52 protein-coding genes, 2 tRNA genes and 2 pseudogenes (1 of these 56 running past the window's edge) are annotated in these 54,917 nt (G+C 69.1%); 27 read left to right on the forward strand and 29 right to left on the reverse strand.

The genetic code is table 11. The features are described 5' to 3' along the window. Nucleotides 1-120 (forward strand): annotated as a pseudogene (locus EXE41_RS11430) (IS630 family transposase); the annotation flags it as partial. A gap of 4 nt (nt 121-124) precedes the next feature. On the opposite strand, the pseudogene EXE41_RS11435 reads toward EXE41_RS11430, so the two are convergent. Continuing rightward, nucleotides 125-646, reverse strand: a pseudogene (locus tag EXE41_RS11435) (bifunctional metallophosphatase/5'-nucleotidase); the annotation flags it as partial. A 275-nt stretch (nt 647-921) separates the two neighbouring features. On the opposite strand from EXE41_RS11435, the gene EXE41_RS11440 reads away from it, so the two are divergent. Together EXE41_RS11440 and EXE41_RS11445 are read left to right on the forward strand one after the other, a co-directional pair. After that, nucleotides 922-2,016, forward strand: coding sequence for an archaeosine biosynthesis radical SAM protein RaSEA (locus tag EXE41_RS11440; RefSeq protein ID WP_086215586.1), 1,095 nt, complete (start codon nt 922-924; stop codon nt 2,014-2,016). 264 nt (nt 2,017-2,280) lie between these two features. Next, complete coding sequence (locus EXE41_RS11445; protein WP_089307567.1) at nt 2,281-2,484, forward strand: hypothetical protein; 204 nt, start codon at nt 2,281-2,283, stop codon at nt 2,482-2,484. A 27-nt stretch (nt 2,485-2,511) separates the two neighbouring features. Here EXE41_RS11445 and EXE41_RS11450 read toward each other — a convergent pair whose 3' ends face one another. Further along, a complete protein-coding gene (locus EXE41_RS11450) occupies nt 2,512-3,261 on the reverse strand; it encodes a 5-formyltetrahydrofolate cyclo-ligase (protein ID WP_137691086.1) in 750 nt (249 codons plus the stop codon). Between the two features lie 86 nt (nt 3,262-3,347). On the opposite strand from EXE41_RS11450, the gene EXE41_RS11455 reads away from it, so the two are divergent. After that, entirely contained in the window at nt 3,348-4,043 is a 696-nt protein-coding gene (locus tag EXE41_RS11455; protein ID WP_137691087.1) for a DUF4013 domain-containing protein, read from the forward strand. A gap of 53 nt (nt 4,044-4,096) precedes the next feature. Then, nucleotides 4,097-4,717 (forward strand): GTP-binding protein EngB, encoded by a 621-nt coding sequence (gene engB, locus EXE41_RS11460; protein ID WP_049929379.1) that lies wholly within the window; start codon nt 4,097-4,099, stop codon nt 4,715-4,717. A gap of 492 nt (nt 4,718-5,209) precedes the next feature. On the opposite strand, the gene EXE41_RS11465 is transcribed toward engB, so the two are convergent. Together EXE41_RS11465 and EXE41_RS11470 are read right to left on the reverse strand one after the other, a co-directional pair. Next, nucleotides 5,210-6,256 carry a hypothetical protein gene (locus EXE41_RS11465; protein WP_137691088.1) on the reverse strand — a complete coding sequence of 349 codons (1,047 nt, stop codon included), beginning with the start codon at nt 6,254-6,256 and terminating at the stop codon, nt 5,210-5,212. 59 nt (nt 6,257-6,315) lie between these two features. Continuing rightward, on the reverse strand, nt 6,316-7,023 hold the full coding sequence (locus tag EXE41_RS11470) for a DUF1405 domain-containing protein (RefSeq protein ID WP_137691089.1): 708 nt from the start codon (nt 7,021-7,023) through the stop codon (nt 6,316-6,318). 112 nt (nt 7,024-7,135) lie between these two features. On the opposite strand from EXE41_RS11470, the gene EXE41_RS11475 reads away from it, so the two are divergent. Together EXE41_RS11475 and EXE41_RS11480 are read left to right on the forward strand one after the other, a co-directional pair. Next, entirely contained in the window at nt 7,136-7,759 is a 624-nt protein-coding gene (locus EXE41_RS11475; RefSeq protein ID WP_086215581.1) for an FxsA family protein, read from the forward strand. A 103-nt stretch (nt 7,760-7,862) separates the two neighbouring features. Next, nucleotides 7,863-7,936, forward strand: a tRNA-Ile gene (locus tag EXE41_RS11480). 548 nt (nt 7,937-8,484) lie between these two features. Here EXE41_RS11480 and EXE41_RS11485 read toward each other — a convergent pair. From EXE41_RS11485 to EXE41_RS11495, 3 genes are all read right to left on the reverse strand, one after another. Next, complete coding sequence (locus EXE41_RS11485; protein ID WP_137691090.1) at nt 8,485-11,160, reverse strand: DEAD/DEAH box helicase family protein; 2,676 nt, start codon at nt 11,158-11,160, stop codon at nt 8,485-8,487. A gap of 2 nt (nt 11,161-11,162) precedes the next feature. Further along, the gene (locus EXE41_RS11490) at nt 11,163-13,046 is read right to left on the reverse strand and encodes a site-specific DNA-methyltransferase (RefSeq protein WP_137691091.1); all 1,884 of its coding nucleotides are present in this window, start codon (nt 13,044-13,046) and stop codon (nt 11,163-11,165) included. A 121-nt stretch (nt 13,047-13,167) separates the two neighbouring features. Then, on the reverse strand, nt 13,168-15,867 hold the full coding sequence (locus tag EXE41_RS11495; RefSeq protein ID WP_137691092.1) for a DNA methyltransferase: 2,700 nt from the start codon (nt 15,865-15,867) through the stop codon (nt 13,168-13,170). A 101-nt stretch (nt 15,868-15,968) separates the two neighbouring features. Here EXE41_RS11495 and EXE41_RS11500 point away from each other — a divergent pair, with 101 nt between their 5' ends. Then, nucleotides 15,969-16,700: a hypothetical protein gene (locus EXE41_RS11500; protein WP_137691093.1), complete on the forward strand. Its 732-nt coding sequence runs from the start codon at nt 15,969-15,971 to the stop codon at nt 16,698-16,700. A 70-nt stretch (nt 16,701-16,770) separates the two neighbouring features. On the opposite strand, the gene EXE41_RS11505 is transcribed toward EXE41_RS11500, so the two are convergent. Then, nucleotides 16,771-17,775: a Gfo/Idh/MocA family protein gene (locus EXE41_RS11505; protein ID WP_086220054.1), complete on the reverse strand. Its 1,005-nt coding sequence runs from the start codon at nt 17,773-17,775 to the stop codon at nt 16,771-16,773. Nucleotides 17,776-17,937: 162 nt separating this feature from the next. Between EXE41_RS11505 and EXE41_RS11510 the strand changes: the two genes are divergently transcribed. Beyond that, on the forward strand, nt 17,938-18,549 hold the full coding sequence (locus tag EXE41_RS11510; RefSeq protein WP_137691094.1) for a peptide-methionine (S)-S-oxide reductase: 612 nt from the start codon (nt 17,938-17,940) through the stop codon (nt 18,547-18,549). Between the two features lie 82 nt (nt 18,550-18,631). Here EXE41_RS11510 and EXE41_RS19655 read toward each other — a convergent pair whose 3' ends face one another. Next, a complete protein-coding gene (locus EXE41_RS19655) occupies nt 18,632-18,805 on the reverse strand; it encodes a hypothetical protein (RefSeq protein ID WP_241987236.1) in 174 nt (57 codons plus the stop codon). 24 nt (nt 18,806-18,829) lie between these two features. Between EXE41_RS19655 and EXE41_RS19660 the strand changes: the two genes are divergently transcribed. Together EXE41_RS19660 and EXE41_RS11520 are read left to right on the forward strand one after the other, a co-directional pair. Further along, on the forward strand, nt 18,830-19,276 hold the full coding sequence (locus tag EXE41_RS19660; RefSeq protein WP_256370419.1) for an MBL fold metallo-hydrolase: 447 nt from the start codon (nt 18,830-18,832) through the stop codon (nt 19,274-19,276). Between the two features lie 119 nt (nt 19,277-19,395). Then, nucleotides 19,396-19,992, forward strand: a complete 597-nt coding sequence (locus tag EXE41_RS11520; RefSeq protein ID WP_199240877.1) for a GNAT family N-acetyltransferase — start codon at nt 19,396-19,398, stop codon at nt 19,990-19,992. A 55-nt stretch (nt 19,993-20,047) separates the two neighbouring features. Here EXE41_RS11520 and trpB read toward each other — a convergent pair whose 3' ends face one another. Then, nucleotides 20,048-21,211 carry a tryptophan synthase subunit beta gene (gene trpB / locus EXE41_RS11525; RefSeq protein ID WP_137691096.1) on the reverse strand — a complete coding sequence of 388 codons (1,164 nt, stop codon included), beginning with the start codon at nt 21,209-21,211 and terminating at the stop codon, nt 20,048-20,050. Nucleotides 21,212-21,323: 112 nt separating this feature from the next. On the opposite strand from trpB, the gene EXE41_RS11530 reads away from it, so the two are divergent. Next, the gene (locus EXE41_RS11530) at nt 21,324-22,520 is read left to right on the forward strand and encodes a pyridoxal-phosphate dependent enzyme (protein WP_137691097.1); all 1,197 of its coding nucleotides are present in this window, start codon (nt 21,324-21,326) and stop codon (nt 22,518-22,520) included. Between the two features lie 65 nt (nt 22,521-22,585). Here EXE41_RS11530 and EXE41_RS11535 read toward each other — a convergent pair whose 3' ends face one another. Next, a complete protein-coding gene (locus EXE41_RS11535) occupies nt 22,586-23,788 on the reverse strand; it encodes a redox-regulated ATPase YchF (RefSeq protein ID WP_049929363.1) in 1,203 nt (400 codons plus the stop codon). A 107-nt stretch (nt 23,789-23,895) separates the two neighbouring features. Beyond that, complete coding sequence (locus EXE41_RS11540) at nt 23,896-24,153, reverse strand: hypothetical protein (RefSeq protein WP_086215571.1); 258 nt, start codon at nt 24,151-24,153, stop codon at nt 23,896-23,898. Nucleotides 24,154-24,271: 118 nt separating this feature from the next. Here EXE41_RS11540 and EXE41_RS11545 point away from each other — a divergent pair, with 118 nt between their 5' ends. Continuing rightward, nucleotides 24,272-24,814, forward strand: a complete 543-nt coding sequence (locus EXE41_RS11545; protein ID WP_049929361.1) for a universal stress protein — start codon at nt 24,272-24,274, stop codon at nt 24,812-24,814. A gap of 25 nt (nt 24,815-24,839) precedes the next feature. On the opposite strand, the gene EXE41_RS11550 is transcribed toward EXE41_RS11545, so the two are convergent. Beyond that, complete coding sequence (locus tag EXE41_RS11550; protein WP_049929360.1) at nt 24,840-25,829, reverse strand: biotin--[acetyl-CoA-carboxylase] ligase; 990 nt, start codon at nt 25,827-25,829, stop codon at nt 24,840-24,842. Between the two features lie 77 nt (nt 25,830-25,906). Between EXE41_RS11550 and EXE41_RS11555 the strand changes: the two genes are divergently transcribed. Together EXE41_RS11555 and EXE41_RS11560 are read left to right on the forward strand one after the other, a co-directional pair. Beyond that, nucleotides 25,907-26,290 (forward strand): 2Fe-2S iron-sulfur cluster-binding protein, encoded by a 384-nt coding sequence (locus tag EXE41_RS11555; RefSeq protein ID WP_049929359.1) that lies wholly within the window; start codon nt 25,907-25,909, stop codon nt 26,288-26,290. Nucleotides 26,291-26,428: 138 nt separating this feature from the next. Next, complete coding sequence (locus EXE41_RS11560) at nt 26,429-26,992, forward strand: hypothetical protein (RefSeq protein ID WP_086215568.1); 564 nt, start codon at nt 26,429-26,431, stop codon at nt 26,990-26,992. A gap of 60 nt (nt 26,993-27,052) precedes the next feature. Here EXE41_RS11560 and EXE41_RS11565 read toward each other — a convergent pair whose 3' ends face one another. Continuing rightward, nucleotides 27,053-27,988 carry a DMT family transporter gene (locus EXE41_RS11565; protein WP_086215567.1) on the reverse strand — a complete coding sequence of 312 codons (936 nt, stop codon included), beginning with the start codon at nt 27,986-27,988 and terminating at the stop codon, nt 27,053-27,055. Nucleotides 27,989-28,171: 183 nt separating this feature from the next. Between EXE41_RS11565 and EXE41_RS11570 the strand changes: the two genes are divergently transcribed. Continuing rightward, nucleotides 28,172-28,654 carry an Lrp/AsnC family transcriptional regulator gene (locus tag EXE41_RS11570; RefSeq protein ID WP_049929354.1) on the forward strand — a complete coding sequence of 161 codons (483 nt, stop codon included), beginning with the start codon at nt 28,172-28,174 and terminating at the stop codon, nt 28,652-28,654. A gap of 7 nt (nt 28,655-28,661) precedes the next feature. Here EXE41_RS11570 and EXE41_RS11575 read toward each other — a convergent pair whose 3' ends face one another. The 3 genes from EXE41_RS11575 to EXE41_RS11585 form a co-directional block, all read right to left on the reverse strand. Beyond that, the gene (locus EXE41_RS11575; protein ID WP_049929353.1) at nt 28,662-29,186 is read right to left on the reverse strand and encodes a phosphate-starvation-inducible PsiE family protein; all 525 of its coding nucleotides are present in this window, start codon (nt 29,184-29,186) and stop codon (nt 28,662-28,664) included. Nucleotides 29,187-29,264: 78 nt separating this feature from the next. Continuing rightward, nucleotides 29,265-31,148: a Glu-tRNA(Gln) amidotransferase subunit GatE gene (gene gatE / locus EXE41_RS11580; RefSeq protein ID WP_137691098.1), complete on the reverse strand. Its 1,884-nt coding sequence runs from the start codon at nt 31,146-31,148 to the stop codon at nt 29,265-29,267. A 560-nt stretch (nt 31,149-31,708) separates the two neighbouring features. Then, nucleotides 31,709-31,793, reverse strand: a tRNA-Leu gene (locus EXE41_RS11585). Nucleotides 31,794-31,977: 184 nt separating this feature from the next. Between EXE41_RS11585 and EXE41_RS11590 the strand changes: the two genes are divergently transcribed. Continuing rightward, nucleotides 31,978-32,538, forward strand: a complete 561-nt coding sequence (locus tag EXE41_RS11590) for a DUF420 domain-containing protein (RefSeq protein WP_086215564.1) — start codon at nt 31,978-31,980, stop codon at nt 32,536-32,538. Nucleotides 32,539-32,558: 20 nt separating this feature from the next. On the opposite strand, the gene EXE41_RS11595 is transcribed toward EXE41_RS11590, so the two are convergent. The 6 genes from EXE41_RS11595 to EXE41_RS11620 all read right to left on the reverse strand — a co-directional run bounded on the left by EXE41_RS11595 (nt 32,559) and on the right by EXE41_RS11620 (nt 40,962). Then, a complete protein-coding gene (locus EXE41_RS11595) occupies nt 32,559-33,263 on the reverse strand; it encodes a halocyanin domain-containing protein (RefSeq protein WP_137691099.1) in 705 nt (234 codons plus the stop codon). 99 nt (nt 33,264-33,362) lie between these two features. Further along, complete coding sequence (gene purF, locus EXE41_RS11600) at nt 33,363-34,862, reverse strand: amidophosphoribosyltransferase (protein ID WP_137691100.1); 1,500 nt, start codon at nt 34,860-34,862, stop codon at nt 33,363-33,365. A gap of 115 nt (nt 34,863-34,977) precedes the next feature. Then, nucleotides 34,978-35,370 carry a DUF5820 family protein gene (locus EXE41_RS11605; protein ID WP_094552583.1) on the reverse strand — a complete coding sequence of 131 codons (393 nt, stop codon included), beginning with the start codon at nt 35,368-35,370 and terminating at the stop codon, nt 34,978-34,980. A 75-nt stretch (nt 35,371-35,445) separates the two neighbouring features. After that, entirely contained in the window at nt 35,446-37,632 is a 2,187-nt protein-coding gene (gene rqcH / locus EXE41_RS11610) for a ribosome rescue protein RqcH (protein WP_137691101.1), read from the reverse strand. 74 nt (nt 37,633-37,706) lie between these two features. Further along, nucleotides 37,707-39,035: a S8 family serine peptidase gene (locus EXE41_RS11615; protein ID WP_086215559.1), complete on the reverse strand. Its 1,329-nt coding sequence runs from the start codon at nt 39,033-39,035 to the stop codon at nt 37,707-37,709. 196 nt (nt 39,036-39,231) lie between these two features. Further along, nucleotides 39,232-40,962 (reverse strand): tRNA uridine(34) 5-carboxymethylaminomethyl modification radical SAM/GNAT enzyme Elp3, encoded by a 1,731-nt coding sequence (locus tag EXE41_RS11620; protein ID WP_137691102.1) that lies wholly within the window; start codon nt 40,960-40,962, stop codon nt 39,232-39,234. A gap of 126 nt (nt 40,963-41,088) precedes the next feature. Here EXE41_RS11620 and thiC point away from each other — a divergent pair, with 126 nt between their 5' ends. From thiC to EXE41_RS11640, 4 genes are all read left to right on the forward strand, one after another. Then, on the forward strand, nt 41,089-42,525 hold the full coding sequence (gene thiC / locus EXE41_RS11625) for a phosphomethylpyrimidine synthase ThiC (protein WP_137691112.1): 1,437 nt from the start codon (nt 41,089-41,091) through the stop codon (nt 42,523-42,525). A 105-nt stretch (nt 42,526-42,630) separates the two neighbouring features. Beyond that, the gene (locus EXE41_RS11630; protein WP_089307546.1) at nt 42,631-44,145 is read left to right on the forward strand and encodes a DUF790 family protein; all 1,515 of its coding nucleotides are present in this window, start codon (nt 42,631-42,633) and stop codon (nt 44,143-44,145) included. 84 nt (nt 44,146-44,229) lie between these two features. Next, nucleotides 44,230-44,763, forward strand: a complete 534-nt coding sequence (locus EXE41_RS11635; RefSeq protein ID WP_049929340.1) for a DoxX family protein — start codon at nt 44,230-44,232, stop codon at nt 44,761-44,763. Between the two features lie 14 nt (nt 44,764-44,777). Next, nucleotides 44,778-45,035 (forward strand): hypothetical protein, encoded by a 258-nt coding sequence (locus EXE41_RS11640; RefSeq protein ID WP_241987238.1) that lies wholly within the window; start codon nt 44,778-44,780, stop codon nt 45,033-45,035. A 77-nt stretch (nt 45,036-45,112) separates the two neighbouring features. On the opposite strand, the gene EXE41_RS11645 is transcribed toward EXE41_RS11640, so the two are convergent. Together EXE41_RS11645 and EXE41_RS11650 are read right to left on the reverse strand one after the other, a co-directional pair. Continuing rightward, the gene (locus tag EXE41_RS11645; RefSeq protein WP_086215556.1) at nt 45,113-45,664 is read right to left on the reverse strand and encodes a hypothetical protein; all 552 of its coding nucleotides are present in this window, start codon (nt 45,662-45,664) and stop codon (nt 45,113-45,115) included. Further along, a complete protein-coding gene (locus tag EXE41_RS11650) occupies nt 45,661-46,623 on the reverse strand; it encodes an RsmB/NOP family class I SAM-dependent RNA methyltransferase (RefSeq protein WP_049929337.1) in 963 nt (320 codons plus the stop codon). The genes EXE41_RS11645 and EXE41_RS11650 overlap by 4 nt, the downstream gene beginning before the upstream one ends. 97 nt (nt 46,624-46,720) lie before the next feature. Here EXE41_RS11650 and EXE41_RS11655 point away from each other — a divergent pair, with 97 nt between their 5' ends. After that, on the forward strand, nt 46,721-47,461 hold the full coding sequence (locus EXE41_RS11655; RefSeq protein ID WP_086219131.1) for a proteasome assembly chaperone family protein: 741 nt from the start codon (nt 46,721-46,723) through the stop codon (nt 47,459-47,461). A gap of 6 nt (nt 47,462-47,467) precedes the next feature. On the opposite strand, the gene EXE41_RS11660 is transcribed toward EXE41_RS11655, so the two are convergent. Beyond that, a complete protein-coding gene (locus EXE41_RS11660) occupies nt 47,468-48,838 on the reverse strand; it encodes an isochorismate synthase MenF (protein WP_137691103.1) in 1,371 nt (456 codons plus the stop codon). Nucleotides 48,839-48,945: 107 nt separating this feature from the next. Continuing rightward, entirely contained in the window at nt 48,946-49,560 is a 615-nt protein-coding gene (locus EXE41_RS11665) for a sulfite oxidase-like oxidoreductase (RefSeq protein WP_094552577.1), read from the reverse strand. Between the two features lie 254 nt (nt 49,561-49,814). Between EXE41_RS11665 and EXE41_RS11670 the strand changes: the two genes are divergently transcribed. The 3 genes from EXE41_RS11670 to EXE41_RS11680 all read left to right on the forward strand — a co-directional run bounded on the left by EXE41_RS11670 (nt 49,815) and on the right by EXE41_RS11680 (nt 52,427). After that, nucleotides 49,815-50,030, forward strand: coding sequence for a cell surface protein (locus EXE41_RS11670; RefSeq protein ID WP_049929331.1), 216 nt, complete (start codon nt 49,815-49,817; stop codon nt 50,028-50,030). Nucleotides 50,031-50,124: 94 nt separating this feature from the next. Continuing rightward, nucleotides 50,125-50,403 (forward strand): UPF0058 family protein, encoded by a 279-nt coding sequence (locus EXE41_RS11675; RefSeq protein WP_008442749.1) that lies wholly within the window; start codon nt 50,125-50,127, stop codon nt 50,401-50,403. 104 nt (nt 50,404-50,507) lie between these two features. Next, complete coding sequence (locus EXE41_RS11680) at nt 50,508-52,427, forward strand: rhomboid family intramembrane serine protease (RefSeq protein ID WP_137691114.1); 1,920 nt, start codon at nt 50,508-50,510, stop codon at nt 52,425-52,427. A gap of 37 nt (nt 52,428-52,464) precedes the next feature. On the opposite strand, the gene EXE41_RS11685 is transcribed toward EXE41_RS11680, so the two are convergent. Next, nucleotides 52,465-53,088, reverse strand: a complete 624-nt coding sequence (locus EXE41_RS11685) for an METTL5 family protein (RefSeq protein ID WP_049929329.1) — start codon at nt 53,086-53,088, stop codon at nt 52,465-52,467. 3 nt (nt 53,089-53,091) lie between these two features. Beyond that, a complete protein-coding gene (locus tag EXE41_RS11690; RefSeq protein WP_137691104.1) occupies nt 53,092-53,490 on the reverse strand; it encodes a hypothetical protein in 399 nt (132 codons plus the stop codon). A gap of 335 nt (nt 53,491-53,825) precedes the next feature. On the opposite strand from EXE41_RS11690, the gene EXE41_RS11695 reads away from it, so the two are divergent. Beyond that, entirely contained in the window at nt 53,826-54,779 is a 954-nt protein-coding gene (locus EXE41_RS11695; protein WP_006113981.1) for a transcription initiation factor IIB family protein, read from the forward strand. 96 nt (nt 54,780-54,875) lie between these two features. Then, on the forward strand, nt 54,876-54,917 hold the 5' portion of the coding sequence (locus tag EXE41_RS11700) for a universal stress protein (protein ID WP_137691115.1). The gene runs 393 nt beyond the window's last position; only the first 42 of its 435 coding nucleotides appear in the window; its start codon is at nt 54,876-54,878; its stop codon lies beyond the right edge, outside the window.

Raw genomic sequence — 54,917 nt, forward strand, 5'->3', positions numbered from 1 at the left:
CAACTTGATCAAGAACTTGGGAACCGCCTGTTTGACACACTCGACGATCTCCGTGAGGCTGCTCTCTCTGCACTCGACCGGGTCGAAATCCCAGATGTGTTTACGTATTTATGTCCGTGAGTATGAATTTGATGTTCGTCTTTCCGAACGTCGCGCCCTCGTCGACGAGTCCGATCAGACCGACCTTGACACCGCCTCGCTCGACGATTCGGACGGACTCCGTTCCGTCGAACGCTTCGCCGGTCTCGCTGTCGACGAGGTTCGTCGCGAGCCACGGGAACTCGGAGTCGGCCGTCACGTCCGAGATAGGGTCGAGCCCGTAGTCGAACTCGTGGTTCCCGATCACGTCGGCGTCCGGCTCGACCTCGTTGAGCACGTCCACCGGCGCGCGCCACTGCGAGACGGGGCTCAGCGCGTGCGGCCCCACCTCGTCGCCGCCGCCGACCACGACGACGGGCCCGTCGGCCGCCGCCCGGCGCTGTTCGATGAGCGTCACCAGCCGCGGGAACTTCTTGTCCTCCGCCGCAGCCGTCTGAATGTCGTTGTACGACAGGACTGTGAGCGTCGTCGCGCCGTCGCCGTCGGCGGCCGTCGCCGACCCCGAGACGAGCGACCCGCCGAGTACGATTCCACCCGCTCGCAACACGTCACGCCGTCCGTAGTCACGGTCCCGTGACATCAAATTATTTCACTTAGTGATGTGTATAAAATCTTTCTATGAAATAGTATATATTTATCAATTCGCGATGTTTGAGAATCTTTCACAAACAACCCTTCTGAGACGGGTCGGCGAGGGACTCGACCGCGGTGGGCGCGCGGAAGAGTGTCCCCGCGGGCCAGACGCGATCACACCCGCAGCGACGCGCCGGCCGTTCCCGCGATGACGACACCGCTTTACGCGCTCGCCCGCTTCCACCGACAATGAGCCAGCCGAGCCCCGACGCGTACGAGCAGGGGCGCGGGATGGACGCGCACAACGCCGTGATGCGCGACATCCGCGCCGAGCGCTCGGAGACGTACGACCCGACGGAGCCCACCCGCGTCTGGATCGACGAGGACAACACGCCCGACGGCGTCGTGAACTCCCTCACGATCATCCTGAACACCGGCGGCTGTCGGTGGGCGCGCGCCGGGGGCTGTACGATGTGCGGGTACGTCGCGGAGTCGGTCGAGGGCGGCAGCGTCGCGCACGAGGACCTCATGACCCAGATCGACGCGTGCCTCGATCACGAGGCCGAGGAGGCCGACGAGCCGGCCGAGCTGATCAAGATCTACACCTCCGGCTCCTTCCTCGACGAGCGCGAGGTCCCCGCGGAGACGCGGCGGGCGATCGCCGAGACGTTCGCGGACCGCGACCGGATCGTCGTCGAATCGCTGCCGGACTTCGTCGACCGCGAGAAGATCGCCGACTTCGCGGACCACGAGATCGCCACCGACGTGGCGGTCGGGCTGGAGACGGCGACCGACCGCGTCCGTCACGACTGCGTGAACAAGTACTTCGACTTCGCCGACTTCGAGGACGCCTGCGCCGAGGCGGCCGCGGCCGACGGCGAGTTCGCCGCCGACGTGGGGATCAAAGCGTACCTCCTGATGAAGCCGCCCTTCCTCGCGGAGCCCGAGGCCGCCGCCGACATGATCGATTCGATCCGGCGCTGCGCGGCCGTCGACGGCTGTCACACGGTCTCGATGAACCCGACGAACGTCCAGCGGTACACGATGGTCGACGAGCTGTTCTTCGAGGGGGGCTACCGGCCGCCGTGGCTCTGGTCGGTCGCGCACGTACTGGAGGAGACCGCCGACGTCGACGCCATCGTCGTCTCCGATCCCGTGGGGCACGGCTCCGACCGCGGCGCGCACAACTGCGGCGAGTGCGACGACCGCGTCCAGACCGCGATCAAGGACTTCGACAGGCGGCAGGACCCGAGCGTGTTCGAGCAGGTGTCCTGCGAGTGCGAGGCCACCTGGGAGTACGTGATGGACGAGGAGACGAGCTACAACATGCCGCTGGCGCGGTAAGCGTGGTCGGCGCGTCGACCCAGAGCGGGCAGGGGAGCGCCCTCGCGCGAGCACAGCCCCCGCCAAACCCCCGGACGCGACCCGCCGATCCCGCGCCGGTCTCCGCGGAACGATTGTGGACGATGCCGATCAACATTTTCCTCATTTAGTAAACGTACGGCCCAGAACATTCGGAAACGAGTCACAAATCGGCGTGGCAAAGTCGATCATACTGAACGATCAGGTCGAACAAGGCCCTTATACCTCGGACCCGTACAGTAGAACATGAACGCAGACGCCAGCGGTTCCCCGCCCTCCCGCGGGAAGTCGGTCCTCTTCTGTTCGGAGTGTCGCTTCGAAAGCCCCCTGTCGGACGGGTGGCTCGTCGTCAGCGACGGCGACGAGCGGACGCTCGTCTGTCCGAAGTGCGGCCACGTCGCCGACCACCGGTCAGCGCGATCAGCACCGACGCCGCAGCACGCCGACTGATTCCCGCGGCGAAGGTCGCAGCGGTCGTTATCCTTCTTCCGGCGCCCGTTCCGCGAGAACCGGTATCTCGGACAGTTTCTCCGCGTCGAGCGCGTTCCAGTCGACGCCGTCGGGTCGCGCGTACGGCGTCTCCGTCCGGAGCGTCCGCTCCGGTGTGACGACGAGGTCGAGCGGCACGTCGTGAGCGTCGGGCTTCTGGAGGTCGACATCGGCTCCGACCGCCGACTCGGGTCCGTCGAGGACGGAGAGCTCGTGAACCGTCGTCGCGACCGTCGTGTCGTCATCCACGGCGTCGAGTTCGCGGAGCACCGCCCACTCCAGGTCGCTGTACCCCTCGCTCTTGCCGACCCGGGCGCCGCCCGTCGTGACGCCGACGGAGCCGACGACGATCAGGTCGACGCGCGCGACGCCATCGGGCGCTGTCGGCGTCCCGTACTCGGAGATGCCGGAGACGGTCGTCGCGTCGTCGATCTCGTCGGGCGGGATCTCGGCCGGATCGAGGCGGAGGAACGGGTTCGGGTCGCGGAGCCGCGGCTGCGCGACGTAGACGGTCTTCCCGGCGCGGAGCGCGGCCCGGCGGACCGGCAGCTGCGGCGCGTCGGGGTTGGCCTTCAGCGTCGCGGCCGACTCCCACGCCTCGGTCTCCGCGAGCCGCGTCGCCGCGGCGTCCGCGCCGGCGAAGTTCGGGATCCGGTCGTGCGGCGGGAACGGGAACCGCGCCTGATCGCCCTCGTCGAACGCGTCCCACACCGCCTCGCGGACAGCCTCTTTGTCCATGGGAGTCGGTCGGCCCTCGCGGACAAGTAGTCGGCGACGCGGCGAACGGCGGGGAGTTATATACCCGATCGCCGTCATCACGGCGTATGATCGAAGACGGACTCTCCTATCCCGTGCGCGGCGACTGGGTCGGGCGGATGGTCGTCGGCGGCGTATTGGGGCTGCTCTCGGTGTTGGTGATCCCGACGTTCCTCGTGTTCGGATATCTCGTGCGGGTGCTGGAGCGCACCGTCGCGGGAGACGACGAGCCGCCGGAGTTCGACGACTGGGGCGACCTGCTGGCGAAGGGCGTCGTCGGGGCGCTGATCGCGCTCGCGTACTCGGTCGTCCCGGTCGTCCTCTACGTGGTCCTCGTCACCGTCGTCGCCGGGATCGGGTCGGGCGTCGGCGGCGATCTGGGTGCGCTCATCGGGGTGACCGGCGCGCTGCTCGCGCTGGCGTTTCTCCCGGTGCTGCTGTTCGTCTACTACGCGGTCCCGGCGGCCCTCACGGCGTACGCGGTCCGCGGCAGGGCGGGCGCGGCGTTCGACGTCGACCTGCTCAAACCCACGCTTTTCAGCGCCGACTACCTCCTCGCAGTACTGGCACCGATTCTCGTCGCGATCGGGGTGTTCGTCGTCTCCGTCGTGCTCCTCGTGACCGTCGTCGGGTCGGTGCTCGTCCCGTTCGTCCAGTTCTACGGACAGGTCGCCGTGTTCCGGATGTTCGGCGCGGCGTTCGCGGACCGGACCGACGGGATCGACGCCGGGAGGGAGAGCGTCGGCGACGCCGCGACCGCCTGAGACCGCGCCGCCGCGACGCGCCTTTTAAACCGCTCTACCGACCACGTACGCGTATGTTCGAAGACCGGCCGGACCGCGACGCCGAGGTCGTCCTCGTGGGGCGCTCGAACGTCGGCAAGTCCACGCTGATGCGCGAGCTGACGGGCCACGACTTCTCGACCGGCGGCAAACCGGGCGTCACCCGCCAGCCGAACCACTTCGACTGGGCCAGCGAGAGCTTCATGTTCACGGACCTACCCGGCTTCGGCTTCATGTCCGGCGTCGAGGAGGAGCACCGCGAGCAGATCAAGACCGACATCGTCCGCTACCTAGAGGACAACGCGGACTCCATTCTCGCTGGCGTCGTCGTGATGGACGGGAAGGCCGCGGTCGACATCATCGACCGTCACGCCGAGCGGGGGAATATTCCGCACGACGTGGAGATGTTCGGGTTCCTCGAAGACGTGGGAGTCGAGCCGATCATCGCCGTCAACAAGACCGACAAGATCGACGACCTCGACGAGCGGCTCGACGCGATCTGCGACCGGCTCGGCCTCTACCCGCCGTGGCAGCAGTGGTCCGACCGCGTGGCTCCGATCTGCGCGAAGCGCGGCGACATCGAGGCGCTGGAGGAGTGTCTCCGAACGCGCTTCCACGACCACAACCGCGACGACCTGCTGAAATTCGTCTCTTAAGTATCGGTGTGAGACAGTGGGGTCGGTTGCGCAGAGATTTCAGCCGACTTGGTACAATCGGCCAGCTGTGGATCGGCGGAAAACACCTCCAGACCCCAGTCGCTCGGCTGTACCCGACTGACGAACGATCGACGGTGAACAGCTCCAAAGCCCCAGTCGCGAGGGCTCGGTGCGCTCGCTGTCGTTCGAGACGCCGGAGGCGTCTCGTGATAACGAGGGAGCTTCGCTCTCTCGAACCACGCTCCTCGTCGCTCGCTCCACTCGCTCCTGCGGTTCTCGCGTCGCGCGCCTTCGCCCTCGCAACTGTCTATTTGAGTCCCACCCCGCAACCGCACCTCACGCCTCCCCAGCTTCGTCGGCCTCCCTCCGCTTCGCTCCGGTCGACCGACTCCCTCGCGCGTGCTGCTCGGCCGCGGAGCGGCCTCGCAGGCACGCGCCGCCGCGAATTTGTTTATAAACTACCGCGTCAGTGCCCGGCTCGAATCCCTCGCTTCAGAACTCGAAGCCGACCGCGTCATCGCTCGGGCGGAGCGGGCTCTTCGGGTACGGCGGCTCGGCGTCGGGGTCGTTGTACGCGCGCGGCGCCACGTCGTTCGGCCCGTCCGAGTAACAGAGCGCGGCGAGCGTCTGGATCGCGGTGCGGCCGCTGGCGAGTTCGAACTGACCGCCCCCGTACATCCGGATCCCCTCGCGCTCGCAGTATGCGATCGTCTCGAACAGCGATTCGAGGGTGCCGAACCGCGAGGGTTTGATATTACACCACCCCGGCTCGACGGGGAGCGATTCGAGACTCTCGACGCCGTCGATCGGGTAGTCGAACGAGAGGCGGTCAGCCTGCGGCTCGACGAGCGCGCTGGTCGCGGGCGTGAACGCGGGGTCCTCCACGACCGCCGCCGGGAACGCCGCGAACACGTCGCGGTACAGCTCCGGGTCGGGCTCGACGTCGACCTCGGTCCCCTCGTACCACCCCTTGAGGTCGAGGACGCGCACGGCGTCGGTTTTCCGGAGAGTTTCGAACGCCGACTGCGGCCACTCCGCGGTGGGGTCGAGCTTGAACTCCAAGTCGGCGTTGCGCGCGAGCAGTTCCTCGACCCGGTCGGTCGACGGGGGATCACCGAGGCGAGTGGAGACGACAAACCGAACCGAATCGGGGTCGACGCCGAGCCGGTCGCCCAGCGTCTCCTCGCGTTGCCGGAGCGCCAGGTCGAGCGCCGCGCTCTCGACCGCCCAGCGCCGGTAGTTGCGTGCGGTCTCGTTCTCGGGCGGCGTTCCGTGGAAGAGGTCGATCTCGTCGAGTCGGTCGGAGAGCGCGCCGATCGTCCACTCGCCCTCGATGTCGATCGGGTCGGTCCCGGCGAGCGCGTCGTGGTCGGCGGTCTCGTAGGTCACGTCCTCGCCGCGCCCCACGACGCCGTCGCCGGAGAGCCGGTACTCCGTCGTCGTCCGCTCGAAGCCGCTCGTCGTGTCGGCGACGTACCGCCGGCGGGCGACGGACTCGATCGTCACCGACATGTCGGCGATCCGCTCGTAGTGGCTCATAGCACAGTCGAAGCGGGCCGATCACTTAAATCGGTGAGCGGGAGGTGGCGTCGGACTGGCTACGTCCCGAGGTCGCCCGCGCGGCGTCGGAGCGTCGCGATACGGGTTCCGAGCGTCCAGAACAGCGGGATCACGGTAAGTACGACCGCGCCGGCGGCCGCGACCTGAAGCACGGTCGTCGTGAACCACGGCTCGCCGTCGGCGTACGGCAGCGCGGTGTGTGTCACGTCGCCGATCACGGGGACAAAGTAGTCCATCAGCAGGTCGACGGTGTACCACGCGGTCGCGATCGCCACCGCGCGGAGCGGGAAGTCGGTGATGCGGTGGAGGACGAACGCTTGGACGACCATCGCGAGGTGGCTCACGAGCAGGAACGCGTACAGCGCGGGGCCGTTGACCGCGAGGAACTCCGGCCAGAAGACGACGAGGACGTACGGGGTCCACAGCCCGAGCTTGACGTTGCCGAAGAAGGCGAGCGCGGCGAGGGTGTCGCTCGACCGCCCGAGCGCCCACGCGCCGAGCGCGAGCGCGATGAGCAGCGTCGCGCCGGGGCTGTCGGGGATGAAGAGCCACATCTCTGTCGGGAGGGCGCGGAACTGGAACCGGTAGTACCAGAAGCCGAACGCGGTGCCGACGAGGTTGATGACGACGATGACCCACGCGAACCGGAAGGCGACGTCTTCCAGCCGTTTCGGGAGCGGCGCGACCCACCGCGGCAGCGACTCGCGGTCCGGCGGGTCGCGTCCGAGCGCGCCGACGATGTCCATACCGCGGGCTCGGACCGGGCTGGCAAAGCGGTGGCGGTCGCGGTGGACGCGACCGGCGATGCGGGCGACCGCGACGAAAAGGGCTATGCGTGCCCGGCGGGAAGGCGGGGGTATGCGCCCGCGAACGCTGCTCGCGCTGCTGCTCGTCGTCCCCCTCGTGGACGCGCTGTTCCTGATCGTGGTCGCGACGCGGCTCGGGTGGGCCGTCACGGTCGCGCTCGTCGTGTTGACGGCCGTCCTCGGCATGCTCCTGCTGCGCGCCGAGGGACGCGCGACGCTCGCGCGCATCCAACGCAAACTGGCCCGGGGCTCGCCGCCGACCGACGAACTGCTCGACGGCGGGCTGCTCATCGCCGCGGGCGCGTTCCTGCTCACGCCGGGGCTCGTCACCGACGCCGTCGGGTTCCTGCTTGCCCTCCCGCTCTCGCGGGTCCCGATCCGAATGGCCCTGAAGAAGTACGTCGTCGTCCCGTACCTCGAACGCGAGACGGACGGCTTCTTCTCGGGGAACGTCTACGTCGGCGGCTTCCCGGGCGACGGTGAGGGCGGGTTCTCGATGGGCGGCGGCTTCCCCGGTGGTCCCGGGGGCGACCCCGACGGGTTCGACGGCGGCAGCGGCACGGACGCCGACGAGAGCGTCGCAGGGAACGCGGGCTCCGGTGGCGCGTCGACGGACGACGACGTCGTCGACGTGGACTTCACCGTCGAAGAGGAGGAGCGGAAGGGAAGCGACTGACGGCGCCGGGGTCGCGATCCCCCGTGAAACCGCCACACGGCGGGGCGGCCTTCGAAGGAAACACTTAAAATCCTACCCGCGCAACGACTGAATGCGCTCACCTGGGCCAATAGCTCAGTCAGGTTGAGCGCTCGGCTGATAACCGGGAGGTCCACGGTTCAAATCCGTGTTGGCCCACCTACAACGTCCACGGTCTTCGGCCGTGGCGTGTTAGGGGCCGGGAACTCCCCAGCCACCTAATTCCGTCCTAACTCTCGATAGTTAGAGCCTTCTGTACCAGTAGAATTCGACCGTCGTGTCCACGGATACCGCGACGTGGTCAGCCCCATCGTAGCCTAGCCGTAGCGCACGGCGCCACGTTCGTGGACCTCCGACCGCGTCGACGAGCGCGGACCGGTGATGGTATCGATCGAGTTGCGATCGACGACGGTGAAACTGGAAGCCGTCCCGAAGCAAGCGAGGAGAGATATGCGCGGGTCCGCCTCTGACGTGGTGTTCCGGCTACACCGATCTGCTAGAGGGACTAGAGGCGGAAAAGTTTGCTGAAATATGTTGTCGTCCCTTCGCTGAGAGCCCTCTGGCAGAGGCCATTGACAACGACTCACACGGCTCTGACTGTGGGTTCGGGCCGATACGCGAACGGTCCGACGACGAGAGGAGACCGGCCGTGAGCGAGGGCAGCGATATCGGCCCACTCCGAGACCGATCAACGCTCGGTGAGCGCCTCACTCGGCGTCGACGTCGATGTTGAGGACGTCTTCGATGATATCGTCGTCCCGAAAGTCGGTCGCGAGGTCGAAGTCGACGTTCAGCGCGTCGTAGTGAGCGCGGGCGCACTCGATCTTCGTCGCCTCGGACGGCCGGAGGTCGTCTTCGGTGCCGAACTTCGTCTCCCTGATGAGGTACAGTCGGCGGTCTTCCGCGTCCGCGCGGACCGCCGTCTCCTTGTCGAAGAGGACGGCCCAGTCCGGGTTGTACGGCCCTATCGGCGTGGGGAGCTGATACTCGCGCGGGAGCTTGATGAACAGCGCGACGGAGTCGTCCCGGTCGAGGCGGCGCGCGAACCGCCGCTCACCCTCGCTGTCGCAGATAACCTTATCGTAGACGCTCTTGTCCACGCTGACGGTGTTTTCGGCGTAGGTCTCGACCTCGCTGAGGATGTCCGTCGGGTGCGCATCGCCGATCCGCTCGTAGTCGATGTGTTCGACCACGTACTCGGTTTTGACCGCGTCGATCGTCTCGCGGGCCGCGACCCGATACGCGTGGGGGTTCTTCAGTAGCTGGTCGACCGTCTCGGATTCGAGGATGATCTCTGCGACTGTTTGCTTCGTCAGCCCCGTCTCGGCGGCGATATGACTGACGACATCCGGGAGCGGGCCGTCGCGGTCGACGGACTCCACCTGCGAGGCGATGCCCACCGTCTCGATGTCGGCGCCGTCGTCCATCGATAGCTCTCCGCGGGAGACGCGGAGCCGCGGCTCGTCGACCGTGACGCCGGCGAGTTCGGCCGCCGCGCTCGCGACGAGCGCCGGCGAATCGATCGCCGTCGTGTACGTCGTTTTCGGCGCGATCCGCTCCCACAGCCTCGCGAACGCCGGGGACTCGTCGACGACCTCAGTCCGCGGCGTGACGACGGTCCGGTCCCGGTGATCGTTCGTCTGCGCGCGCATGTCGTCGCCGTAGTCCGTCGCCGAACTGTACTCCGCCTGGAGGTCGTCGGCGTAGTCGGCGTAGCTCTCGTTGGCGATGACCGTGAGGCGATTGCGCCGGTCGCCCGGCGGCAGGCGCGTCCCGTCCTGATAGACGGGGAGTCGAACGCCGCGTCCGATCTCCTGACGCTTCTTCACCGAACTGACCGTATTGTTGAGCGTACAGATCTGGAAGACGTTGGGGTTGTCCCACCCCTCCTGGAGCGCGCTGTGCGAGAAGATGAACTGCGTCGGCTCGTCGGCGGAGAGCAGCGTTTCCTTATCTCGCATGATGAGCTCGTACGACTCCACGTCGTCCCGGATCGAGCTCTCTCGCACCTTGATGTCGCCGCTCGTCGTCGTGGCGAAGTACGCGCCGGCGACGTCCTCCGGCGACTGATCGGGGAACAGATCGCTGTACCGGTCTTCGGCCTTCAGCTCGGTGAACGCCTCGCAGAAGGCTTCCCAGAGGTGGCCGGTCTCGTCGCCGCTCCTGCCGCGGAAGTTGTCGATCCGATCGATGAAAAAGAGGCTCAAGACTTTGATCCCGTCTCGGCGGTAGTCGAGCGCCTTCTCGAAGTGCTCGCGGACCGTCTCCCGGATCTGCCGGTGCTGGATCGTCTCGATGTCGGTGTCCGTGGACTCCCCGCTGTGGAGCCGCGTCCCGTCGCTGAGCTCGATGACTTCGTGGCGGGCGTCGATCGACGCCACCTCGACACCCTCGTACGGCGGTAAGCCGTTGCTCGCCGCGTAGAGGCTGTCCCCGGCGCGGACCGTCTTCTTTCCGAGTTGGGCCCCGGTCGACCGGTCCTTGTACAGCTCTATCCGTGCCTTCGGACCGGCGTCGAACGACAGCGGTCGAACGTATCGCTTGTCGAAGTCCTCGTCTTGGACGACGGAGAGCACTTCGATGGTTTTCACCAACCCCTTGTCGTGCGCGTCGACGGGCGAGAGCTCGTACACCTTGTTTCTGATCCGTCGGTGCGTCGCCGAGTACCGAAGCGTACAGAGGGGGTCCAACGCCGAGATGGCCGCTTTGCTCTTCTCGCCCTCCATGTTCTGCGGCTCGTCCAAGACGGCGATCGGATTGGTCGCCGCGATGCGGTCGACCGGGCGGTCGCCGTTGAGCTTGTCGTGAGGCCGGAACATGACGTTCTCGTCGCTCCGGTTGATGCTCTGGAGCGTCATGACCATGACCTCGATCTGGCTGCTGCTGCCGAACCGGATCACGTCGCTCAGCGTCGACGAGTCGTACTCGGTCCAGTTGAACGGCGGCCGCGAATACAGCGAGTCGAAGTGGGCTCGCGTCTGCTGTATCGTTTTCACGACGCCCTCGCGGATCGCCACGCTCGGGACGACGATGAGGAACTTTCGCCAGCCGTACCGCCGGTAGAGCTCGTGGATCGTCCGGAGGTAGACGTACGTCTTGCCCGTCCCGGTCTCCATGTCGACGCTGAAGCTCAACAGGTCGGTCGTCTCGCCGTCGGCCGCCCGATAGAGGTCGTCGCTCTGTGCGAGGTCGTGACGCCGCTGGACCTTTCGCGTGTTGGCCGTGAGCTGCTCCTCGGAGAGTGCTAACTCGTTCGGAACGGACGTCCCGTGCGTCCCGAACGCGGGCTGCTCGCCGACGTTCGGCTGGCCGTCGAAGACGTCGGTGACCGCGTCGACGGCCTCCTGCTGATACTCGAGGTCGGGATCGAATTCGAATTCCATGGTCAGATCGTTCGGAGCGAGAGGTCGCGGTTGAGGCGTTCCTTGTCCGTATCGGAGAGGCTCCCGTCCAAGCAGACGTACTGCGTGTCCGCCGGGAGATCGAACTCGGTGAGCGTCTTGTACGTCACCGATTCCGCGAAGGTGACCAGCGCGTCGCGGTCGTCTTCGGACAGGTGATAGGTGTGGTCCGCGAGGGCCTCGACGGCGGCGTCCAGCGAGAACCCGAGCAGGAGCTGTACCTCGACCAGCGCGGCGTCCGGATCGGTCAGATCGACGGCCGAGCCGGCGCCGGCCGCGTATCGTTCGAGCGCGGCGCGGGCTTCCGACTCCGTGTCGGGGCGTCCCCACCGCTCGAAGCGCGACTCCCCGAGCGTGTACTTGTCGAAGCCGAGCCCCGGAGCGGCGCCCGGCAGGTCGTGGTCGTCGGCGACCTGCTCGCTCGCCAGCCGCAATCGCCGCTCGCAGACCTCCGCGTGGGTCGTCTCTTCCCCCCGCGGCTCGTCGAGTTCGTCGTCCAGTTGGACGAGCATGAACCGGACGGGATCGTCGAACTCCTCGGTCGCGTTGAGCTGCATGACCGCGTGGCCCGTCGTCCCCGATCCCGCGAAGAAGTCCAAGACGATGTCGCCGCCGTCCACGCTGTGGCGGATCAGCTTCCGGATCAGGTCCGTCGACTTGGGGAAGTCGTACGCCTTGTAGCCGAACAGCGATTTCAGCTCGCGCGTCGCCGTGCCGGTCATCCCCGTCTGGAGGACGGTGCGGTCGAAGGCGTCCTCGAACAGCTCGATGTCCTCGTCGGTCGTCGTCGTTTCGATCCACGACGAGAGCGGCTTGTACCGGCTCTCGATCTCGTTTTGGAAGCGTTTGAACTTGGGCACGCCCTCGCCGTCGTCGGGGAAGAGGACCCGACCCTCCTCGATGTACTGCCGCATCGTCTCCTCGCCGAGGCGCCAGACGCTGTTCGGGTCCGGCTGATAGGTGTGGCCGGTCTCGGGGTCCGTGATCTCGTAGAACATCGTCGGCCGCTCGTCTTTCGTCCGCGAGTTCTTCAGATCGCCGGCGACCCACGGGCCGCGCGGATCGTCGTCCGGGTTCGTGTAGTTGTCGAACGACTTCTCGACGCCCCGCATCTCGAACGCGTCGGACCGCTGGTACACCACGACGTACTCGTGGTCGATGGACATCCCGCCCGAGTTCCGTGCGTCGGGGGTCCGGCGCTTCCAGACGAAGGTGCCGACGTAGTTGTCCTCGCCGTAGATCTCGTCCATGAGGTGGCGGAGGTTGTGGTACTCGTTGTGATCGATGCTCACGAAGATCGCCCCGTCGTTCCGGAGGAGATTCCGCCCGAGGAACAGCCGGGGATACATCATCGACAGCCAGTCGCTGTGATACCGCCCGTTCGTCTCCGGGTTGCTCACCAGCTTGTCGCCGTCCGCCGTCCGCTGGCCGGTCTCCCGCTCGTAGTCGGCCGCCGCGGTCGAGTAGTCGTCCTTGTAGATGAAATCCGACCCGGTGTTGTACGGCGGGTCGAGGTAGATCATCTTTATTCGCTGCTGGTAGGACCGCTGGAGCGTCTTCAGGGTCGCGAGGTTCTCGCCCTCGATGAAGTGGTTGCCCGACTCCCCGTAGTCGACGCTCTCGTCGGGACGCGGGACCAGCGTCTGCTCCGTCGCCGCCTGGGCGCGTGCGGTGGCCTCGCCCTTTCCGGCCCACGAGAGCTCGTACCGCTCCGCCCCCGACGACTCCCCGTCGGCGTCGAGCAGCGATTCGAGCTTCGCCGCGTCGAGTTCTCCCTCGGAGAACGCGCTCGGCACGATCTCACGGATTTTCGCCCGTATGGCGGCCGCGTTGGACGGTTTCTCCAGTCGGTCACGCTCATCGCTCATATACACCCGGAGAGAACCGACACGGGGTTAAACCATCGTACTGGAGACCGAGATCGGGCCCGAGCCTCGTTGAGAGCCCGGTCGACGACGCCGGTTCGCGTCGCGGGCGGGGCTCGCCGAGTCAGGGCGGCGTCGTCGCGAGTTCGAACAGCCGTTCTTCGCCCCGCTCCGCGGGCGACCGGCGCCCGCCGAGGAGCTCGATCAGCTTCGAATACGTGAGACACCGGAACGGGTTGTCGTCGGTCAACTCGTCGAGGGCGGGCTGCGTGACGGCCTTCTCCCATCGATCGTATCGGTTGTCGGGGACGACGGACACGGCCCCGGGCGTCGCACCGGTTTCCGCGTACGCGTTCCCCATGCGAACGATTCCGTCCTGCGGGTCCGTCGAGTGCTCCACCTCGAACATCGCGACCGGCGTCTCGCCGTCGAACCAGATCAGGTCGACGTTCCTGAGCCGCTCGCGAACGGTGTCGGAGAAGTCGCCGGGTATCCGCAGCCGCGTCTGCGTATCGCGGAGGACCTCGCTGCGATCGGTCTCCGGGTCCCCGATCCACGCGTCGTAGCCGACGGACTTGCCGAACTCGGCGAGTCGGTTGATGATCCGGTCGTGGTCCAGTTCCAGTTGCTCGCGCTGCGTTTCCGTGTCGACCAGGCCCTCCTCCTCGGCCAAGGTGTTTCCGGCGAGCGTCTGCTGGTACGAGTCGCGTCGCCGCCAGTAGGCGACGCCGTCTTTCTCGACCGGCTCAGCGGTCGACTGTAACACGTCCAATATCTCTTGGTTCTCCGGCGTCTGCGCGTCCTTGAGGCTCGTGAAGATCCGCGAGAGGATCTCGTCGAGCGTGGCGGCGGACCCCTCCTTCCCCGCGTAGACGGATTCGATCAGCCACCTGATGCGGCGCTGGAGCGGGATGTACTCGACCTCGTCGGTCGCCGCCCAGTCGGCGGTCGTCCACGCGTCGCCGTCGGCGGTGCGTTCGAGGTAATCGTCGAAGAGGCGGCGATAGTCGAAGTCGCGCACCTGTTCGGAGTGCATCCTGTTGTCCTCGATGAGCCGCAGCGTCACCCCGCGGACCAGCTGATCGTACGTCGCGCGGCCGTCGTGGAGCCGGATGACGCGCTTCGCCTCCTCCAAGATGGACTCCCGGACCGCCTGAATGTCACCGAAGTCCAGTTCGGGCTGTTCCCGGGTCTCCGGTCGCCGGAACGTGATGTAGATGTCGCCGTTCATCGTCCCCGGCTTCCGGCGGTTGATCCAGTTCGTGTACTCCTGTGCGGGAACCTGATAGACCGCGTCGACGTAGTCGAACCCGGCCTGCTGGATCGCGTGCATCAGGGAGTTCCAGTATTTGAGTTCGCTGCTGTGGAACGTGACCGTCAGATGTCCGCCGCTCTCGAGCACTCGGAACACCTCCTCGAACGCCGCCGCGAGCATCTCCTCGTAGCGCTCCCGCGGCTTCTCTTGGCGCGGATTGACGACGATTTCGTCCTCCCAGTTGACGCTGCTGTCCAGCCAGCTGTTCGCCATGTAGCTGAGCTCGAAGTACTGGACGGCGTCGCCGTACTCGGGATCGGTGAACACGTACTGTACCGACTGGTCGTCGACCGGGAGGTCGCGCGCGTCTCCCTGGATGAACCTCCCTCGGTCTCCCACGGGGTCGCCCCCGTTCAGTTCGTCGTTCGCCTCGCGCATGCCGTCGAGCACGGTCGAGAACCGGTTCCGGAACGCGTGCGCGACGTTGAGTTCGAGGTTCTCCGGGTGGATGACGTAGTTCTTCGCCGCCCAGCCCTTCTTGTTCGGCCGCTGCATCCGGCTCACGTGTTCGAGAATGGCGACGAAAGTGAGCAGGAGGGCGTCGACGACGGTCCGGTCAAATTCCTGTGTTTCCAGCCGGTGTATCTCGTGCCGGAGGATAGACAGCGCGATCAGATTCCGGTCGGTGAACAGCTTGTCGACGCGCTCGGTCCCCGGACGACTCGTGTAGAAGTCCTGTCCGTTGGGGTACACCAGCTCGTTGTCGGGGTAGTAATAGGGGGGCGAGAGCTCGCCGATCCGGTCGAGTTTGGCCTCGTCCGCCTCGTCCAGCGGGACCGTTTCACTCGCGTCGCACTCCGGACAGACGTACTTGTGCTCGTTCGGAACGTCCTCCTCGATCCGGATGTACCCGTTTTCGAACAGCCGCTGGTTGATCGCCCGCGTTATCTCCGACTTGCGCGCGTCGCCGAACTCGTCTAAGTCGATGCGCTCCACCAACGCGTCGTGCGAGAGGCGCTCGGCCTCGCTGAGCTGATCGTAGATTTCCGTCGCGAGGGCATCGAGCGTCCCGTCGCCGGATATCGGCTCGCTCGCTTGCCCCGGACTGGGCGAGTACACCCGAGTCGCGGTCGTTTCGAGCGTCCGCGCCCGTTCGTGGCCGCAGTTCCGGCACGTCGTCTCGTAGAGCCACCGGAATGACCGCTGCGCGTCGCCGTCGGCGCCGCCGACCTCGTGGCGCCGGTACCGGAGGTTCTCCATGACGGTGTCGAACCCGTCTTCGAGTTCGTCCAAGTCCACGTGAGCGGCGGTCGTGCGGGCGATGTGGCGGAACAGCGGGTTCAGGTCGTTGTAGATACCGCGACGGTCCGCCCGGAGCGCCTCCAAGGCGGTGACGCCGCTCCCGGAGAACGGGTCCAGCACCGTCTCCCCCTCGTCGGTGAACTGCTCGATGTAGCTCGTGACGAGGTTCTGTGGCTTCCGCCCCCAGAACCGAACCATGTTGTACATCGGTGTGTTCGGCGAGGAGACGGCGTGTTTGGGGGGCTCCGTGATATCGTCCGCAGGCATATCGATCGGTTACCGGGGGGAGGTAGCTGCCGGGGATAAGGGCACCGCCTCACGACCGGCGATATCTCTATAAGATAGCTGACTGTTTAGACGGAACGTCGATGGACATCACGACGGAAACGATAGACTGCGACGGGCATGGCGGCTTCGACTGCGTTCGGTATCGGTTCGACTACGGCGGCGAGGACCGCGCGCTGCTCGACGAGCTACGAGACGACGGGGAGCGTCTCGCTGAGGGCTCCGACGGACGGATGGCCCGGGACAGCTCCCGCGGCAGGTCAGCCGACACGCAGAGCGTCGACGGTATCTCGGGAGTGCTGGCGGAGTGGGTGTGGAAAGACTGGCTCACCCGAACGGCCGAGCGGCGCGACACGGGCGCGGACGTGTTCCAAGACGACGAGTGGGACATCCCACAGGAACAGGTCGACATCACCGTCGACCGCGGCCGCGGCGAGAGCGCCGCCGTGGAGGTCCGGTCGTCGTTCCCCTACACGGGCGCGGAGAAGGCGGTGTGTACCCACTTCGACATGATTGGCTGGTACAACAACGAGGTGAAGAAACGCGAGATACGGAAGGACTACTACGTCCGCGTGTTGTTCCCGTTCCACAAGAGTAACTTCTGGACGGAGTTCGAGTCGAACTCCTTCGACGTCTACCTGGCCGGGGGTGCGCCCCGAGCGATGCTAGAAGACAGCCCGCACGCCGAAGACAAGCCGTTCACGCCTCACTGGGACGACTCCTCCGACGGTGGCCAACGGGGGACGTACCGGGTGATCAGCCCGATCGCGAACGCGATGGACACGCCGGCGATCACCGACGAGATCGTCGCGTAGGCGGGGCGAACGTCGAACCGAGCGCCACGGCCGCCGGAGCGACGGCGATCTGCACCCCAAGCGATCCGAGTCAGAGGTCGATCGGAGAACCGTTCGCGGCGCTCTCCGACAGCGCGTCGAGGATCCGCATGTTCGCAACGGCCGACGCGCCGTCGGTCACGGGGGTCGCGTCGCCGGCGACGCGGTCGGCGAAGTGCTCGACCTGAAGCCGGTACTGATCGACCGCCGGGAACGTCTCGACCCCGCGACGGCCGTCGATCTCGTACTCCAGTTCCAGCCGCTCGTCGGCCGGGGCGTCGAAGGCGTTCTCGACCGCGACCCACCCGTTCGTCGCGTCCACGCGGTACCGCTCGACGTGGCGGGTGTCGAACCCGGAGGCGACCCGGGCCGACCGGCCGTCGCCGTACGCCAGCACGCCTGCGAGTTCGGTGTCGACGCCCGCGTCGCGGGTGTCCCCCGTGTGGGCGTACGCCCGGTCGGGAGCGCCGAGGACGGTGCGAGCCAGCGAAACGGGGTAGCAGCCGACGTCCATCAGCGACCCGCCGGCGAGCTCCGGGTCGAGCCGAACGTCGTTCGGGCGGTCGGACAGCGGGAACCGGAACGTCGCGGTCACCGTGCGCACGTCGTCGAGTTCCGTCGCGGCGAGCTCGACGGCGCGCTCGGTCCGGGGGTGGTACCGGTACATGAACGCCTCCATCAGGGTGACGCCGCGGCGGTCGCAGTGGTCGGCGACCGCTCGCGCCTCGGCGGCGTCGGCGGCCAGCGGCTTCTCGCAGAGGACGGCGAGCCCGGCGTCCGCGGCGCGTTTCGTCCACTCACCGTGGAGCCCGTTGGGGAGCGGGACGTACACCGCGTCGATGGCGTCGTCGTCGAGCAGTGCCTCGTAGGTGCCGTAACTGCGGGGGATCGAGTGGCGGGCGGCGAACGACGCCGCGCGGTCAGCGTCCCGGGACGCGACCGCGCCGACGGCGTGGTCGCTCGCGGCGATCGCCGGGACGACGGCCTTGTCGGCGATTCCCGCGGTCCCGAGGACGCCGAATTCGAGGCGGGCCGGATCGGTCGAGTGAGCGCTCATGTCCGCCGCGACGCGGCCCCACCTCAAGTGGTTTGGGTCCCGGCCGAACGAGACGCTCGACGTGGGGCGGCGCGCAATGTATCCGTCTGCGAGCCCGAGACACGAGCGATGCGGTCCGACCCGCGAACCGCGCTCCGGCGGCTCTACAGACAGGTGGCACCCATGGAACTCACACGAACACAGGTACGCGAGTACGACCGCCGCGCGGCCGACGCCGGCGAGACCGAGACGGCGACGTTCGGCGTCGGCTGCTTCTGGGGCCCGGACGCGCAGTTCGGCGCGGTGGAGGGCGTCGTCCGCACCCGCGCGGGGTACGCGGGTGGGACCAAACGTGACCCGACGTACCACTCGCTGGGCGACCACACGGAGGTGGTTCAGGTCGATTTCGACCCCGAAACGATATCGTACCGGGATGTGCTGGAACGGGTGTTCGCGGCGCACGACCCGCGGCGGCAGTCCCGGAAGACGCAGTACCAGAACGTCGTCCTCGTCGAGCGCGCGGCCCAGCGGGAGGCCCTCGACGAGTTCCTCTCGGCGCGGGGACTCACCGCCGACGGGATCGACACGCGCGTCGAGCGGCTGTCGCGGTTCTCTCCCGCGGAGGACTACCACCAGAAGTACAGGCTCAGGTCCGCCTCGTCACTAATTGAGTCGTTCGACGCGGCCGGATACGACGGCGCCGAGCTGCGAGAGTCGCCGCTCGCCGCCAAGCTGAACGGGTACGTCGCCGGACACGACGTGAACGTCGCCGAAGAGCTCCCGGCGCCCGAGTGAGTCCGTCGAGGCTCGCCCGCTCGAACTCGATCGGCGACCAGCGTTCGCCATGGAGCTCGCGCCGGGCGTACGCGCACTCCCGCTACACGTATCGCTGGACGGCCGGGAAGCGACACTCACTCCCACCGCGGTCGAGACCCCGCAGGGACTCCCCCTGATCGACGTGGGCCTGCCCGACGAGGTCGGCGTCCTCGGAGACGCGCTCGCGGACAAGGGGTTGTCCCTCGACGACGCGCGGGGCGTCCTCGTCACGCATTAGGAGCTCGACCTCGCCGCCTGTCTGGCGGCCGTGGTCGACCGGACCGGCGCCGCCGTGTTCGCCCACGAGGCAGAGGCCCCGTACCTGGAGGGCGACGAGGAGCTCGTCAAGTCGAGCGAGGAGCGGCCGACGGTGATCGAACTGGCGACCGTCGACGTCCGCCTGACCGGGGGCGAGACGTTCGCGACGGCGGCCGGTCCGACGGAGGTCGTCCCGACCCCCGGCCACAGCCCGGGGCACGTGTCGGCGTACTTCCCCGACGCCGAGCTGCTCGTCAGCGCCGACGCGCTCACCGTCGCCGACGGCGAACTCGCCGGGCTCAGCCCGGAGATGACCCCGGACCTCGACACCGCGCTGGAGAGCGTCGCGGTCCTCGCCGACCGGGACGTGGCGGAGACGGTCTGCTTCCACGGGGGCCACGTCGAGGCCGGGACGGAGCGCCTCGAAGAGATCGCTGGCGGTGAGTAGGGTCGACGCGCTGAGCGCGGACGCGTCGAGCGCAGATGTGCGGTAACGTCGACGCTCAGAGAGCGAGCGCGCCCCCCGCGATCCGTGTCTTCAAGCCGGACGCGCCGTCACGGTTCGTCGTGGACGCGAACGAACTCTCGCTCCGGCCGTACGACCCGCGGGACGACGCGGCCGTGTGGGCGCTTCACGAGTGGGCGATGCGGGAGACCGGGGTCGACCCGTCCGACATCCCCGGCACCGACGACCTGCGGTCCGTGGCGGCGTCGTACCTCGACGCGGGGGGCGCGTTCGTCGTCGGCGTCGTCGACGCCGTCGACGCCGACCAGTCGCCGGACGATCCGTCGCCGGAGCGGCAGTCGGTGGATTCGGCGGCGTCACGGGCCCCGGACCAACTGGCGACCCACGACGGGACGCTCGCCGCGATGGGCGGCTACGTGCCCAACGAGGCCGGGCACGGCGACGAGCGCGACCGCCCCGGCGCCGCGGAGCTCCACCGGATGCGCGTCGCGCCGCCGTACCAGCGGCGCGGCTACGGACGGGCGCTGCTCGACGAGCTGGAGCGGCGGGCGGCCTCCGGTGGGTTCGAGACGCTCCTCGCGACGACCTCGACGCGCCAGCCCGCGGCGCTCGACTTCTACGCGAGTCGGGGATACGAGCGGACGGACACCTCGACCGCCGGCGCGTACGAACTTGTCCACTTCGAGAAGGAGCTCTGAGCGCCGCGCCGGAAGGGGTCAATCGGGCGGGAGAGTCTCGCCCGGAGAGGTGACCTCACCCGGAGAGATCGAAGTGCTCCGCCGCCGTCTGCATGTCCTTGTCGCCGCGCCCGCAGAGGTTGACCAACAGCGTGTCGTGTCGATCCTCCTCGGCGAGCTTGGCGGTCAGCGCGAGGGCGTGGGCCGGCTCCAGCGCCGGGATGATCCCCTCGGCCTCGCTCAGTTCGCGGAACGCGGCCAGCGCCTCGTCGTCGGAGACCGCGTGGTACTCCGCGCGGCCCATCTCCTGAAGCGCGGCGTGCTCCGGCCCGATGGCGGGGTAGTCGAGCCCGGCGGAGACGGAGTGGTTCTCGGTGTCGTCGCCGATCGTCTTCGTCTTCATCCCCTGGAAGATCCGCGGCTCCTCCTGTTTCGTCTTCGAGAGCGGGGCCGAGTGGTTCGCGTCGTCGGTGCCGCCCGGCTCGGCGCCGTAGAACATCACGTCGTCATCCTTGAACGCGTGCCAGAGGCCGATCGAGTTCGACCCGCCGCCCACGCAGGCGACGCACGCGTCGGGGAAGTCGCCGTGGCGCTCTTGGATCTGCTCGCGGGCCTCGGTCCCGATGACGGACTGGAACTCGCGGACCATCCGCGGGAACGGGTCGGGCCCCACGACGCTGCCGACGAGGTAGTGCGTCGAGTCGACGTTCTCGGCGAAGTCCTCTAACGCGGCGTCGACCGCCTCCGCGAGCCCCTCGTTGCCGCGGTCGACCGGCTCCACGTCCGCGCCCATGAGGCGCATCCGGAACACGTTCATCTCCTGTCGCTGCATGTCGTGCCGGCCCATGTACACGGTCGTGTCGAGGTCCAGCAGGGCGCCGACCATCGCCGTCGCGGTGCCGTGCTGCCCCGCCCCGGTCTCCGCGATCAGGCGGTCCTTCCCGGCCCGCTTGGCCAGCAGCGCCTGCCCGAGCGTGTTGTTGAGCTTGTGCGCCCCGCCGTGGAGGAGGTCCTCGTGTTTGAGGTAGATGTCCGCGCCGTACCGCTCGCTGAGCGTCTCCGCGTAGAAGACGGGCGTCGGCCGCCCCGCGAAGTGTTCGAGCAGGTCACGGAACTCCGCCATGAACTCGTCGTCGGCGACGGCCTCCTCGTAGGCCGCCGCCAGCTCCGCCAACGGTTCCTCCAGCGGTTCCGGGACGTGTCGGCCGCCGAACTCGCCGAACTCGCCTGACGTACCCATGCGTGACCGGTGTGGCCGCGACTCAAAAAAGACGAGGGAACCCCCGGGCGCTGCCGCGGTCGCGGCGCCCGCCCGTGACCAACGATTTGTGTCGCGACCGAGACCGTGGCGTATGGAACGACTGGTCTGTTACGACTGCGGCGAGACGTACCCCGCCGGCGAGGCGGCCCGCTGCGCGTGCGGCGAGCCGCTCTGGTTCGACACGCACGGGACCGGGTTCTCGTGGCCCGAGGCGAGCGGCGGCGGTGGCCTGCGGCTCGGGCGAGACTCCCTCTGGCGGTACGAGCCCGTCCTACCCGCGGCGACCGTTCCGAGCGGCCTCGCCGCGGCCGCCGGGGGCACGCCGCTGTTCCGCGCGCCGTCGATCGAGCCGGCGGACGGGCCGCGGGTCCACCTCAAGGTCGAGGGGACCAACCCGACGGGTAGCTTCAAGGACCGGGGGACGGCCGTCGGGATGGCCCGCATCGACGGCCCGGTCGGGACGGTCTCGCACGGCAACATGGCACTGAGCGTCGCCGCGCACGCGGCGGCGCTGGACCGGGAGGCCGCGATCCTCGTCGCCGAGGACACGCCGGACTCGCGGCTCGCGATGATCGCCCAGCACGACCCGCACCTGTTCCGGGTCCGGGGGGAGTACGGGCGGCTCTACGAGGACACGCTCGACCACGACCTCGGGGTCGCCTTCCTCAATTCCGACGCCCCGCTCCGGGTCGCCGGCCAGAAGACGGTGGCGTACGAGATCTGCGAGGCGTTCGCTCCCGACGCGCCCGACGCGATCGTCCTGCCGGTCAGCAGCGGCGGACAGGCGAGCGGCGTCTGGAAGGCGCTCCGAGAGCTGGACGCGGCGGGAGTGCTCCCGTCGATCCCGCGGATCTACCTCGCGCAGGCCGCCCGCTGTGACCCGATCGCGCGGGCGTTCCGGCGGGGAGACTCCCGCGTCGAACCCGTCGCGGGCGAGCCGACCGCGGCCGTCTCGATCAACAACGCCGACCCGCCGAGCGGGAACCGCGCGCTGGCCGCCGTCCGGGCGACAGACGGCGGCGTCGTCTCCGTCTCGGAGGAGTCGATGCTGGCCGAGACTGACCGGCTCGCGGCCGACGCCGGAGTCTCCGTCGAGCCGTCGTGCGCGGTGGCGACGGCCGCCGTGCGAGAGCTTGCCGCGGTGGGCGAGTTCGGCCCCGACGACGACGTGGCCGCGATCCTGACGGGGTCGGGGTACAAGTACGGAGCGACCGAGGTCGAGGGCTTGTCCGTTCGGGAGGTCGACCGGGCCGACGTTCCCGACGCGGTCCGCGATATCGTATCGTGACCGGCCGGACGCACAGAGGTCGTTCGGAAGAGCGGCCAGCGGGGTCGGCGGCCTCGTCGGAGCGGCTACGGCGCGGCCTGCTTCGTCGAGACCAGTTCGATCACGTCGCGGTGGGAGAGCTCGCGGTCGGTGCCCACCTGCCGGCCGCTCCGGCAGTCGGTGCCGTGGAGCAGCCCCTCGCCGATGTCCGAGTGGATGTGGTACGCGAAGTCCTCCGTCGTCGACCCCTCGGGGAGGATGAAGCAGTCGCGGAAGACTCCCTTCTCGTCTTTGCTCCCGTTCGCGGAGCCGGGGAAGACGGCGATACAGCCCAGCACGTCGAAGACGGCGGACTCGAGCGCGCCCTGAACGCCCGTGCCGTCGTACTCGTCGACGAACTCGGCGATCTGGTCGAGGCCGGCCTTCTGCTCCCCGGAGACGTCGCCGACGACCTCGAACGCGTCGTCGCCGGGCGTGTAGTCGACGACGCCGGCGTCGTCGGCGTTCTTCAGCGCCTTCTCCGCGTGAGCGCTCGCGGGGACGAACGAGAGGTGGTCGTAGTCGGGGTCGGTCGTTATCTCCGCCCAGTTCGCCTGCGCCTCGGGGGTGTCCATCTTGTTGGCGGCGATCACCATCGGTTTCGTGCGCTTGCGGATCTCGCGGGCCAGTTCGACTCTGTCCGTCTCGTCCCAGGTGTCCGGATCGAGTTCGAGCCCCTCGGCGAGGATGACGCGCTTCATCCGGTCCTTGTCGATGCCGAACGCGGACATCTGGTCGGCGAGCTCCTCCTCGATGGCCGCGTTCGCGCCGTGATACCGCGTCTCGAACTTCTCTAAGCCCTTCTCCAACACGTCGAGGTACCACGCGTCGAGCTCCTCCTCTAAGAAGTCGATGTCCTCACGGGGGTCGTGGCCCTCGGTCGCCTCGCCCTCGATGTCGGTCTTCCCCGAGAAGTCGACGACGTGGATCAGCACGTCGGTCTCGTTGAGGTCGGTGAGGAACTGGTTGCCGAGCCCGCGGCCCTCGTGGGCGCCCGGGACGAGCCCGGCCACGTCGACCAGCTTCACGGGGACGAACCGCGTCCCTTCGCGGCAGACGCCGACGCTCGGCGTACAGGTCTCGTCGAACTCGGGCGCGGCGCAGTCGACGCGGACGTACGCCTCGCCGACGGTCGGGTCGATGGTTGTGAACGGGTACGCCCCCTCCGGTACGTCGTTCATCGTCGCGGCGTTGAAGAACGTCGACTTGCCCACCGAGGGCTTGCCGACGAGACCGATCCGATAGCTCATTACCACCGCTGCGCGGCGCGGCGCCAAAAGCGATGCGAGACGCGCCGTGACGTGGGGATCGGTGACGAGGGAGGGGGCCGGCCGCGAGCCGTCGCGGGAGGCCCGATCTACGCGTCGCCGTCGGACTGCCCGGGCTCCCCGAGCGCCTCGATCGGGAGGACGTTCTGGAGCGCGGCGTGCGCGTCGGCGGCGCCCTCGAACCTCGCCTGGTCGACCTCGGCCAGGAGGTCGCCGAGGTCGGCGTCGCCGTCGGCGAACAACACCGTCGTGCCTGCGAACGAGTCGGCGAGCGCTCCGCGGTCGGCGGGGTACGCGCGGTCGGCGAGCCTCGATTCGAGGCGGGAGCGGTTGATCTCGTCGGACATACCGACCCGTCGTGCGAGAGAGGATAAGCGCGCGCTCGGCCCGGACGCCACCGGACGGCGGCGAGAAACCGGCAAGAACAAAGGGTTATCCGTCCCGGCATTCATGCTACACGTGAACATGCCCCTATACGACCGGATTCTGGTCCCGACCGACGGCTCCTCGGAGGGGGAGTTAGCGGTGTGTCACGCGCTCGACCTCGCCGCGGTCCACGGGGCGTCGGTGCGCGCGATATACGTGGTCGACACCGCGCGGTACGCCGGGATGCCGATGGAGACGACGTGGGAGGGGGTGGGCGACCTGCTGTACGACGACGGCGAGGCGGCGCTCGAGACGGTGTGCGAACTCGCCGCCGACCGCGGCGTCGACGTCGAGACGTCCGTCGTCGACGGCTCGCCGAGCCGCGAGATCATCACCCACGCCGAACGGACGGGCTGCGACCTCGTCGTGATGGGGACCCACGGGCGCGGCGGGATCGACCGCCTCCTCCTCGGTAGCGTCGCCGAGAAGGTGGTCCGGGGGTCGTCGGTGCCGGTGTTGACCGTCCGGATCGGCGACGACGAGGACGCGGCGACCGCGGGCGAGACCGCGACCGCGGGCGAGACGGGCGCCGCCGGGGCCGACGCGGACGGGTCCGTCTCCGACGCGACGGAGACGGGGTAGCGAGCCGCGGCGTGTCGGCTGGGAGTCAGGCCGCGTCGCGGAGGTGTTCGCAGTCGCCCGCGTGGACGCGCCGCCGGCCCTCGTCGGTGTCGACCACGAGCGCACCCGGCTCCGTCACGTCGACCGCGGTGCCCTCCACGACCCCCTCGGCGGTGTCGACCCGGACGCGCCGCCCGAGCGTGCTCGCCCGCTCGCGCCACGCGGGGAGAACCTCGTCGAGCGCGCCGGGCGAGGCGGTCAGTTCCGCGTAACGTTCGAGCAACGTCGCGGCGAACCGCCGCCGGTCGATCGGGCCGCCGCGCTCCGCCGAAAGCGACGTCGCGCCCGCGGGCAGCGTCTCGGGGTCGAGGTTGGCGTTGACGCCGACGCCGACGACGAGCCAGCCGACCCGGTCGGCCTCCCCCTCCATCTCCGTCAAGATTCCCGCCAGCTTCGGGCCGCCGCGGCCGGGGGCGGCGGGATCTGGCACTTCGGAGCCGCTTCCGTCACCCCCGACGAGCACGTCGTTCGGCCACTTGATCCGCGCGTCCACGCCGGCCTCGCGGGCGGCGTCGGTCGTCGCCACCGCGGCCGCGAGGGTGAAGAGCGGCGCCCGCGCGGTCGGCACGTCCGGCCGGGTGAGGACCGACAGCCAGACCCCGCCGCTCGGCGCGACCCACTCGCGGTCGAGTCGGCCGCGGCTCCCGGTCTGTTCGTCGGCGACTACGGCGACGTCGGTCTCCCCTTCTACCGCGAGCTCCCGGGCCCGCTCGTTCGTCGACGCGATCCGGTCGTGATACTCCACGGAGTAGGGTGCGTCGAGGCCGAACGCGATCCCCGGTCCGGAGTACCCCGGCTCGTCGGGGGCGACGTACCCCGCCGCGGTCGACTTGACCGCGAACCCGTCCTCGCGGAGCCCCTCGACCGCCTTCCAGACGGCCGCCCGAGAGACGCCGAGCGACTCAGCGAGGGCGGGCCCGGAGACGGGGCCGTCGTCGGCAGCGAGGGCGTCGAGCAGCGCGCGCCGCGTGTCCATGTCGCCCGTTCCGACGCCCGGGCCGAAAGCCGTTCCGGGTCCGGGACGCTTTGTGTGCGGCGCGCGAAGGGACGCCGATGACCGAGGACGAACCCGACGAGGACGCCGGCGGACGGTCAGGGAGCGGGTCCGAGACGGTCCCGCTCGTCGTCGTCGACGGCGACGACCGCGTCGAACTCGCCGTGGAGCGCGGTCGCAACCTCCGGCGGGTCATGCTCGACGCCGGCCTGTCGCCGTACGCGTCCGCGACGCGCCGGCTCAACTGCGGGGGGCGGGGGATCTGCGCCACCTGCGGCGTCCGCGTCCGAGAGGGGCCGCCGGCCGACCAGTGGCACGACCGCCTCGCCGACCGGTTCGGCTACCCGCGGCTCTCCTGTCAGATCGCGGTCGACCGCCCGATGACGGTCGCGCTCGTCGACAAGCGCGTGTGGGGCGGGCGGCGGTCGGGCGGCGACGGGTAGCGGCCGCGACCGCGCCGGGCCACACCGCGTTTCCGGTGAAACGGCGAACGGTAGCGCGTGGCACGCGACCGCGCGCGGAAAGCGTGACGACACCGCTCGCGGCACAAAAGCCAAGTCCGCGGGCCCGAACGGTCCGGTATGCAACCCTCCAAGGAGCGCGAGTCGTCCGACGACCCGATGGACGACCTCGACGACCTCCTCGACGACGACCTCGCGGGCGGCGAGGGAGAGTCAGAGGCCGACGCCGGCGGGGCCGCGAGCGCCGAGCCGACGGCGGGGAGCGAGGCCGGCTCCGGGGACGCCGGCCGGGTCGGCGTCTCGGGGCGGTGGTTCTCGGCGAAGGCGTTCGGTCTCGCGCTCGTCGCGGTCGCGGTCGGCGTGTTCGTCGGCGGCCTGATCCCGCTCATCGGCGGGACGATCGGGACCGCGGGCGGCGTGTTCGTCGCCGCGTTCCTGCTCGGCCTTGTGCTATCGGCGCGCCGCTACGTCGAGACCGGGACCGCCGGCGCCGCCGCGGGCGCGGCGAGCGCGGTGACGAGCGTCCTCGGCGTCGGCTTCCTCCCGATCGGGATCGACTACCTCTCGCAGTGGGGGCTCCCGCTCGTCGCGGTCGGCGGGGGCGTCGGGCTGGTGCTCGCGCTGCTCGGCCACTACTTCGGCCGCGACCTCCGCGCGGGGCTGAGCCGAGACGTGGAGGGGTGAGTCGCCGAAATCCGCGAGGGGTGAACGACCGGAACCCGCGAGAGGCGTCTCCGTGAGCCGCTACTCTCGCAACCGGTCGACGCCGACGTAGTCGGCGATCTCGCGGCGCTCTAAGACGAGGAAGCCGGCGAGGATCGCGACGAACCCGATCAGCGCCTCGGCGTCGACGAGGTGACCGAGCAGGGCCCAGCTACCGACCGCGGCGACGACGGGCTCGGCGTAGCCGACGAGGTGGAGCTGCGACGGGCCGACCGCGTCGAGCAGCGCGAAGTACAGGAGGAACGCGACCACGCCGGAGAGCAGCGTCAGATACGCGAGCGAGGCGATCGCCGTCTGGTTCCAGGCGATCGCGGCGGGCGACTCGCCGATCGCGGCGGCCGCGACGAGCAGCTGCCCGGCTCCGATCACCATCGCCCAGCCCTGAAGCGCGGCGATCGGGAGGTCAGTGCGGAGCGGGCGCAGCAGGACGGCGCCCAGAGAGAAGGCGGCCGCGCCGGCGAACGCGAGCGCGACGCCGACGACCGCCGCGCTGCCCAGCCCGGCCGCGGCCGGGTCGGCGATCACGGCCACGCCGATGACGCCGAGCGCGAACCCGCCGATTTCGACGGGGCCGAGGCGTTCGTTCGGGAGGAGCACGGCCGCGAAGACGGCAGTCAACACCGGCGAGAGGCTCACGACGACCGCGGCGACCGCGCCGGAGATCCGGATCTCGCCGAGGTAGAGGAACCCGTGATACGCCGCGATCACGAACGTGCCCGCGACGGCGACGCCGAGCCACTCGTCGCGGCCCCGCGGGATCCACCGGTCCGCGGCGACCGCGGCGTAGCCCAGCACGACCGCGCCGGCGACGACGTACCTGACGCCGGCGAACAACAGCGGCGGGAAGTAGTGGAGGCCGGCCTCGATCGCGACGAAGGACGTGCCCCAGAGCGTTGCGAGCAGCAGGAACGCGGCGACGACCGCTTCCGGAGTAGAGAGGAGGTTTCTGAGATTCACTGGTTATGAATTCGAAAGACGCAGACGTAGTTAAACTATTCTCTCGGATAGTGCGTTATTCGAAACGAAGAATCAGACATACGAATTAGATCCGATTCGAGCCCCGAACGGCGCCGACATCTTGGAGTATCCTCCAACCCTGTCGGTCGACATATACAACCGGTCGGGGGTCGATCCGGGGGTATGGACGAGCGCGACGTGCGGCTGTTGAAGGCGATATCCGATCTCGGTACCGGGAGCCCGGAGCGGCTCCACGAGGAGACCGGGATTCCGGTGTCGACGATCCACTACCGACTGAACAACCTCCGGGAGGACGGCGTCATCGAGAACGACCTGTACGACCTCGACCACGAGGCGCTCGGGCTCGGCGTCACCGTCATCGTCGAGGTGCTCGCGAGCTACGAGGGTCCGTACGAGGAGTTCGCGGACGAGCTGCTGGCGGTGGAGGGCGTCACGGAGGCGTTCTTCACGATGGGCGAGACGGACTTCGTCGTCCTCGCGCGACTCTCCTCGTCGGACACCGTCGAGCGGCTCATCAGCGACTTCGAGGCGATCCCCGAGGTCGAGCGCACGAACTCGACGTTCACCATCGCGGCGCTGCGCGACGAGCCGCGCGCGCCGGCGACGTACGACCTCGACACGTTGATCGAGGAGCTGACCGAGTGACGGCGGCTCACTCGGGCGTCAGCGAGGCGCCGACAGAGCGCTCGACGTACAACAGCAGCACGAGCCCGAGCATTACGGTCCCGTAGGAGACGGCGGCGAACAGCGCGTCCTGCGTCGAGGGGTACTCGGTGGTGCGGAAGATGATCACCTTCCGGACCATCGCGATGACGCCGGTGTAGATCACCAGCCTGACGATCCGCCTGGTGTCGCTCTGTTCGATGTACGCGACGACCGTCTGGTACACCTCGACGATGATGAGCAGCAGGAGGCCCGTCTCGATGAAGCCGATGACCACTTCCGGGTTCGTGATCTCTCCCGTCGGGACGGACTCAACGATCTGGATCGCGAGGTCGACGACGCCGATACCGAACAGGAGCGCGAACAGCGCCGCGGCGGCGAGTTCGACGGCGTGAACGAAGCGGTTCGTCACCTCCGAGACGCGGCCGCTGACCGTCTGCGTCTCGGCCGGGTCGGGCGCGCGGTCCGACGCGGACGAATCGTCCGACTGGTCGACCACAGGCGAGTCTGCCATCAGATGACCCTCAATTCCGATAACGGACTCGCGCCACGTAAAGAGGGGGCCTAACCGGTGTGGGACGCGCGGAACGCGTTACGAGCGCTTGCCGATCTCCTCGCGAAGCACGTCGGAGACGACCTCCCCGTCGGCCTTCCCGCGGAGCGCGCCCATCGCCTCGCCCATCAGCCCGGAGAACGCCCCCATCCCCTCGGCCTCGATCTGGTCGGCATTGCGCTCGACGACCTCGACGACCGCCTCGCGGACCTCCGCCTCGCTCACGCCCGAGAGGCCCGCCGCCTCGACGGCCTCTCTCGCCGTCAGATCGGGGTCCTCGGCGAGCGTCGTCAGCACCTCGGGGACGCCCTCCTTCGCGAGGTCGCCCGACTCGACGAGGTCGAACAGCGCGAGGAAGTGGTCGTCGGTGAGGTGCTCGACGGGCGCGCCGTCGCGCCGGATCTCCGTCGTCGTCGACTCCAGCGTCGTCGCAGCGAAGGTGGGGCCGACGCCGCGGTCGACCGCCGCCTCGAACAGCGGGAACCGCTGGCCGAACGCGACCTGCTCGGCGAGCCCGGCGTCGAGGCCGAACTCGTCGGCGTACCGTTCGGCCTTCTCGTCGAGGAGTTCCGGCGTCTCCACGTCCGAGGGGTCCGGTTCCACCGGCGGCACGTCCGTCTCGGGGTACATCCGCGCGGCGCCCGGGAGCGGGCGGAGGTAGCGGGTCGTGCCGTCGTCGTTCGCGCCGCGGGTCTCCTCGGGGACGCCCTCCATCGCGGCCTCGGCGCGCTCCGCGGCCGCCTCGATCGCGAGGTCGGCGGTCTCCGGGTCGGCCGCGACGATGGCGACCGCGTCCGCCTCGCCCGCGCCGACCGCATCGCGTAGCGCGTCGACCTCCGCCTCGGTGACGCCGTACGCCGGCAGTTCGTCGGTGTGGAAGATGCCGCCCGCGCCGTGGCGCTTCGCGTGGTCCGACAGCTCCGTGCCGAGCCGGCGGTCGGGCTGGAGTTCGCGGCCAACGAGGCCGTCGAACCCGAACAGCGGGACCGCGGTGACCTTCCCGCCAGAGTCGAGCGCGCCGCGGATGACGCCCGACTCGGTGTCGGCGAAGACGTCGGTCGCGTCCGTCACGTCGCCGACGCTCGCGTCGCGTTCGCGGAGTTCGTCGCGGATTTCGAGCAGCTCCGCCTGTCGGCCCACCTCGCCGCGGACGATGTCCTCGATCCCTTGGAGGTCCTGAACGCCCTTCACCTCGACGCGCGCGCCGTCGGCGATGGAGACGTTCACGTCCTGCCGGATGGTGCCGAGTCCGCGCTTGACCGCGCCCGTCGAGCGAAGCAGCATCCCGATGCGCTCGGCGGCCTGCCGCGCGCCCTCCGGGCTGCGGATGTCCGGGCCCGTCCCGATCTCGACGAGGGGGACGCCGAGCCGGTCGAGCGAGTAGACGACGCCGTCGTCCGTCTCTTCGACGCGCTTCGCGGACTCCTCTTCGAGCATGAGGTCGACGACCGACACCGACCCGGACTCCGTCTCGATCTCGCCGTCCTGCCCGAGGAGGATCGAGCGCTGGAAGCCGGAGGTGTTCGAGCCGTCGATGACGAGCTTCCGCATGACGTGCGCCTGGTCGACGACCGAGAGGTCGAGCAGGTCGGCGATCTGGAGCGCCACGGAGAGCGCCTCGCCGTCGACGCGGCGGGGCGGCTCGTCGTCCTCCTCGACGAGGCAGGTCGTGTCGTACGCGAGATAGGTGAACTCGCGGTCGACGCGGCTCTCTTCCATCGCGGCGTCGTCCAGCTCGCCCAGTTCGCTCTTCGTCGGGTGGAGCTGTCGGGTGATCGACCGGTCGGACTCGTCGGGGTCGCGCTCGACGGTCGGGGAGTCGCAGAACAGCTTGGTCTCGGTGTCGAGCTGCTGGTGGATCTCCAGCCCGGCGACGAGCCCCAGTTCCTCGTAGTCGTACTCGGGGGTCGCGTCCGTACTCATTACGCCACACTCCGACGGCGCGCGACTAAAAGGGTGGCAGTTCGCGCGGGCGAGGCGACAATCAGCAACAAACAGCCGATGCGGTGGCGCGTGCCTGCGATCGACCGCCCCCGGCGGCCGCGAAGCCAGCACGCGCGAGGGAGTCGGTGGTCCGGAGCGAAGCGGAGGACCACCGACAGGGCGAGAGCCCCGCTCTCGCTTACAACCGGAGGTCGTCCGGTGACGAGGCTGGGGAGGCGTGAGGCGCGGTGCTGTGCTGGGCGGGACTCGAAGGGGCAGTCGCGAGGGCGGCGCAAGCGACGTAAGCACCGTAGTGAGTGAGCGAAGCGAACGAACGAGGAGCGCAGCGAGCGTGCGCCGCCCTCGCGACTGGGGCTTTGGAGGTGGTCGCCGCCGGTCCACGAGTAACGATTTATAACCGAGCGGCCGGGGCTTTGGGGCAGTTCACGACCGCAGCATTCCGATCGTAGTCGTCACTTCTCACGTAGCATCGAAAGGAATTGTGCGTGGGTGCTGTCGTAGAGACAACACCGGCATCGGTGGGGGTGTGCCCCGAGCGATGCGTGGGACCGGATTTGAACCGGCGGACCTCTACAGGACAGCGCCCTCAACGCTGCGCCGTTGGCCTGGCTTGGCTACCCACGCTCGCGGTGTTCTGTCGCGTCTCCACGTACCCTGTCCCCAATTAAAAGCCCTTCCATTCGAGAGAGCCGTGCCGGGGTTTCGCAGACCGGCGGGCGGCGCGCCGCCGTCCCGATCCGGCGACCGCGACCGGAACGCGTCGACCGCAACCGGCACGCGTTTGGGGGTCGCGTCCCTCCGTCCGGGCATGTCCGACTGGGCCCGCGAGAACGTCTCCGTGTTGACCGCCGTCGCCTCCGGCGTCGCGCTCGCGCTCGTCTTCGGCGCGGTGGGCGGCGTGATCCCGAGTTCGCTGCTCCCGCGCGCGAGCGACGCCGTCCTCGCCGCGATCCCGCACTTCAACGCCGCCGTCTCCGCGACGGCGATCGCAACGATCCTGCTCGGCTGGCGGGCGATCTCCCGCGGGAACGTGACGCGTCATCGGAACTTCATGGTGACCTCGTTCGCGCTGTTCGCCGCGTTCCTCGGGGCGTACCTCTACCGACTGATCCACGTCGGCACCACCGAGTTCCCCGGGCCGGAACTCGTCTACTCGTACGTGTACCTCCCCTTCCTCGCGATCCACATCCTGCTCGCGATCGTCTGCGTCCCCTTCGTCTTCCACGCGCTGTTCCTCGCGGCGACGCGCCCGTACGCGGACCTCTATCAGACGCGGCACTCGCAGGTCGGGTTCGTCGGCGCCGTCCTCTGGCTGATCTCCTTCACGATGGGGATCGGCGTGTACCTGCTGCTGTACCACATCTACTGAGGAAAGACGCGAGAAGAGGACTACGCGTTCCGCTCTGCCTTCTTGTGTGCCGCGTAGAACAGCGGGACGAGCAGCGCACCGGCGAAGCCGAACCCGAGCGCCAGCGTTCCGATGTCGCTCGCGGAGAGACCGCCGTCGGACCCGCCCGAGTCGCCGCTCCCGGAGCCACCGTCGCCGCCGTCGCCGCCAGAGCCACCGCCGCTGCCGGAGCCGCCCTCGGCCTGCGGGTCGACGAGGTCGTCGTCGACGGACCCGACCGCCACGACGCCCTTCATTCCGACCGCCCGGTGGGGTTCACAGAGGTAATTGAACGTGTCGCCGTCGCTCGCGTCCTCGAAGGTGTACTCGAAGGTCGTGCCCTCCTCCGAGACGGGCGAGCCGCTGTCGAACGTGCCATCGTCCGCGACGACGTTGTGACCGCCGCCCTGTCCGGTCCACTCCCAGACGACGGTCGCGCCCGGGTCGATGAGGATGGCGGCGGGGCCGAAGCGGAGCCCGTTCTCGCCCGCGCCGACCGAGACGGTGACCTCGTCCTGCCCGCGGTAGTCGTGAGTACCGTCGTAGTTGCTGACGCCCTCGAGCCACCCGTCGTACTGGGCGGCGGCGGTCCCGCTTCCGGCCGCGACCCCCGCCGCGACCGCCGCTCCGGCGGCCCCGGCGCGGAAGAATCCGCGGCGGCTCATCGACGCGGCGTCGTCCTCGGCGGCGTCGGTGTTCCCTGTCATGCTCGCACCTCTGACCGTGATCGTATTTAAGCCCCCGATACGTTCCGAGCGGGCGGCCCGGCGGCGAACGTGTGCGGGGCCGGCGCCGAGTCGGAAGGGTCAGTCGTCCGCCGGCGCCGGGTCCGACACCGGCGCGTCGACATCGCGGTCGGTCGCCTCGCCCTCGACATCGAAGGGGTACTCGCCGGTGACGCAGCCGAGACAGAGGTCCGCGCGGCTCTCGCCGAGCGCCTCCGCGACCGCGTCGATGGAGAGGTACGAGAGCGAGTCGGCGCCCACCTCCTCGCGGATCTCCTCGGTCGAGGCGTCGGCGGCGATGAGTTCGTCGCGCGTGGCCATGTCGATGCCGAAGTAGCAGGGGGCGAGGATCGGCGGCGCGCCGATCCGGAGGTGGACCTCCTCGGCGCCGGCCTCGCGGACCAGCTCGACGAGCTGCGTCGATGTCGTCCCGCGGACGATGGAGTCGTCGATGATGGTGACCGACTTCCCCTCCACGGTCGACCGGATCGGGTTCAGCTTCAGCCGGACGGCGCGCTCGCGCTCGTCCTGCGTCGGCATGATGAACGTCCGGCCCACGTACCGGTTCTTCATCAGCCCCTCGGCGAACTCCACGCCGCCGTCGTCCGCCGGCCGCGGCTCGCCGGCGGCCGTGGTCTCGCCCGCCGCGTCCGCGTAGCCGGAGGCGAAGGCGCGCCCGGAGTCGGGGACGGGCATCACCACGTCGGACTCGACGCCGGACTCCTCCCAGAGCTTCCGGCCGAGCTTCCGGCGCACCTCGTACACGAGGCTCTCGTCGATGACGGAGTCGGGGCGCGCGAAGTAGACGTGTTCGAAGAAACAGTGGGCGGTCGCGTCGCGCTCGACCAACTGATACGTGTCGTAGCCGGTGCCGTCGGGGTCGAGGACGACGAGCTCGCCGGGTCGGACGTCGCGGATCAGCTCCCCGTCGAGCGTGTCGATGGCGGCCGACTCGCTGGCGAGGACGTAGCCGCCGTCGATCTTCCCGAGACACAGCGGGCGGTTGCCAAGCGGGTCGCGGACGCCCAGCACGGTGTCGTCGTGGGTGATCGCCAGCGAGTAGGAGCCGTGGATGCGGTTCATCGTGTGTTTGACCGCCCGCACGAGGTCCTCTTCGAGGAGGTTCCGCGCGAGGTCGTGGGCGATCACCTCGGTGTCGCCGTCGGAGGTGAACGCGTGGCCCGCGGCCGCAAGCTCCTCGCGCACTTCGTCGGCGTTGACGAGGTTCCCGTTGTGGGAGAGCCCGAGCGAGCCGGACTTGAACGACACCGAGAAGGGCTGCGCGCAGCTCTTGTCAAGGCTCCCGGCGGTCGGGTAGCGGACGTGGCCGATGCCCGTGCCGCCCGACAGCGACGCGAGGTCCCCCTCCTCGAAGGCGTCGCCGACGAGGCCGCGCTCGACGTGGCTGTGCTGCTGGAACCCGTCGTGCGTGACGATGCCGGCCGACTCCTGGCCGCGGTGTTGGAGCGCGTACAGCGCGTAGTACAGCGGTCGCGCGGCCTCCCGGTCCTCGAGCGAGACGCCGACGACGCCGCACTTCTCTCGCGGTTCGTCGCCGCCGTAGTCCCCACCGGCGTTCATGTACGCGAGGGTGAGGCGGGCGGCGATAAAAATCCTCGTGTTCGTGGCGTATCGCTCCGCTAATCGTGCGATGATATACGCGATCGTGGATAAAGCTCGGCTCGCCGGCGCGTCGTTACGCCCCCTCTTCAGCACCGACGAACTCGTCGAGGCGCGCGAAGTACGCCTCGCGGGGCACCTGATACGCGTCCCGGTAATCGATCTCGCCCGCGACGAACCGTTCCGCGACATCGACCGCGCCGGCCGCACCCGCCTCGCGGCTCTCGTGCGTCTCCGCGACCGCCTCGATTTCGGGCTCCAAGAAGAGGACGACGTGCCACTCGTCAGTCGCGTACTGGCCCGAGCCGGGCCGCGCGTTGCGGGAGCCGTTCGTCAGGTAGATCGTCGGGAGACACTCGTCCGGGAGGTCGCCGCTCCCGAAGACGTCGGGGCGGTAGACGAGGATCGCCCGGCCGCTGGGCTCCTCGTTCCACACCCGCCACCCCTCCGGCAGCGATTCGAAGGTCATAGCCTCGCCTCGGTCGCGGAGGCTTGAAAACGTCGCGCTCGGGGAGAAGAATCGTTCCGCGGTCGATGGGGGGCCTCAGTCGACGATGTCCGACCCGCCCGGCGGGAGGAACTCCTGTAGCTGGTCCGCGCTCGCGACCTTCCGCACGAACGACTGGTCCGCGAACCGCTCTTTCAGATTCCGGTACGCCATCATCGCGGCGTCGTTCTGCGCGTACATCCCCGGTTCGAAGGTGAGGTGCGCGGCCGCGCGGTCGACGACGGCCGACGGCGGGCCGCCGATGGCGCGGGTGACCGGCTCGCACTGGACGCCGACGGCGATCCGGCAGGGGACGTCCTCGAAGTACGTCCGGTCGCCGCGGATCACGAAGCTCCCCTTCTCGATGTACTCGCCGCTCTCGGGGGTCTTCGACACTTGGTCGGGGTCGACCATGTACGCGTCGCCCGCGCCGCGGCCGTCCTTCCAGTCAGACGAGTAGGAGACGGCGAACTGCGCGGCCTCCCGCAGGGTCTCCTCCGAGAAGTCGACCGGATCGGCCGACTCCGACGGACCTGAGGCCTTGAGGATCGTCACCGGCCCCCCGTGCGCCTGCGTGTGGAAGAACCGATCGTGTTTACCCATGTACTTCTTCACCAACTCCTCGTTCTGGTCGGCGTTGCGCCCGCCGATGACGAGGTAGCCGGTCGAGGTGCGGAACCAGCGGAACCGCTCGAACCAGTCGTCCGGGCTGCGGATCGGGATCGAAGAGCGGGAGAGCCAGTCGGTCTCGTACGCCTCGTCGTCGTCCTCGTCGTCGCCCTCTTCCTCGCCGCCGTCGTCGGCCGCCTGCCGTTCCTCCCACTCCGCCTTCCGTTCCTTGACCGCCTCCAGCTCCTCGCGGGTGGCCTCGATCGCCGCCATCGCCCCCTCCTTCTTCTCCTCGACACGTTTCGCCTCCCGGTAGAGGCGGTCGGCGTTGACCTCGACGCCCTCGCTCGCGTCGACCTCGACGCGGACGGGGTCGCCGTCATCGTCCTCGAGTTCCACCGTTACCGTCCCCTCGCCGCCGTCGACGTCGACGACGGCCTCCGCGGCCGGAATCCCCCGCTCCGCGCCGGCGTCGAGCGTCTCCGCGATCTCGTCCCACGGCACCTCGTTCTCGCGGGCCTCCCGCACCGTCGAGATCACCTCGTCGACGAGGTCGTAGTTCGCGTACAGCAGCTCCGCGCGCTCGCGCTCCGCCTGCGCCTGTTCCTCGAACCCCTCGATCGCGCCGCGCTGCTGTTCGATGATCCGCTCCTGTTTGGCGATCTCCTCCTCGAAGTCCGGGCGGGAGGCGCTCGCGTCGGCGGGGGCTTCGCCGTCGCCGGTCTCCTCGCTCCCCAGCCGGTGGAAGTACTCGTCGACGGCGGCGTTGAAGGAGTCGAACCCCACGCTCGGCAGGTCCTCGTGCTCCGCGAGCGGGAAGGGGGTCACGTCGACCACGCGGGGGTCGGCGTCATCGGCGCCGCCGTCGCTCCCGTCGCCGTCGATCGATTCCTCGTACACTCGGGGGTCGATGTCGCCCGAGCGGAGCCGTTCGTCGATCCGGGAGAGGGCGTCGTGGAGCGCCCCGAGTTGGTCGTCCGTCGCCTCCTCGATGGGCGTCTCCTTCGGCACGCCGGCGCGGGTGCACACCTCCTCGGCGTAGAGGCCGCCGAGGTTCAACTGCGTGGCGAGGGTGCGCACCACGTCGCTGTCCGACTCGCGCATGTGCCGGTCGAACCCGCCGCGGCTCACGTCGAGGGGGTTGAGCCGCGAGGCGGGGTACTCGTACTGCGAGCCGGGCGCCACCGTCCGGGACTTCAGCCGGACCGTCGACAGCGCCCCGATCACCTCGCCCGTCTCGTCGAGCGCGGCGACGTTGCCCTGCCCGAACAGCTCGGCGACGAGCGTCGTGTTCTGGTCCTCGCGCTCAAACTCGAAGGTGAGGATTCGGTCGAACTCGTACTGCTCGACGCCCGCGAAGTCCGCGCCGGACAGCCGGTTCCGGAGCATCTTCGCGAAGTTCGGCGGGCGGCCCGGCGCGTCCGCGACGTGATCGGGGTCGGCGGCGTGCGCGCGTTTGATGTCTCCGACCTCGATCATGAGCTCGACGCGGCCGCAGTCGAAGTCGCGCAGCTTCAGCCGGAGCAGGTCGTCGTCGTAGAGGTACGCCTTGTCGACCTTCGCGCCCTCGTACCGATTGAGCTCGGTGACGAGGGCCGCGAGGTCGATGCTCGATAGCTCCCGCTTCTGGTCCATACGTGATAGAGACCGCCGGGGCGGAAAAAGGCGTGTCGTTGTGGGATTCAGCGCGACGGTCGGCTCCCCGCGCGTCAGTTACCGTTGCCTTTCCCCTTGCCGCTGCCGAGGCGCTCGACGGTGTTGAGCGCGTTGATGATCCCGGCACCGAACTCCGAGTCGCTCTTGCCGTTCGCCCCCTCGGCGCCCTTCTGGATCGCCTGCTCGATCCGGCTCGCATTCGCGTTCGGTTCGAGTTCGCGGACGAGTGCAGCGAGGCCGGCGACCTGCGGGGCTGCCATGGAAGTGCCGGCCTTGTACCCGTACGATCCCTGTTCGACGGGGATTGTCGACAGCACGAGGTTCGTCGGGAATGGCCACTCGACGGCGTCGGGGTCTTCGACCAGCGTCTTCTCCAGCGTTTCGTACCCACCGCCCGGCGCGGCGATGTCGATGTCGCTCGTGCCGAAGTTCGAGTAGAAGGAGAGCGTGTCCGCGGGCGAGGTCGCACTAACGGTGAACGCCGCCGGGACGCTGTTCGGCAGGGTGAAGCCGCTCCCCTGAAGGCTCCCCGAGTCGTTGCCGGCGCTCCCCGTGATCACGGTCCCGCGCCGGACCGCGCTCTGGAACACGGTCTGGACCTCCGCCTTGAGCTTGTTCAGCTCCGATCCCGGCTGCTGAACGCCCGGGATTCCGAGGCTGAAGTTCGCCGCGTCGGCGCCGATCTCTGCCGCGTAGTCGATGCCAGCGAGGATATCACCGAACGTCGCGCCGCCCTCTGCGGGGAACACGCGAACCGGGATCAGCTCCGTGTCCGGGGCAGTACCGACGACGCCGGATTCGCCCGTGGCGCCGACGGTTCCGGCGACGTGCGTGCCGTGAGATCCAGAGTCGTCGGGCCCGATCTCCGGCACGTCGTCGTCGGCGACGAAGGCTTGGCCGAGCTCCTCGTTGACGTTTCCGAGGTCCGGGTGGTTCAGGTCAATCCCGGTGTCGACGATCGCGACGCGCGTTCCCTCCCCGGTCGCGTACTCGTGGGCCTCGAAGACGTCGGTGATCTCCTTGTCCCACTGGAGGTCGGACAGCGCGGCGCCCTCGCTCGGCGGGGTCTCGTCGGCCGCCTCGGTGTTGACTTCCGGCTCGTCGAGTTCGAGCTTCAGGTCCGGATTCGCCGCCTTGACGCCCTTGACCGACTCGATGTCGGCGGCTGCGTCGCTCGGACCGACCGCGACCAGCACGTCACCGTCGGCGAGCTCGTGACGGACCTCGAACCCCGCGTCCGTGACGGCGTCGGCGACGCCGTTCCCGTTCGCACCGACGATATACTGCGTCTGTCCGTCCGCGGCCGACGCAGTTCCTGTGATCGTCGCCGTCGCGGCGAGCCCGGCAACCCCCTTCACGAAAGTTCGTCGTTCGAAATTCATGTGAGTAGTCCTCGTGTGACGAGGTACCGATATTGTATCCTGATAGAGTATAAATATTCATCAATGAATGACTCTGTACTAATCTAAATCCAAGTAAACAGAAAGGCGGTGGTCGCCAGAAACGTCAGTCGACAACGGTACGCGACGGGGGAGCGACTCCCGACGGAAGCAGGCGTGGGTCCGGTCGGCCGAGGGCCTACAGCCGCTTCGACACGTACGGCCCGTCCTGCCGGTAACCGAGCTTGTTGCGGTAGTACTCGCGGGCGCCGATGCCGGAGATGACCGCGACCTTGTCGTAGCCCGCGTCGCGAGAGAGCTCCTCGGCGCGTTCGAGCAGCTTCGTCCCGTACCCCTTATGCTGCCAGTCACCGTCGCCGCCGATGCCGACCTCGGTGCCGTACACGTGGAGCTCGCGGACCAGCGCGGCGTCTTCGAGCTCCGGCCGGATCGGGTCGCTCTCGGTTCCCGGCGCGCCCGGCTGGTCGGGGGCGAACGAGGGGAACCGAAGCCGACAGAAGCCGACGAGCAGGTCGCGCACGGGGTCCTCGAAGGCGATGAAGTGTTCCGTGCCGCCGCCGGCCTCGTAGGTGGTGACCGAGAGTTCCACGTCGTCCGGGTCCGGGTCGGCGTCGTTGTGGCCGACTTCGCGGGCGCGGATGTCGCGCTGGATGATTCCCTTCTCCTCGGCGCGCTGGGCGGCGAGCTGTCGGAGGTTCGACTTCTGGACGCCCGCGTCGATGAAGTCGGCCGGGATGTCGCGCTGGACGCGCTGGAGCCGCGTGTACTTCGGGATCAGGTCCATCACGTCGGCGACGAGGTCGGCCGCCTCCTCGCTCGTGAGCGGGTCGAAGTCGTCGCGCCGCCACCGGTCGTACACCCGCGTCCCCTCGACGACGAGCGTGGGGTAGATCTTCAGGTAGTCGGGGCGCCAGTCGGGGTTCTCGAACAGCTGCCGGAAGTCCTCCAGACACATCTCGCGGGTCATCCCGGGCTGGCCCGGCATCATGTGGAAGCCGACTTTGAACGCGGCGTCGCGCAGGCGGCGGTTGGCGTTCCGGCTCGCCTCGTTGCCGTGGCCGCGGTGCATCTCGCGGTTGATCCGCTCGTAGGTGGTCTGGACGCCGACCTCGACCTTCGTGCCGCCGAGGTCGAGCATCCGGTCGATCTGCTCCGGGTCGCACCAGTCGGGCTTCGTCTCGAAGGTGGTGCCGATGTTGCGGATCGGATTCGTCTCGTTCTCGGCGATCACGTCTTCGAGGTACTCGAACTCGGTCTCCTCGAGCGCGGGCGCGAACGACTCGCCCTCCGCGGGCTCCGGCTCCTTGTCGAGGTCGTAGTCGTTCATCGCCTGGAGCGCGCGCTTGACGAACCACTCCTGGTAGTCGTGCGAGCGCGCGGTCATCGTCCCGCCCATGAGGATGAGCTCCACCTTGTCGACGGGGTGGCCGATCTTGCGGAGCTGTTCGAGCCGGAGCGTGACCTGCCCGTACGGGTCGTAGTCGTTCTGCTCGCCGCGGGCCGCCGCGGGCTCGTGGCCCGTGTACGACTGCGCGGAGGAGAACTCTGAGGCCGGGCCGCCCGGGCAGTAGAGGCACTTCCCGTGCGGGCACAGTTCGGGGGAAGTCATGATCGCCACGGGAGAGACCCCGGACGCGGTCCGGACGGGCTTGCGCTGGACCACCTCGATCACGTCGTCGCGGTGCTCCGTCGGTGCGTGGTCGAGGATCTCGGTGTTCTTCGGCACCTTGGGGGAGCCGAACTCCGAGCAGGCGTCGAGCTTGGCGCGTTCGAGGTCGTCGCGCTCGATCTCGCCGTCGAGGATCCTGTCGACGAGGTGTTCGCAGGTGCGGACGAACGCCTCGGAGTCGGTGGGGTCCCCGGAAGCGGCGTCGTCGGACTCGGCGTCGCCCGCCGCGTCGGTACTCATTACTCTCCGATCCGCGAGTTTCGGGGTTAAGCGTGTCGCACCCGGGCGCCGACTCGGTGCGCCGAGCCGTTTACCACAGAATATATTAGTTAATGGTATTACCAAGTGGTTATGCCAGCGACACAGATGGAGCGGGCGCGACGCGGCGAGGTCACCTCCGCGATCGAACGCGCGGCGGCGCGCGAGAACCGCGACCCGGAGTTCGTTCGCGAGGCGGTCGCCGAGGGGCGCGCGGTGATTCCGAACAACCACGCGCACGACGCGCTCGACCCGATGGTCATCGGCCGGGCGTTCGCCACGAAGGTCAACGCGAACATCGGGAACAGCGAGACGACGAGCGGCCGGGAGGAGGAGCTCGAAAAGCTCCACGCGGCGGTCCACTACGGCGCCGACACGGTGATGGACCTCTCGACGGGCGACGAGCTGGACGCGACCCGCGAGGCCAACGTCGCGCACTCGCCGGTGCCGGTCGGGACGGTCCCGATCTACGAGGCGGTCAAGCGGGCCGAGTCCGCCGAGGCGATCACCCGCGAGCACCTGCTCGACGTCATCGAGAAACAGGCGCGGCAGGGCGTCGACTACATGACGGTCCACGCGGGGATACTGATGGAACACCTCCCGCTGACCGACGGCCGGAAGACGGGGATCGTCTCGCGAGGGGGGTCGATCCTCGCGCAGTGGATGGAGGAGAACGGGTCGCAGAACCCGCTGTACGCGAATTTCGAGGCGATATGTGAGATATTCGCCGAACACGACGTGACGGTCTCGCTCGGGGACGGCCTCCGGCCGGGCTGTGTGGCCGACGCGAGCGACGAGGCGCAGTTCGCCGAGCTCGACACCCTCGGAGACCTCACGCGGACCGCGTGGGACCACGGCGTCCAGGTAATGGTGGAGGGCCCCGGCCACGTCCCGCTGGACGATATCGCGGAGAACGTCGAGCGGCAGCAGGCGGTGTGCGACGGAGCGCCGTTCTACGTCCTCGGCCCGCTGGTGACGGACGTGGCGCCGGGGTATGACCACATCACGAGCGCGATCGGCACGACCGAGGCCGCGCGGGCCGGCGCGGCCATGCTGTGCTATGTGACGCCGAAGGAGCACCTCGGACTGCCGGAGCCCGAGGACGTGCGGGACGGTCTCGCCGCGTATCGTATCGCGGCGCACGCGGCCGACGTGGCGAACGACCTCCCCGGCGCGCGCGACTGGGACGACGCGCTCTCTGAGGCGCGGTACGAGTTCGACTGGCGGCGCCAGTTCGACCTCGCGCTCGACCCCGAGCGCGCGCGGTCGTACCACGACCAGACGCTTCCGGGAGACAACTACAAGGAGGCCCGCTTCTGCTCGATGTGCGGCGCGGAGTTCTGCTCGATGCGGATCGATCAGGACGCCCGAGACGCGGACGGCGAGATGGCGTCGATAGCGGGATCGGAGGGGACGGACCTCGACGCGTCGCCGGCCGCGAACGTGAACCTCCCGCCGGTCGGGACCCACGACACGAGCCGCGTGCCGGAGCGGATCGAGGTCGAGGGAGTGACGTTCACCCCGGAGACCACGGACGACGACTGATGCGGGCGGAGGGGCCGATGCGGGCGAGCCGCGGCCACAAGCGCGCGTCGGCGCGGGAGAGTCGAACCCGGCCGGTTTTAGGCCGCCACGCCCGTAGCCGCCGCCGTGCTACGGAAGGACCTCCTGCGCGTCTCCCGGGCGGGCGGCGGCTACCGCCCGCAGTTCACCGGGCGGGAACATCGGCCGCTCGCGGCGCGCGTGCTCGGGGCGTTCGAGTCGCACGTCGGCGAGCGCCGCGGCGACCTCGACGACGCGCTGGCGGACTTGGAGGCCGACGCGGCCGCGCGGAACGGCGACTTCAAGCTCGTCCGCGGGCTGGCGGCGCTCGTCGAGCGCGAGTGCGAGTTCGAGACGCGCGCGGCCGTCCCGCCGCGTCGCGTCCGGCGGGCCGCGTTCGAGGCCGCGGAGGCGGTCGGCGTCGCGAGCGAGGCGGAGCGAGAGACCGCGGTCGACCGCGCGGCCGACGCGCTTGGGATCGACTCGAGGGACGTGTCGGCGTCGCTGTACGCCGACCGCGACGTGAATCGGGTACTCGTCGACGCCGACGTGCGCTGGGACCCCGACACGCTGCTGGAGCAGTACGACCTCTCTCTGGCCCAGACTACGCTGTTCGACGCCACCGAGGTCAGAGTGCGGTCGAACGACCCGAAGCGGCTCGTCTCGGCGGTGAAGCGCCTGCGGCTGATGTACGAACTGGAGCAGACTCCCGAGGGCCGGGAGCTCGTCGTCACCGGGCCTGACGCGCTGTTCTCGCGCACCCGACGGTACGGGACCGCCTTCGCGAGACTGCTCCGGACCGCCGCGGAGTCCGCCGAGTGGTCGCTGGAGGCGACGATCGACGACCGCGGCCGCGAGCGAACGATGCGGCTCTCGGACGGCGACGTCACCGTGCCCGACGTGGAGCCGGTGGCGGAGCCCGACTTCGACAGCGGGGTCGAAGCGGACTTCGCCGGTCGGTTCCGCGGGCTCGACCTCGACTGGACCCTCGTCCGCGAGCCGGAACCCCTCGAAACCGGCGCGAGCGTCATGATCCCGGACTTCGCGTTCGACTACGACCACGCCGACTTCCGGCTGTTCTTCGAGGTCATGGGTTTCTGGACCCCAGAGTACGTCGAGAAGAAGCTCGGCCAACTCGCTGACGTGGAGGACGTGGACCTGCTCGTCGCGGTCGACGAGAGCCTTGGCGTCGGCGAGGAGGTAGCCGCACGCGACCACCGCGTCGTCACCTACTCGGGCGCGGTCCGCGTGAAGGACGTGGTCGACGTGCTCCGCGAGTACGAGGCCGAGTTCGTCGCGGACGCCGCCGCCGCCCTCCCGGACGCCTTCGAACCGGCGGACGACGTGCTCCCCCTGCGGGACCTCGCCGACCGACACGGCGTGAGCGAGGCGGCGGTGGAGGGCGGGCCGTTCCCCGCCCACGAGCTCGTCGGCCGCACGCTGGTCAGACCGGCGGTGTTGGAGCGAATCGACGACGATATCGACGACGGGGCGGCGCTGTCCACGGTGGAGGCGACGCTGGACGAGTACGGCGTCGACGACGCGAGCGCAACCCTCTCGACGCTCGGCTACCGAGTTGAGTGGGAGGGGCTCGGCGGCGGAACGGTGAGACGGAAGGAGTAGTCCGCGGTTCGCGAATTACTCGTCGGTGACATTGGAGATGGGTTTATATATCCTAACCGAACATTTTCGCAACCGAGGTTACGCATGGTCACGAACATCCAAACGCAGCTGCTGGGCAGAGACGTATCGTTCCCGGTCGAGGAGTCGCGCTTCGCCTACTGGCTCGTCGTCTTGCGTCTGATCGTCGGGTGGTGGTTCCTCCACGCGGGACTCGACAAGTTCCTCGCGTGGCCGTTCGACGCGAGCTGGTTCGTCGGCGGCGCGGCGGCGCAGACGAGCCTCGGCCCGGTGGTCACGCTGTTCTCCGACGGGATCCTGTTGTCGTTCACGAACATCATGGTCCCCTTGGGACAGACGCTGATCGGGTTGGGGCTGATCGTCGGCGCGCTGACGCGGCTGGCGGCGTTCTTCGGCGCGTTCCTGATGACGTTCTTCTACTTCATCAACGGCGAGACCGGCGGCTGGGCCCACGGCGTGATCACCGGCGACCTGCTCGGGCTGCTGATCTTCGCGATGATCGCCACGCTCGGGGCCGGGCGCGTGCTCGGCGTCGACGCCTACCTCGCGAAGACGTCGTTCGTCAGGGACCACCCGCGGCTGCGGTACTTAATCGGCTAACGAGGTGACGACGCATGAGCCAACTCACTACCATGGAACGAGTCGGACTGTACGGCGGCGGCGCGCTCGTCCTGATCGGCACGGTCGGGATGGGGCTGCTTGAGATAGTCGCGGGGGCGCCGCACCCGGTGTCGGGAGAGGGACAGGTCGTCCACGAGACGCTGATAAGCCTCAGCGTCCGGTCGTACACCATCCTGCTGGGGCTGCTGCTACTGGCGGCGTACGGAATCACCAACCTCGCCACCAAACCGCCGGAGGACACGTCGATCTGACCCGCACGACCCGCTGGAGCGCCGTCGAACCGCGGCGCTCCGACGACTGACTTTTTACCGAACGCCGGGAGGGCCGCTCACTCCACGACCGGCAGGTCCGCCCGGCTCCCCTTCGGGACCACGGAGCGCAGCTCGTCGTAGAGGTACAGCCCAACCCCGATCGGGACCGACTCGCCCGCGACCTCGTGGGTCGCGATCAGGTAGCCCCAGTCGCCGTCCCACTCGGGGAGGTCTTGGTCGTCACCCGCCGCGAACCGGGACGCCTGCGCCGGGTCCAGTTCGATCGCGTTCTTGGTCGCGAGATGACCGAACCGCGAGACCGCCCGGCCGGTCGGCTTCCAGTGGTCCTGTCGCGTGCGCAGGAAGGTCATCCCGATCGCCTCGACCTCGCTGGGGTCGGTCGCCTCGCCGTTGAAGATCCAGATCTTCCCCGCGCCCTTCTCCCAGAAGGAGTACTCCGCGAACACCTCGGGGTCGATCCCGAACCGCTCCTCCCACCAGTCGAGGACCTCCGCGCGGCTCGCACGGCCCTCGACCTCGCGGTCCGCAGGGGTCGCGGGGAGCCGGTCGAACCGCTGGCCGTCGTTGGTGGGGGCGTCGCCCGCCTCTCCGCCGGTCTCGTCGCTCACGCGTCCACCACCCCGTCGGCGGCGGCCGCGCTATCGGTCTCATCGCCCGCCGCGCCGCCGACTCGAAGCTTCGCGCAGAAGAAGCCGCCCGTGTCGTTGCGGTGGGGGTAGATCCGCTGCGCGCGCGTCACCGACTCGTCGTACGTCTCCCCCTCCCACTCGGTCACGCCGGGGTCGGCGTCGAGCGGCAGGTCGAACTCGACCAGTTCGCAGTCCTCGTTCGCGAGGACGTGGTCGAGGACGGCCTCGTTCTCCTCGGGCGCGAACGTACACGTGGAGTAGACGACGACGCCGCCGGGGCGGGTCGCCTGGACGGCCCTCGCCAGGACGCCCTTCTGGATGCCGGCGACCGCGTGGACGTGGTCGAGCGTCCACTGGTCGAGGACGTCCGGGTTCTTCCGGCACGTACCCTCACAGGAGCAGGGCGCGTCGACCAACGCGCGGTCGAACTCGTCGAACGCCAGCGGCTTCGTCGAGAAGTTGCGGGCGTCCTGGTTCGTGACGATCGCGTTCGTGATCCCGAGGCGCTCGGCGTTGTGCCGGAGCGCGGAGAGGCGCCCGAGGTTGTTGTCGTTGGCGACGACGGTCCCCTCGTCGTCCATCGCGTCGGCGATCTGGGTGGTCTTGCTGCCGGGCGCCGCGCAGGCGTCCCAGACGCGCTCGCCGGGTCGCGGGTCGAGGGCGAGCGTCGGCAGCACGGACACCTCCTCCTGCCCGTGAGTCCAGCCGTGGACGTACGGCCAGTTGCCACCGGGGTTGCCGTCGGGGAGCCGGAAGAGGCCGTCGTGCCAGTCGACGGGCTCGTAAGCGACGCCCGACTCGTCGAACGCCTCGCGGACGCGGGCCGGCGTCGCCGCGATCCCGTTCGTGCGCACGACCGAGGGGAGGGGCCGGTCGCACGCCGCCCGGAACGCGTCGACGTCGTCGACGAGCGACTCGTATCGGTCGAGCGGATTCATGGCCCCCCTTTCGCGTCGGGCCGTTAGACCGTTTCGGGACGCGCGAGGTGCCTCCCGCCGCCGCACCTTTAGGTCGACCCCGGGCGTACGGCCGCACATGGCACGCATCTCCGTCCTCGACGACGGCGTCTCGCTGGACGAGCCGACGCTGATAGAGGGGTTCCCCGGCGTCGGGCTCGTCGGGAAAATCGCGACGGACCACCTGATCGACGCCCACGGGATGACCCACTACGCGAACGTCCACTGCGACGGGCTCCCGCCGGTGACCGTCTACCGCGAGTCCGAGACGGCCGCGACGACCCCGGTCCGGCTGTACGCCGACTCCGAGCTGGATCTCGTCGCGCTGCGCAGCGACGTCCCCGTGAACCCGGGGGCGGCGACGGAGGTCGCGGCCTGCCTCGGCTCGTGGTTCGACGAGATCGACCTGTTCCCGGTGTTCCTCTCCGGCCTCGGCCGCGAGAAGGACGAGGAGCCCCCGGAGCTGTACGGGATCGCGACCGGGAACGGCGCCGAGGCGCTGGACCGCGCCGAGGTGTCGGAGCCGTCGGAGTCCGGGCTCGTCTCCGGGCCAACGGGCGCGATGCTGGCGGCCGCGCTGGAGGACGACCGCGACGCGGTCGGGCTCGTCGTCGAGTCCGACCCGCAGTTCCCCGACCCCGAGGCGGCGCGGGCGCTCATCGTCGACGGCATCGACCCGATCGCGGGGATCGAGACGCCGACCGACGGGCTCGTGGAGCAGGCGACGGAGATCCGGAACGCGAAGCGCCAGCTCGCAGAGCAGATGCGACAGGCGACCGAGGAAAGCACGCAGGCCGAGCCGCTGAAGATGTTCCAGTAGGCGGGGTCAATCCGCTGCGTCGCCCTCCAGCTCGTCGAGGATCGGCCGGTACTTCAGCTGGACCTCGTCCCACTCGCGGTCGGGGTCGGAGTCGGAGACGACGCCGACGCCGGCGAACAGCGTGGCTCGACGGCGGGTTCCGACCGCGGACCGGATCGCGACCGCGAACGCGCCGTTGCCGGCGGCGTCGATCCAGCCCACCGGCGCGGCGTACCAGCCGCGGTCGAACGGCTCTGTCTCGCGGATCGTCGCCAGCGCGCGGTCCGGCGGGAGCCCGCCGACCGCCGGGGTGGGGTGGAGCGCCTCGACGAGTTCGAGGACGTGTCGGTCCGCGTCGAGCTCGGCGGTGATCGGCGTGTGGAGGTGTTGGACGGTCGCGAGTCGTCGAACCCGACGCTCGCCCGCGGAGACCGACGCGGCGAACGGCTCAAGCTGGTCGCGGACCGTCTCCGCGACCAGCTCGTGCTCGTGAACGTTCTTCTCGTCGTCAAGGAGCTCGCGCGCGAGCCACTCGTCTTCGCTCGGCGTCTCGCCGCGGCCGGTCGTCCCGGCGAGCGCGTCGGTCTCGACGGTCCGCCCCCGCAGCGAGACGAGTCGCTCCGGCGTGGCGCCGAAGAAGGCGCTCTCCCCCGCGGCGGGCTCGAACCAGTAGCGGTGGCAGTCGGGGTACTTCTCGGCGAGGCGTTCGAGGGTGGCCGCCCGCGGGAAGTCGGCCGCGAGGTCGGCCTCCAGCGCCTGCGCCAACACCACCTTCTGAAGGTCGCCGTCGGCGATCCTGTCGACCGCGGCGCCGACGCTCTCGCGCCACGCGTCGCGGCTCGTCGTCCGGCGGCTCTCGCGGATCCCCGGGCGAGGGGGCCGGGAGCCGACGGCCGCGGTCGGCGACCCGGCGTCGACGGCGTCGAGGGCGGCGAACCGGTCGACCTCGCGGGCGAGCCGGTCCTCGACGGCGTCGACGCCGGCGTCCGGCCCGACCGCGTTGACCGTGAGCCACGCACCGTTGTCGGCGTAGGTCAGCTGGACCCGCGGCAGGACGAACCGGGCCTCCGGAAACGGCGCCCACGGCTCGCCGTCGCAGGCGCCCTCGTGGAAGGCGAACCCGCCGAACACGCGGGGGCGGGCCGCCTCGGTGCCGGCGTGGACGTCGCCGGACTCGAACAGCTCCGTCGCCGACTCGCGGATCGCCGCGAACCGGTCGCCCCCGGACGCGGTCAGCGTCGCGGCCTCGCCGCCGCCGATCACCAGCGCGTCGTCCGGCGCGCTCCACGTCGTGCGCGGGGTGGGAAGCGCCTCGAACGCCGCCGCGAACGCCGGCTCGACGACCTCGGTGGTCCGGCTGACCAGCGGCGACGACGACCGCGAACGCGCCTGTTCCATGCGTATCGAGTCGGGGACGTGGACCCTTTATCCTGACTATCGGGGCGGAGGACCGGGGGAACTCGAACGACGACGCGGACGGGCCGAGCGCGACCCCGGGGGGGCGCTCAGCTGTAGCGCTCCTCGTTCCAAGGGTTCGCCGTGTCGCTGTACCCCCGCTTCTCCCAGTAGCCGAGTTCGGGCTCGGTGAGGAACTCGACGCCCGAGACCCACTTCGCGCCCTTGTACGCGTACTTGTGCGGCGTGACGACGCGGATGGGGCCGCCGTGGTCGGCCGGGAGGTCGTCGCCGTCGTAGCCGTAGGTGAGCTGGACGCCCGGCTTCGTACACTCGTCGAGTGGGAGGTCGGTCGTGTAGCCGTCGAGCGCGTGGAACATGACGTGTTCGGCGTCGTCGCGGACGCCGGCGCGCTCGGCGAGGTCGGCGAAGGAGACGCCCGTGAACTCGCAGTCGAACTTACTCCAGCCGGTCACGCAGTGGAAGTCCTGTCGCTGGGTGACCGACGGGAGGTCGCGGAACTCGTCGAGCGAGAGGGAGAGCGGCTCCTCGACCGCGCCCCACACCTCGAACTCGAACGTCTCCGGGTTCCACGAGGGCGTCCCGCTCTTCGAGAGGACCGGGAAGCCGTCCGTCTCGCGCTGGCCCGGAGGGAGTCTGTCGTCGCCGTACTCGCGGTAGAGGTCGGTGAGGTCCTCGGCCGCGTCGACGCCGGAATCAGTCATGAACCGCCGTTCGACCCGGACCGACGTATGAATGTCGCTCTCAGAGGACGCGCTGGGGACCCGCGAGTGTCGCCCTCGAACGGCACGGACGCCCGGCGGCGAGACGCCGGTACCGCTCGGCGAGGGATTCGTACAAACCTAACCGACCTTCAGAAGAACAAAAATGAACTTTCGAGTCTCTGCTTTGAGTTTTCATATCTCCGGATCTGCGACGCCAATTTTATATACGCCATGCCACAAGACCCGAACAGCAAATGCCACAAGTGAAGATAACCGTGCCGGAGCATCTGGAGATGCAGATCGCCCAGATGGTCGAGGAAGGAGAGTTCCTCAACCGCGAGGAGGCGGTCGAGGAGCTGTTGTCGACCGGCATCAAGGCGTACAAGACGAGCGGCCCGCGAGACGACGACGACTCCAACGGGTTCGAGGACGAGGGGATGATGGGCCACGAAGACGAGTACGTCTTCTGACCGCGCGGCTCCCTCGGTCGAGGTCTCCGCGGCGCAGAACCGTGCGTACCGCCCTCAACAACGCTTAAAGGGCCTACGACCCGTATCCGTGGGTATGCACAAGGACGAGCTGCTTGAGCTTCACGAACAGATGGTGACGATCATGGAGCACTTCCGCGCGCAGGAGACGGTCGACGGGTCGCTGTTCGACCCCTACGACGAGCTCGAAGTCGACCCCTCCCACGTCCACAAATCGAAGAGCGAACACAAACACGCCGTGTTCGTCCTCGGTAACGCCTTAGCGAACGCGATGAGCGAAGACGAGTTCTCGCCCGCCGGCCGCGTCGGCAAGCGGATGGAGGAGCTCGCCGACGACGCCGAGAACAAGATCTGACCCGTCGGACGCTTTCGCCCGCCCGCTCGACCTCGCGTTACGCCCGACCCCGTACCGCGCTCGACCCCCGTTATTGATGTGTGCGCGGCCCCGTCGAACCTGACATGGTCGCGGACGCGCTGGCCTCGGACGCCGCCCACCTCGCCGCCGGCGGCGTCGCCGTCGCCGCCGCGCTCGCCGCGGTGTTCCTCGCGGATCGACGAGGGGCCGACTGGACGCGGACGCTCCGCTCGCGGCTCCTGCTCGGTGTCCCGTGGGGGACGCTCCTCGTTGTCGCCGGCGTGATCGGAGTGTACCTGTTCGTCCAGTCCGGAATCGACGACCCGAACCGACCGGTCGTGATCCCGTTCCGGTCGTGGTCGTACTTCTACCCGGAAGGGCTCGTCTGGTCTGGCTTCGCGCACGCGGGCCGCGGACACATCACCGGGAACCTCCTCTCCGCGCTCGTCGCAGGGAGCCTCGCGGAGTACGCGTACGGCCACTTCCCCGAGGGACGCGAGGTCGGCGACCGGGAGCGGGCCGCTGTCCGGTCCCGGCGACTCCCGGATCGCCTGCGAGGTCTCCCGGGTCGAGTCCGTGAGATGCCGAGTCGAGCCCGACGGCTGCCGAGCCGGATCCGCGCCGTCGAATCCCCCGGCGAGAACCCCTACGTCCGTGCGTTCCTGATCGTCCCCGGCGCGGCGGTCGCGTTCGGCCTCGTCTCCGCGCTGTTCGCGTTGGGGCCCGTGATCGGCTTCTCCGTCGTCGTGTTCGCGTACTGGGGGTTCGCGCTCGTCACGCGTCCCGTCGCCGCGGTCGTCGCCACGACGGGAACGGCGCTCGTCGGCGTCGTCTACGACGCCCTCCGGACGCCGGTGGCGTTCGCCGAGGCGTCCCCATCCTACGGCGCCCCGGGGTGGGCGAACGTCGCGATCCAAGGGCATGCGCTCGGGCTCATCGGCGGCGCCCTCGTCGCCGTCGTACTCCTGCGGCGGCGGCGGACTCGAGGGCGGGACGACGGAAAACGCAGCGAGGACCGCGACGCGGGCGCGACCCCCGGTCGGTGGCGGTTCCATCCGAATGCCGCGCCGGACCACGACGGGTCGCGCGCGGACGCGTCGGAGCGCACCGCGCTCGTCGTCTTCGGGGCGCTCCTGCTGTTCGGCGCCTCGCGTCGGCTGTGGGCGGTGTACTGGTACCTCGGCAACGAGCGGTACGAGCTGTACCGCGCGGTCGGCGTTGGGCTGCTCGCCCTGCTGGCCGCGATCGTCGCCGTCGCGGCCGCCTCGCGCGACGACCCGCTCTGGCCGTCCCGAGCGGTGCCGAAGCCCGAGACGCTCAGAGACGGGATCCGGTCGTCGACGCCGGCGGCGGTCGGACTGGTCCTGCTCACGGCGGCGCTGGCGGCCGTCGCGGGGCCGGCCGTCGTGCCGAACCTCGTCACGGTCGAGGACGGCGACCTCCCGGGCGACCCGATCGAGGTCGAGGGGTATCAGGTGACCTACGCGGAGAACGTCGAGGACCGACTCGTGGGCGTCGTCGACGTGGAAGCGTTCGGGCGCTCGACGTCGGTCAACACGTCGGGGGTGATCGTCAGCGACCCCGACCGCGAGATATGGACGACCGCCGTCTCGAAGGGGAACCTCGCGTTCTGGGGGTACCGCGCGGTCGACGTGGGGGGCACCGGCTGGCGGGAGACCGTCTGGGTTCAGCGGGTCGGCTGGGTCGCCGCGAACGGCGGTCCGGCGTACCGGGTCGACGCGGTCAGGAACGAGACGAGACGGACGCTGTTCACGAGCGACCCCGCCCGGGCTGAGCCTCGGATCGACGGGCGGAACGTCGTCATCGCGGCCACGCCCGACGGGTTCGAACTGACGGTTGCCGGCGGCAGCGGGAACAACGTCACGGCGCCGCTCCCGGCCGCGAACGAGACCGAGACCGTCCGCGGGATCACGTTCGTTCGCGAGGGCAACGCCGTGTTCGCGCAGCGCGGCGAGACGCGAGTGCGGATCGCACAGCGGGAGCGGTACGAGGGACGGCGGTAGCCCGCGCCGGCGGGCCGGGAAGAGAGCGTCCGGCCCCCTACGACCACTCGATCCGGTACACTTCGGTGTCGATGTCGCGCGCCTCGTCGGTGTGGTGATCAAACTGTGCGTCGATCCGGAACTCGGCCGCGAACGCGTGCGTCACCTCGCCGCCCTCGTCGGCGGCGAACGCCTCGACGAACTTCCGGCTACCGGCGTTGTGGACCGAGTAAGAGACTTCGGCGAGGTCGCTCGCGACCGCAAGGAACTCCCGATCTGCGTTGCGGTTTCCGTCCTGTGCGCCGAACGGCGGGTTCATGACGACGGTCGCGGGCTCGGAGACCGCGAGCGGCGGGCGGGTCGCGTCGCCGCGAACCCAGTGGACCGGCGCGCTGGCGGCGACGCGGCGCTCGTTCCCTCGGGCGGTCGCGAGCGCGCCCCCGTCGAGTTCGAGGCCGACGACGCGGGCGGGGCCGCGAAGCGCCGCCGCCAGTGCGAGCATCCCCGTGCCGGCGCCGAGGTCGAGCACGGTCCGCCCCTCGACGTCGCCGTGGAGGTCCGCCAGGTGGACGACGTGGGCGGCCAGCTCCGGCGGCGTCGGGTACTGTTCGAGGGCGGCGTCGGGGCGCTCGAAGCCGGCGACAACGCCGAGCTTGGTCGCGAGCGAGCGCTTCGTCGCCATCGGTCAGGCGCCGCCGGCGTCCGCGCCCGCCCGGACGAGTTCGACGCCCTCGCGGTCGGCCCGCTCGGCGAGCGCCGCGAGCGCCGTGCGGGCCTCTTCGCGGACTTCGCCGGTGACGCTGACCTCGATCCGGCCGGCGCCGAGGAACGCCGCGGCGCGGAGGAGCCCGCGCAGTCGGTCGACCTCGCGCTGTCGCTCGAGGGTGCTCTCGGCGTCGAACTCGGCTTCGGCGGCGACCGCGGCGGGCTGGTAGCCGCGGGCCGCGAGCCCCCGCTTGAGGTCGCGGAGGTGCTCGGGCGCGGTGCTGTCGAGGTCCGCCGCGTCGATGACGACGGGATCGACGTCGGCCGGGCGACAGCCGCGAAGCGTGCGTTCGACGCCGGGCGGGGAAGTCGTACTCATACACGCCTATTGGTATAGGTTATACAAAAATCTTCTTGAATGTTTAGAAGTAATAAACTTGGGCACCGGGGGTAAGACCGACGGAGCTGGCGAGAGGTGGGCGTCAAACGACGCCCGAGGCTCGACCGGGGCTCCGTCCACGGTCACGTTTCGTGCGTCTCGGTGCGGGTGGCCGGGCGACGGTAGGGCAGCCATCGATGTGTATTCTGTTCGCTAATCTGCTATTAATCCCTCTCTAACGTCCGAAAACGCGATTTTACGTCGGTTCGAGAACCGTCAGGATCGATGATAGGGGTGGACAAGGCTTAAATACGCGACTGACCAGAAACCTTTTAATGGAACGTCCGAGTCGCCAGCGGCAACAGGAGCGGGACACGGAGCAGGAAACGGACGAATCGACGGTCTCCTGTCCGGAGTGTGACTCGGAGAACATCGTCACCGACGCCGATCAAGAGCTCGTCTGCGAGGACTGCGGGCTCGTCTTGGACGAGCGGAACATCGACCGCGGGCCGGAGTGGCGCGCGTTCAACCACAACGAGCGGCAGTCGAAATCCCGGGTCGGCGCGCCGATCACGGAGACGATGCACGATAAGGGGCTGACGACGACGATCGACTGGAAGGACAAGGACGCGTACGGGCGGTCGCTCTCCTCCGAGAAGCGCTCGCAGATGCACCGACTGCGGAAGTGGCAGGAGCGGATCCGGACCAAGGACGCGGGCGAGCGCAACCTCCAGTTCGCGCTCTCTGAGATCGACCGCATGGCGAGCGCGCTCGGCGTTCCCCGGTCGGTACGGGAGGTCGCCTCGGTCATCTATCGACGCGCGCTCAACGAGGATCTCATCCGCGGCCGCTCCATCGAGGGCGTCTCCACCGCCGCCCTCTACGCCGCCTGCCGGCAGGAGGGGATTCCCCGGAGCCTCGACGAGGTCGCAGACGTGTCGCGGGTTCCGCAGAAGGAGATCGGCCGGACGTACCGCTACATCTCCCAGGAGCTCGGCCTAGAGCTGAAGCCGGTCGATCCCAAACAGTTCGTCCCCCGGTTCGCGTCCGCGCTCCAGCTCTCCGAGGAGGTCCAGTCGAAGGCGACCGAGATCATCGATGTCTCAGCCGAGCAGGGGCTGCTCTCCGGGAAGTCCCCCACCGGTTTCGCGGCCGCCGCCATCTACGCCGCGTCGCTGCTCTGTAACGAGAAGAAGACCCAACGCGAGGTCGCCGACGTGGCGCAGGTCACCGAGGTCACCATCCGAAATCGGTACCAAGAGCAGATCGAAGCGATGGGCTTCCGTTAGGCGGTCGGCCGGTCGAGACCCCGGAGTTCGTCCCGTCTCGGGATCTGAACAGTTGGATCGGGTTTTTAATCGCTACCCGCTGTAGCGGGGAGTGTGATGTACTCGGATGTCCTCGTTCCGACCGACGGCAGCCCGGCG

This window comes from Halorubrum sp. SD690R, from assembly GCF_005435035.1.
GTDB lineage: Archaea > Halobacteriota > Halobacteria > Halobacteriales > Haloferacaceae > Halorubrum > Halorubrum ezzemoulense.

Excerpts from the sequence above, each read along its gene's own strand:
- EXE41_RS11440 (WP_086215586.1), top strand. The coding sequence starts at position 922 with ATGAGCCAGCCGAGCCCCGACGCGTACGAGCAGGGGCGCGGGATGGAC.
- EXE41_RS11445 (WP_089307567.1), top strand. The coding sequence starts at position 2,281 with ATGAACGCAGACGCCAGCGGTTCCCCGCCCTCCCGCGGGAAGTCGGTC.
- EXE41_RS11450 (WP_137691086.1), bottom strand. The coding sequence starts at position 3,261 with ATGGACAAAGAGGCTGTCCGCGAGGCGGTGTGGGACGCGTTCGACGAG.
- EXE41_RS11455 (WP_137691087.1), top strand. The coding sequence starts at position 3,348 with ATGATCGAAGACGGACTCTCCTATCCCGTGCGCGGCGACTGGGTCGGG.
- engB (WP_049929379.1), top strand. The coding sequence starts at position 4,097 with ATGTTCGAAGACCGGCCGGACCGCGACGCCGAGGTCGTCCTCGTGGGG.
- EXE41_RS11465 (WP_137691088.1), bottom strand. The coding sequence starts at position 6,256 with ATGAGCCACTACGAGCGGATCGCCGACATGTCGGTGACGATCGAGTCC.
- EXE41_RS11470 (WP_137691089.1), bottom strand. The coding sequence starts at position 7,023 with ATGGACATCGTCGGCGCGCTCGGACGCGACCCGCCGGACCGCGAGTCG.
- EXE41_RS11475 (WP_086215581.1), top strand. The coding sequence starts at position 7,136 with ATGCGCCCGCGAACGCTGCTCGCGCTGCTGCTCGTCGTCCCCCTCGTG.
- EXE41_RS11485 (WP_137691090.1), bottom strand. The coding sequence starts at position 11,160 with ATGGAATTCGAATTCGATCCCGACCTCGAGTATCAGCAGGAGGCCGTC.
- EXE41_RS11490 (WP_137691091.1), bottom strand. The coding sequence starts at position 13,046 with ATGAGCGATGAGCGTGACCGACTGGAGAAACCGTCCAACGCGGCCGCC.
- EXE41_RS11495 (WP_137691092.1), bottom strand. The coding sequence starts at position 15,867 with ATGCCTGCGGACGATATCACGGAGCCCCCCAAACACGCCGTCTCCTCG.
- EXE41_RS11500 (WP_137691093.1), top strand. The coding sequence starts at position 15,969 with ATGGACATCACGACGGAAACGATAGACTGCGACGGGCATGGCGGCTTC.
- EXE41_RS11505 (WP_086220054.1), bottom strand. The coding sequence starts at position 17,775 with ATGAGCGCTCACTCGACCGATCCGGCCCGCCTCGAATTCGGCGTCCTC.
- EXE41_RS11510 (WP_137691094.1), top strand. The coding sequence starts at position 17,938 with ATGGAACTCACACGAACACAGGTACGCGAGTACGACCGCCGCGCGGCC.
- EXE41_RS19655 (WP_241987236.1), bottom strand. The coding sequence starts at position 18,805 with ATGCGTGACGAGGACGCCCCGCGCGTCGTCGAGGGACAACCCCTTGTC.
- trpB (WP_137691096.1), bottom strand. The coding sequence starts at position 21,211 with ATGGGTACGTCAGGCGAGTTCGGCGAGTTCGGCGGCCGACACGTCCCG.
- EXE41_RS11530 (WP_137691097.1), top strand. The coding sequence starts at position 21,324 with ATGGAACGACTGGTCTGTTACGACTGCGGCGAGACGTACCCCGCCGGC.
- EXE41_RS11535 (WP_049929363.1), bottom strand. The coding sequence starts at position 23,788 with ATGAGCTATCGGATCGGTCTCGTCGGCAAGCCCTCGGTGGGCAAGTCG.
- EXE41_RS11540 (WP_086215571.1), bottom strand. The coding sequence starts at position 24,153 with ATGTCCGACGAGATCAACCGCTCCCGCCTCGAATCGAGGCTCGCCGAC.
- EXE41_RS11545 (WP_049929361.1), top strand. The coding sequence starts at position 24,272 with ATGCCCCTATACGACCGGATTCTGGTCCCGACCGACGGCTCCTCGGAG.
- EXE41_RS11550 (WP_049929360.1), bottom strand. The coding sequence starts at position 25,829 with ATGGACACGCGGCGCGCGCTGCTCGACGCCCTCGCTGCCGACGACGGC.
- EXE41_RS11555 (WP_049929359.1), top strand. The coding sequence starts at position 25,907 with ATGACCGAGGACGAACCCGACGAGGACGCCGGCGGACGGTCAGGGAGC.
- EXE41_RS11560 (WP_086215568.1), top strand. The coding sequence starts at position 26,429 with ATGCAACCCTCCAAGGAGCGCGAGTCGTCCGACGACCCGATGGACGAC.
- EXE41_RS11570 (WP_049929354.1), top strand. The coding sequence starts at position 28,172 with ATGGACGAGCGCGACGTGCGGCTGTTGAAGGCGATATCCGATCTCGGT.
- EXE41_RS11575 (WP_049929353.1), bottom strand. The coding sequence starts at position 29,186 with ATGGCAGACTCGCCTGTGGTCGACCAGTCGGACGATTCGTCCGCGTCG.
- gatE (WP_137691098.1), bottom strand. The coding sequence starts at position 31,148 with ATGAGTACGGACGCGACCCCCGAGTACGACTACGAGGAACTGGGGCTC.
- EXE41_RS11590 (WP_086215564.1), top strand. The coding sequence starts at position 31,978 with ATGTCCGACTGGGCCCGCGAGAACGTCTCCGTGTTGACCGCCGTCGCC.
- EXE41_RS11595 (WP_137691099.1), bottom strand. The coding sequence starts at position 33,263 with ATGACAGGGAACACCGACGCCGCCGAGGACGACGCCGCGTCGATGAGC.
- purF (WP_137691100.1), bottom strand. The coding sequence starts at position 34,862 with ATGAACGCCGGTGGGGACTACGGCGGCGACGAACCGCGAGAGAAGTGC.
- EXE41_RS11605 (WP_094552583.1), bottom strand. The coding sequence starts at position 35,370 with ATGACCTTCGAATCGCTGCCGGAGGGGTGGCGGGTGTGGAACGAGGAG.
- rqcH (WP_137691101.1), bottom strand. The coding sequence starts at position 37,632 with ATGGACCAGAAGCGGGAGCTATCGAGCATCGACCTCGCGGCCCTCGTC.
- EXE41_RS11615 (WP_086215559.1), bottom strand. The coding sequence starts at position 39,035 with ATGAATTTCGAACGACGAACTTTCGTGAAGGGGGTTGCCGGGCTCGCC.
- EXE41_RS11620 (WP_137691102.1), bottom strand. The coding sequence starts at position 40,962 with ATGAGTACCGACGCGGCGGGCGACGCCGAGTCCGACGACGCCGCTTCC.
- thiC (WP_137691112.1), top strand. The coding sequence starts at position 41,089 with ATGGAGCGGGCGCGACGCGGCGAGGTCACCTCCGCGATCGAACGCGCG.
- EXE41_RS11635 (WP_049929340.1), top strand. The coding sequence starts at position 44,230 with ATGGTCACGAACATCCAAACGCAGCTGCTGGGCAGAGACGTATCGTTC.
- EXE41_RS11640 (WP_241987238.1), top strand. The coding sequence starts at position 44,778 with ATGAGCCAACTCACTACCATGGAACGAGTCGGACTGTACGGCGGCGGC.
- EXE41_RS11650 (WP_049929337.1), bottom strand. The coding sequence starts at position 46,623 with ATGAATCCGCTCGACCGATACGAGTCGCTCGTCGACGACGTCGACGCG.
- EXE41_RS11655 (WP_086219131.1), top strand. The coding sequence starts at position 46,721 with ATGGCACGCATCTCCGTCCTCGACGACGGCGTCTCGCTGGACGAGCCG.
- EXE41_RS11660 (WP_137691103.1), bottom strand. The coding sequence starts at position 48,838 with ATGGAACAGGCGCGTTCGCGGTCGTCGTCGCCGCTGGTCAGCCGGACC.
- EXE41_RS11665 (WP_094552577.1), bottom strand. The coding sequence starts at position 49,560 with ATGACTGATTCCGGCGTCGACGCGGCCGAGGACCTCACCGACCTCTAC.
- EXE41_RS11670 (WP_049929331.1), top strand. The coding sequence starts at position 49,815 with ATGCCACAAGTGAAGATAACCGTGCCGGAGCATCTGGAGATGCAGATC.
- EXE41_RS11675 (WP_008442749.1), top strand. The coding sequence starts at position 50,125 with ATGCACAAGGACGAGCTGCTTGAGCTTCACGAACAGATGGTGACGATC.
- EXE41_RS11680 (WP_137691114.1), top strand. The coding sequence starts at position 50,508 with ATGGTCGCGGACGCGCTGGCCTCGGACGCCGCCCACCTCGCCGCCGGC.
- EXE41_RS11685 (WP_049929329.1), bottom strand. The coding sequence starts at position 53,088 with ATGGCGACGAAGCGCTCGCTCGCGACCAAGCTCGGCGTTGTCGCCGGC.
- EXE41_RS11690 (WP_137691104.1), bottom strand. The coding sequence starts at position 53,490 with ATGAGTACGACTTCCCCGCCCGGCGTCGAACGCACGCTTCGCGGCTGT.
- EXE41_RS11695 (WP_006113981.1), top strand. The coding sequence starts at position 53,826 with ATGGAACGTCCGAGTCGCCAGCGGCAACAGGAGCGGGACACGGAGCAG.